Below are 56088 nucleotides of genomic sequence, written 5' to 3'. Positions count from 1 at the left end.
CCCAACCGGCCACAGCCGATGATCAGATACATGATGCGTCCTAAAAAATCGGGCGAAGACGCGGACTCGTGCTGCGAAACACCCGATGGGGGAGCGGAACCGGACTAATATACTCTTGCCCCTGGGGGGATGCAAGCATCGTTCTACACAAAACGGCCCGAGTCCTCGAAAAGCGAGAACTCGGGCCGATTTTCAGGCGAGGGGAAAGGCTTTAGCGGGTCACGCTGAAGGGGATCCACTTGGTCTGGCCGTAGTAGCCGTCGCCGCCGAAGGTGGTGCCGCTCTTGCGGAACTTGACCTGGTAGAAGTGCGAGCCGGTGCCGGCGTAGGTCTGGGTGGGGCTGTTGGTCTCGCTGCCGCCCTTGCCGTTCCAGGTGAAGCTGGTGCTCTTGGTCCAGGCGCTGGACCAGACCGAGCGCTTGCCGCTGTCAGCCACCAGCACCTGGTACTCGGCATCCGCGTCGCCGTACTTGGAGCTGAAGGAGAAGCGGTCCGAGCCGCCGACGAGGAACGAGGCGTTGGGCTTGATGGTCGGCGAGAGCTCCCAGCCCACGTCGAAGTTGGAGGTGGCGCTGCCGCCCGAACCGATCTCGACCACCTGGACCGAGGCGTCCACGTAGGCGCCGACCGTGTTGACGTCGGCCGCCTCCACCACCTCGCCCTGGTCGTCGTAGAAGACCTGGTACTTGCCGGGCGTCAGGCCGCTGAAGGCGTACTGGCCCTGCTTGTCGCTGCGGGTGTTGGTGCCGAGGCGCTGGAAGCTCGAACCGTCGTAGCGCTTGAGCGCAAGGAGCAGCTCCTGGCCGGGATCCTTGCCGAGGTGGCTCACCCGGCCGCTGATCTGGGCGTCCTTGGTGCTCGGGGGGGTCGTGGTCCCGGGGAGGGCGCCGCAGCCGACGAGCGAGAGGGCGAAGACGGTGAGGGTGAGGGCGGAAGCCTTCTTGAACATGGGGAGACTCCTTTCAATCCAGCGGACAGCCGGACGCCTCAGAGCAAGGCGTCGCTTTGTTTTCCAGCCCACTCTCGGGCTGCTGTCCCCTAGACGCGGCCCCCCCTTAGCGGGTTCCGTTCTTTTTGAAAGTTTTCTCGAAAGCTAGATCAACGGCGGCTCGGCGTCGCTCGCGGCGGGCACCGCGCGCCCCTCGCGCAAGAAGGCGATCCGCGGGGTCACCACCAGCTGGGTGGCCGGCCGGCGCAGGCCGATCTGCACCACGTCCTTGCGATGCGTGCGCGAGAAGAGCCAGTCCACCAGGACCCTCATCTTCCGGTCGATACCGGGCAAGAGCCAGAAGTGAACCGCACGCCAGGCGAGCCAGGCGAGGAAGCCCTTCACCTGCCGGCCCCGGATCACCGCAACGCCTTGCTTGGCCCCGATCGAAACGAAGGTCCCGTAGGCGTGGAAGACGTAGGGCTCAAGGGGCTTGCCGTCGATCGAAGCGAGCAGGTTCGACGCCAGGCGCTTGGCCTCGCGCACCGCATGCTGGGCGGTCGGCGGGTAGGGCTTCCCCTCGGGATCCGGGATCCGGGCGGCGTCGCCCAGGGCCCATAGCCCGGGGTGACCCGCCAGCGCGAGGGTGGGCTCGGTCACGAGGTGGCCCTTGGCGTCCTTCGGCAGATCCAGGGACTTGGTGAAGGCGGTGGGGGTCGTCCCGATGGTCCAGACCAGCGTACGGGTCGGAATGACCGTGCCGTTCGCGAGGCGCACCTGGGTGGGGCTGCAGGAAGTCACCGAGTTCTCGAGGAAGAGTTCGATCCCCCGCTCGCGCAGGCGATCGGCCGCGTAGTCCCCCAGCTCGGGGCCGACCTCGGCGAGGATGCGCGGCGCGAGCTCGACGAGCACCAGCCGGACCTCGCGCGGGTCGAGCCGGGGGTAGTAGCGGCGGATCCCCTCGATGTAGGCCTCGATCTCGCCCATGCACTCGACCCCGGTCGAGCCGCCGCCGACCACCACGAAGGTCAAGAGGGCCCGGCGCTCGGCGGGATCCTCCGTGAACTCCGCCGCCTCGAACGAGTCGACGATCTGGTTGTGGAGGGCGATCGCGTCCTCGGCCGCCTTGAAGGGGAAGGCCACCTCGCTCACCCCGGGAAAGGCGGCGAGGTTCGCCTCCACCCCGCTCGCGAGCACCAGGTGGTCGAACGAGAGGCGCTCTTGCATGCCATCACGGTAGGCGAGGACCTCGCGGCGTTCCTCGTCGAGGCAGCGAACCTCGGCCTCCAGCACCCGAATCCGCTTGAAGAGGGTCCTGAGGGGCACCACCACGTGCCGCGGCTCGACCCCGCTCGAGATCACCTCGGGCATCAGCGGATAGTAGAGAAAGTAGTTGGTGCGGTTGATCAGGGTGACCTCGAGATCGTCCCGCCTTCGCATGGCCTTCTCCAAGGCGAGGGCCGTGTAGATCCCCCCGAAGCCCCCGCCGACGATGACGACGCGCTGCATGGTGGTGCCTCCCTGTCGCGAGCTTTCCCAGAAGCCGGTTGTGTTTCGGCGCAGTATACAAAACTTCAGCCCCGCGCCAAACGCACGACCACTGGGCAAACGCGCGTGAGCGGGGGATAATGAGCCGTCTTGCCGGCCAGCTTTGAGAGGAGACGCCACCCGCTATGACCCACTTCGACGCGATCATCATTGGCGCAGGGAGCGCGGGCTACAACGCCGCGCGGATCCTCGGGGCGAACGGCAAATCGGTCGCGATGGTCGACAAGGGTCCCCTCGGCGGTCTCTGCATCCTGCGCGGGTGCATGCCCACCAAGACCATGCTGCGCTCGACTGACGTCCTCCAGCTGATCCGCGACGCCGACGAGCTCGGGATCCAGGTCGACAACGTGCGGGCGGACTTCTCCGCCATCATGGCCCGGCAGCACCGGCTGGTGAAGGGCTTCCAGGACTACCGCATCGAGGGCATCCACCGGGCCCCCAATGCCACCCTCATCCAGGGAGCCGCCCGCTTCACCGGCCCCGACCGCATCGAGGTGGACGGCGTCACCTACACCGCCGATCGCTTCCTCATCTCCACCGGCTCGACCCCCTCGATCCCCGAGGTGCCGGGCCTCGCCGAGGCGGGCTACATCACCAGTGACGAGGCCATGAGCCTCACGCGCCTGCCCGCGAGCATGGTGGTCTGGGGCGGCGGGGTGATCGCCCTGGAGCTCGGCCAGTTCTACGCGCGGCTCGGCGTGGCCGTCACCATGCTCCTGCGCGGCGAGCACGTCCTCTCGCGCGAGGACGAAGACGTCCAGGCGGTCGTCGAGGCCGCCCTCGAAGCCGACGGCATCACCCTGCTGCGCAACGCCCGGCCCCTCTCGGTTGTGGCCCAGGACGGCCTCAAAGTCATGACCCTGGCCCAGGGCGATCGCACCGTGAAGCTCGAAGCCGAGGAGATCCTGGTGGCCACCGGCCGCAAGCCCCTCCTCGCCCCGCTCGATCTCGAAGCGGCGGGCGTCGAGGCCCCCGGCGGCTCCATCAAGGTGGACGGCCAGATGCGCACCACCAACCCCGCCATTTTCGCCGCGGGCGACTGCCTGGGCGACTTCTTCCTGGTGCACGTGGCCATCCAGCAGGCCGAAGTGGCCGCCCACAACATGCTGGGCAAGACGCCCGCGCGCACGGCGGACTACCGCCTTTTGGCGAGCGCCATCTACACCGACCCCAACGTGGCGCGGGTCGGCCTCTCCGAGAAGGACGCCGCAGCCCAGGGGCGCGAGGTGCTCGTGGGCAAGTACGACTTCGCGGATCTGGGCAAGGCCGAGTGCATGGGCAAGGGGGCGATGCAGGGCTTCGTGAAGCTGCTCGCCGATCCTTCGACCGGCGAAATCCTGGGGGCGTCGATCGTGGGCCCCGAGGGGGCGGATCTCATCCACGAATTGATCGTGGCCATGGAGTTCCGGTGCACCGCCGAGCGCCTCATGCAGATTCCCCACCTGCACCCGACCCTCGCCGAGATCATCACCTACCCGGCCGAGGAGATTGCCGAGGCGCGCGCCGAACGCGCGCTAGCGATCGGCTAGCGCCGCATCGACGGGAACGGGCAGCTCGAACCAGAAGGTGCTGCCCACCCCCGGTTCGCTGCTGAAGTCGATCCGGCCGCCATGGGCCTCGACGAAGCCCTTGGAGATGGCAAGCCCCAGGCCCACGCCGCCATCCTCGCGCGAGAGGCGGTTGTCCACCCGGTGGAAGTTCGAGAAGAGCATCCCCCGGTGCTCCTCGGGGATGCCGATGCCCGTGTCGCGCACCTCGGTGCGGACCATCCGCTCTTCGAGCAGGACCCGCACACGGACACTTCCCCCTTCGGGAGTGTACTTGATCGCGTTGGAGACGAGGTTGTTCACCACCTGGGTAAGGCGCAAGGGGTCGATTTCCAGCATGGGAAGCTCAGGAGCGACTTCGAGGGTCAGGGTCTGGCGCTTCTTGTCGCTCATGACCTGCAACTGCCCCACCACGTCCCGCATGAGGGCCTCGTAATTGAAGGCCCGGGGCTCCAGACGGAACTTGCCCGCGTTGAGGCAGGCGAGATCCAGCAGATCGTCCACCAAGCGCTTGAGGTGGAAGGAAGCTCCCGAGATGCGCTGCACGAAGCTCGCCTGATGAGGGCTCAGCTCGCCGGCAGCCCCGTCCTCGAGCAGCTCCGCGTAGCCCTGGATGGTGGCGAGCGGCGTGCGCAGCTCGTGGCTCACCGCGTTGAGGAAGCCCGTCTTGACCCGGTCCACCTCGCGCAGCTCGTTGATGACGTGCTCGAGCTGGTGATTGGTCAGGCGTAGCTGGGTGGCCTTCTCCGTCAGCTCGGTGCGCAGGTGATGCTGGGTCATGGCGCTGCTGATCTGGGCGGCCATCGCCTGCAGCGCACGCAGGACGAAGGCCGTGTCCTCGAAAGGCTCTCGCGCGAACAGAGCGAGCCCGCCGAGCGGACCGCGCAAAGACACCACCGGGACCGCGTAGCACGCGGCGAAGGCCGAGAAGGGGGACCAGCTCCCGCCCGTCACCAACGCTCCCTGGAGCTCCGTTGTGGCCAAAGCCTCGAGCCGATCGAATGCCTGGAAAACGGTGCAGTGCCGGCGAAAGCGTTCGGTCTGAGCGATGGCGTTGCTCGCCGCCACGTCCGCTTCGCTCAGGGCGTAACGCCCCCTGAGCTGGAGCGCCGCGAGTTGGGGATCCCACAGCCAGAGCGTCATCCACGCATCCTGCAACTGCTCGTTCACCCGGTGCGTCGCTAGCTCTAGGACCTCATGGAGCGACGTGGCGATGCTCAATTCCTGGCTCAGCAGGCACAGCGCATCAAAGACTCGGTGTTGTGACAAGCTTTTCCCCTGCAACTCAGGCGTTCAACCAGCGCCAAGTATAGCAAACCTGGCTGCGATCATGCCTTTGTTCCACTTTTTAAGAGGGCTTAAGAGACGCCCAACAAATCATGACACAGCAATGGGAATGATAATCGAGTGAAGGCGAAACTGGAAGATAGTTATAAAGCCTTCCGCTTCCTATTCTCCATCCGGCATTCCACTGGCTTCCTCGCTTCTTGCCCCTTCTTACTCAGCGAAAGGATGTCCACCCATGATGACGCGTCAGACCACGGCCGTGAAAGCCCCCGCCATCGCCATCGCCACCTACCAGAGCGTCCCGGTGATCGGGCTCGGAACGTACGCTCCGCCCTCGTTCACCCAGCGGGAGACCCTCGCGGCGCTCGGATTGGAGGGCAACGCTTTCGCCGAGGAAATTCTCGCCAACGCGGGGATCGCGACGCGCAACTTCAGCATCCCGCCGGTCGAGATCTTCCGGGACACGAGCCTGGGTCGCCAGGCGAGCTACTTCCGCGAGCACGCCCCGCGCATGGCGGCCGAGGCGCTGCGGCGGGCCGCCGGTACGACGATCGAACTGGCGACGATCGACGCGGTGGTGACGGCCACCTCGTCCGGCTACATGATGCCCGGCCTCTCGGAAGTGCTCTGCGGTCGCTACGGGATCGGTCGGCCGGACGGGCTGCGCTACGATCTGGTGGGGCACGGGTGCCTGGCCATGCTGCCGGCAGTCCAGATGGGGCGCGCCCTGATCGCCTCCAACCAGGCCAAGCGCGTGGCCGTGGTCTGCTCTGAGCCCCAGGCCGCCATGTACAACCCGACCGACTCCAGCAAGACGACCATCGTCCAGAACATGATCTTCGGCGAAGGGGCCGCCGCCCTGATCCTTCAAGGGCACAGCGAGGGGGATCAGCACCTGCCGGCCTTCCTCGACTTCGAGCAAGAATTGGCGCCCGAAACCCTTGAGACGGTCGGCGTCAAGCAAGGCAACGTCTGGGAGAGCACCCTCGATCGCTCGGTGCCCGAGATCGTCGGTCGGATCCTGCCAGGGGTCATCGAGCGCCTGCTGGGGCGCCATGCCCTTCGCCTCGCGGACGTTTCGCACTGGGCTTTCCATACGGGCGGCCGGCGCGTCCTGGAAGTCAGCCAGCAGGGCCTCGGGCTCAGCGACGCGCAGATGGCTCCCAGCTACGAGGTGCTGCGGCGCCACGGGAACATGGGCTCGGGCACGGTCATCCACTCGCTCGCAGAGGTCCTTTCGAGCAGCCGCCCCGCCCCGGGAGAGCTGGGGCTGCTGGTGAGCGTCGGGCCCGGCATGGTCATCGGCGCCGCCCTCGTCTGCTGGGAAGGAAACTAACCGGCCGGTCGTCCAAGCAAGCAAACAATCGTGGGATGCGATATGATATAGAAGAACCGTATCGCATCCTGACGAGGTCCCGTGTTTAGATGACCGTCCTTCCTGCCCACACGAGCTTCCCGGCCGTGTTGCCGGCCCTCTTCGAGCAGATCTACTCGCCCGAGACCACCTACATGGACTGCGTCGCACCGGTGGTGGAGACCCTGCGCCTCGCCACCGGGTGGGATCGGGCGATTTACTCCGAGATTCGCCGTCACCCGCAGTTCTCCGAGCTCGTCTACGTCTCCGAGGCCCCGAGGGTCGCGGGGCGCCTGGCCATGCGCGAGATCCCCATGATGGACTTCTCGGCGGTGGACTTCTGCGAGAAGATCGGGGGAGTGGCCGAGGTCTCGTGCGAGGGCGTGGTCGGCCTCCCACCGGGCGTCGAGGTGCCCGAGAGCGCGCGCCTGGTCGAGCGTTACATCCAGGGCTTCCTGGCATCAGCCGGCCTCACGCGCGGGGTCTACGCGCCGCGGCGCCTGACGCCGAACTTCGCCGCGGTGCTCTGCCTCCACCAGGCCGAGGACGACACGCCGCTGACCGAGGAAGGGCGCGAGGCCCTCAAGCTCGCCCACATCGTGCTCAAGGAGATCGTCCGGCGCAAGCGCTGGCGCTTCCGGGTGCCGGGGCATCTGCCGGATCACGAGCGCCTCATGCCGATGCTCGCGGCCGGTTGGGACATGAGCCGCATCGCCAAGACGCTCGAACGCCCGCTCCCCGAGGTCGTGGCCCTGCGGGACCACATCATGATCGAGCTTGAAAACCAGTACGGCATCCGGACCCCGGAAGCCGCCATCATCTTCCTGCGCGGAGAGCTCGCCAAACCGGTATAATCGATCCGGTTTCGCCCCTCTGAGCGCTCGAAAGGACTCCCATGCTCCCTGGTTGGTTCCTCCCGGTGGCCCTTCTCTCCCTGTTGGGAGGCTGGATCGCGGTCATCGTCACCCTGGTGATGATGATTCGCTCCAAGCGCGCGGCACGCCTGGCCGCCGAAGCCCGGCAGGCCCAGGCGGCTCAGGCCGAGGGCTAGAGGTCGCCCTTCGCGGGCTCGACGATCACCTCGGCCACCCGGGTGCGCGCGGGCTGGCGCAAGGCAAAGGCCACCGCGTCCGCCACGTCCTCGGGTTGCACCATGCCGGCGCGCTGCTCGGCCGACATGCCCATCCCGTCCCAGAGCGGAGTGTCGGTGGCGCCCGGGTAAATAGCCGTCACGCGGATCCCGGTCCCCTTCAGCTCTTCGGCCAGGGCCTGCCCCAGCCCGTCCAGGGCGAACTTGGAGGCGCAGTAGGCGCTCCAGTTAGGGAAGGCGCGCTTTGCCGCAACCGACAGGATGTTGACCAGTTGCCCGCCGTGCTGGGCCCGCATGACGGGCAGCACGGCGCGGGTGCACAAGAAGGGGCCCATGACGTTGACGTTCATCTGGTGGGCGAACTGGTCGGGGCTGATGTCCTCGATGGGGGCCACGTGGGCGTGGCCCGCGTTGTTGACGAGCGCGTCGATCCGGCCCCAGGTCTCCATGGTCTTGTCGACGAGGCCCTGGACCTGCACAGGGTCCGTGACATCGAGCGGGTAGGCGATCGCCTCGGGCAACGAGGCGGCGAGCGCCTTGAGGGGCGCCGCCGAGCGCGCCGCGAGCACCACCCGGTAGCCCTCGAAAGCCAGACGGCGGGCGATCTCGGCCCCGATGCCGCGGCTAGCCCCAGTGACGATGACGACGCGCTTGATCATGTAGAGGCTCCTTGCTCGGGGGCGTCCTCGCCCCGGTATTCGAAGAAGTTGTTGTGGGTTTCCTCGAGCCGGACCCGTGAAAGGGTCACCCCTTCGGGGAAGGCTCCGTCGAGCCACGCCCAGATCCGCGCGGTCACCACCTCGGAGGTCGAGATGAAGGCGTCGGGGTCCGGCTCGGGGCCGAACTCCCGGACGCCGATGAACTGGTGATCGAGCCTGTCCACCACCCGCTCCTTGACGATGCGTTCGAAGAGGGGCAGATCGACCAGCATGCCGGTCCGCGGGTTCACGGTGCCCTTGACGGTCACCTCGAGCACGTAGTTGTGGCCGTGCCCACCGGGATTGTTGCAGTCCCGGTAGAGGGCGCGGTTGGCATCCTCGTCGAGGAAGGGACTGTGGAGGCGGTGTGCTGCCGAGAAGCGAAAGACCCGCGTGAGCGTCGCGCGCTTCATGCCGCTTCGCCTTCGTACTCGGCGAAGAGGTCCTCGCTCTCGTAGACCCGCACCCGCGCCAGCTCGCAGCCGGGGATCAAGCCGTCGAGCAGCTCCCAGATCCGGATGGCGATCGCCTCGCAGGTGGGCTGGGTCTCCTTGAAGTCGTCCATGTCGAAGTTGAGGTGCTTGAAGTCGTAGCGCGAGATCACCCGCTCCTGGACGACGGCCTTGAGGTCCTTGAGGTTGACGATCATGCCGGTCTTGGGGTCGATCGTCCCGCGCACGCTCACGTCGACGACGTAGTTGTGGCCGTGGCCGTAGCGGGTCGCGCACTGGCCGAAGAGGCGCTGGTTCTCCTCGGGGCTGAGGGCCTCGTCGTAATAGCGGTGGGCGGCGGCGAACTTGAAGCGTCGGGTGATGAGCATGGTTCCCCCACGGGTACAGGGCGCAAAAAGGCGCCCCAGGCCTCGACCAGGCCCATTATAGCGGGTCTGAACGCCTCCCTGCCAGGCTTGAGGGGGCGAGATTTAGCGGAAGCTCGACGGAGTTTTAACAAACGCTTGATACTGTTCGACAACTCTTAATCCAATTCCAGGCATAAGAGAGATAGCTTTCAACATCGTCCCCTGTCTTGAGAAGGAGCTGCGCCATGGCTGACGGCACGATCACCGCTCGGTATTCCGAGGGAATTCAGCCCAGGTTCGCCGAACAGACGAAGCCCGTCGAGCAGATCGCCCCGATCGAGGCCGCACCGGTCGAGTCCCGCGCAGCCGAGCCCATGACCCCGACGCCCGTGGCCGACACCACCACTGTCGTAAGCTCCGGCCAGGTCTCCCAGATCGTGCTGCGCGACTCCACGACGGTGGACGTCTCGTCGCCCACCAAGATGGACGATACGCTGGGCAACGTCATCGACTTCCTGGACGGTCTGCTCGGCCTCTTCGGCGGCGACGAAGAGAAGAAGGACGAAAAGAAGACCGAGGGCAACCCCGTCGGCAAGCTTCCTGGCACGGGCACCGCCACGGTCATCAACAAGCCCGAGGAGAAGGAAGAGCCCAAGAAGGTCGAAGAGCAGAAGAAAGAAGAGCCCAAGAAGACCGAGGAACCCAAGAAGGAAGCGCCCAAGCAGAAGATGGGCAAGCCCCAGAAGTTCCTCTCGGTGGCGGACCCCCACATCACGACCGCCGACGGCGGCAAGTACGACAACAAGAAGCAGGGCGACTTCATCCTCGCCAAGTCCGACAGCGGCGATTTGGTGGTTCAGTCCCGCCAGGAGCCCATCAAGGGCAGCAGCGGCATCTGGCAGACCAAGGCTGCGGTCAAGACCGACGGCAACACCGTCCAGTTCGACGCGGCGAGCAAGACCGTCACCATCAACGGCAAGAACTACCCGTTCGAGGCCGGGAAGGACATCCAGCTCCCCGGTGGCGGCCACGTCAAGATGAGCAAGGACAAGTTCGATAGCGGGGTCCCCTACGATCGACTCGAGGTCTTCACCAAGGACGGCGACAAGATCAACATGCTCAACATCCAGCGCAACGGCTCCCAGTACCTGGACATCTCGGGGACCGTCTCGGCTGATCGCGACAGCGGCAGCGTCAAGGGCACCGTGGGTGCCATGGACGCCGACACCGACAGCAGCAACGACATGGTCATGCGCGACGGGAAGGTCACCAAGGACCTGGATTCCATGCTCGAGGACTGGCGTGTTCGCTCGGGCGAGAGCATCCTCAAGTAAGCCCTTTACGAGATTTGCCCCGCCTGCCACGCGATGCCGCGTGGCGGGCGGGGTACGTCTTGTTGGGCCCCCGTTCACGGGCCCGGAAAGGGGAAGACTCCCGACATGAAGAAGACGCTCACGGCCTCTCTGGCCACCCTCGGCGTGGTGCTCGGCGGCTGCGCCCTCGCAGGGCTCTCGCCCACCCCGCATTCGGAAATGCCGGCAAGCCGGGCCGTCGCCCAGGCCCTGCTGGGCGATCGGGCGGTGACGGCGAATACGGCTTCACCGAGCGATCCCGAGCGGCTCGCGACGAGCTACCGCGCGCTCACCGAGGCCCTCGAAAAGCGCTAGTGCCAGGGACCCCCCGGAGCCCCGTGCCTCAGGGTGCGGGGCTTGCTGATGCGCCCGGCGTGGGCGGAAGGGTCGGGATGGGCACCGACGAAGTGCCCGCGATGAGCTCTTGGAACTCGAAGGTCACGAACTGAGCGGGGCTATCGACCGATCGGCGCCCCTGGACCAGGTAGAGCATCCCCGCTTCCAGGTCCCGGACGGCGCTGAGCACGGTCGAGACCCGGGTGGGGGCCACCAGGGTGAAAGGCCCGATGCGCAGGCCCGGCTCGGCGGCATCGACGGCCACCGCGCGATCGCTGAGCATCTCCATGGCCCGGCTCACGTCCAGGCGCCCGAAGGAACCCTGGAGCATGGTGACCAGCTTCTCCTCGCGCGCGGCGGCGGCGGGGTCGGGCAGGGCGACTTCCTGGAAGGGCTGGGCGTGGTAGCGGTTGGTCACCGCCAGGGTGGAGGGCGCGGGGCGCACCTGGATGCGATCGCGCCCCTGCCACGCGTCCGAGACGGTCTGCCCCACTTCGAGGACCCGCGCGCCCTCGCGGGTCGCCAGGGTGAGCAAGAGGCCCTGCGAGGCCCGGGGCCGCACGGCGCGCACCAGGGCCTCGGCCTCGTCCAGGGTCGCGCACTGCTGCACGATGCGGCGCGTCAACAGGCCCGCCGTCACGCCCGAGGCGTTGGCCCAGCGCATGCGCGCGTCGTTGGCCGCAAGGCTCAGGCCCTTCTCGTTCCATGCCAGCTGACCATCCATCACCCGTCCGACGAAGCCCGGCTGGACGAAGGCGTGGCCCTTGGCGGGGCGCTGCACCCGGATGAGCGCATAACGGTGCACCTGGTCGTAGTCCAGGGCGCTGACGTTGGCGCCGACGAGGGTCGATCCGCCGATGGTCGCCTCGCCCCGGGCGACGAAGGCCGCCGAGCCGAAGATGGGGCGGACGGGCGCGTCGAGGCCCATCCAGGACGCGGGGGCCGCCCAGGGCGGATCCGCCTGCATGACGAGGACCTGGCTCTCGCTCATGCCCGAGCCGTCGGCGAGGCCCTTGATCTCGGCGCGCTCGTCGGCCGTGTAGGCCGAAGCCAGGGAGCGAGCGTACCACTCGTAGGTGAAGCCGGGCAGGAGCTTGACGCTCGTGAAGAGCTTGGCCGCGTAGTAGTCGCGGTAGAAGCTGCGCAGCTCGTCGCGCAGGAGGTAGCCGTGCTGGAAGCCTTGCTCGTAGGGGGTGCCCTCGGTGGTCAGCACCAGGGCGCCGCGAAGCCGCTCCAGCTTGCCCTTGCGCTCGGGAATGGTGCGCAGCACCAGGCGCTCCTCGGGCGGCGGGCCGTTTGGAGCGTTGGGGATCGGATCCCCGCAGCCCGCAAGCGCGGCCACGAGGACCGCAAGGGCGAGATAGGGGGGCTTGAAAAAGAGACGAGCAGCTGACATCGACGCGATTATACCCCAACCCGAGGGGCTTGGGGGTTGGCCTCGTCATCTCGTATAATAGGCTCCATCATCCCCTCGACCGCATCCTTACTCGACCCGGAGGCCCCATGCACGACCACGACCATCACGACCACTCTTCCTGCGGCCACGACCACGGCCACGGCCATCACCACCACGCCCCTCAGACCCCGTTCATCGCGGGCGAGAAGGTGGGCCGCAACGACCCCTGCACCTGCGGCAGCGGCCAGAAGTTCAAGAAGTGCTGCATGAACGCGGAGGCTGCGAGCGCGTAGCCTTTGCCAGCGCCACGGCCGGTCCCCGATGGGGACCGGCCGTTCCGTTTGTCACGCTCGTCGCTTGCGAGCGGCTCTCCTCGGCGATACCCTTCCCTTTCGAAGGGAGGGCGCCATGATTCCGTTCTCGCTCCCGGGCTGGGCAGTGGCACTGAGCCTGATTATGCTGCTGGTGCTCTGCGTGGCGGGCTTCATCGGCCTCATGAGCCTCATCCAGCAGTTCATCCAGGGGGTCCCCGACTTCGAGGGCAGTGTCCCGATCAACGACCTGGACCCCGACGCCTACTCCCGGGCGGACGTGCCCGTCACACCGGTGGACGAGCAGACCAAGCACGAGCTGCTCGCGCTCGCGCGCAACGAGATAACTCCGCGCGGCGAGTGGCGCAAGAGCGGCACGGAGTAAGGGGAAGCGCCTGGCGACACCGGCGTGACGCTTGCACTTGAACCATTTCCACGTGGCCGTATGATCGCATCATGCCCCGCAAGTCCTCATCGCCTGCTCCTGCTTCTCGCCCTCCCCGCGCCCTGAAGGCGCGCGGGCTCGCGCTGCTGTTCGCTTGCAGCGCCACCCTCGGGGCCTATTGGGGGGTGCGTCTCGGGCTGCACGGGGGCCTCGGCCTCGACCCGGACACGTCGAGCTTCTTGGCGGGCGGCGCGGTCGCCCTCGGCTTGGGCCCCTTGCGCCGCATGCTGCGCCGGCCCCGCCGTGCCAAGGGCCTCGACCCGCGCGCGACCGGCTGGAAGGGCTTCGCCGAATCGGCCCGCACGGCCCAGAACCTGCCCGAGGTGGCGCGGCTCATCGCGTCGAGCCTCCAGCAGGGGATGGGCGCGAGCCAGGCGTTCGTATGGCTGCCGCCGGCTGGGGATGCCAGCCTCCACCTGGTAGCGGGGCAGGGGCCTTACCCCACGACCCTGGTGCTGCCCGAGTTCTCGCTGCGCGAGTGGCTCGCCGAAGGCTCTCACACGCCGTGGCTGGTCGGTTCGAGCGCCGACGGCTTCCCCAGCGCCTTCGACCAGCTCATGTTCCAGGTTGGCGCCCGGGCATGCCTGCCCCTCACCCTGCACGGCGAGCTGATCGGCCTGGCCACCCTCGGCCCCAAGCGCAGCGGCACCTCTTACGGTCCCGACGACCTCAAGGCCATGGCCGAGGCCGCCCCCGTCTTCGCCCAGGCGATCGCTCCCTACCTCTTCAAGGCCGAGCAGGCCCTGCACCGCACCAAGCTCGAAGCGGTCAGCAAGCTCTATCTCGACGCCCAGAAGAAGGCGGTGACCGATGGGCTCACCGGCCTGACCACCCACCTCCACTTCCAGGAGCAGCTCGCCAAGCGCTTCTTCGAGGCCCGGCGCTTCACCCAGCCGCTCAGCCTCATGTTCATCGACATCGACCACTTCAAGCGGATCAACGACACCTACGGCCATCCGACCGGCGACGAGGTGCTGCGCGCGGTGGCGCGCACGGTGCAGGGCACGGCCCGCGCCTGCGACACGGTCGCCCGCTATGGCGGCGAGGAGCTCGCGGTGATCCTGCCTCAGACCGAGCTGGAGGGGGCGGCGATCCTCGCCGAGCGGCTGCGCGAAGCCATCCTGGAGCTCGAGGTCCAGGAAACGAGCGGCCCTCGTACCGTCCGCCTGAGCGCGTCGATCGGCGTCGCGGACCTCCAGGACGAGGACCTGACGCCGGGCGATCTGTTGGAGCGGGCGGATCGGGCCGTGTACGCCGCCAAGCGCCAGGGGCGCAACCAGGTGATCTGCGCCGGTTAGCGCCCTCTAGTGATTGGTGCCGGGCTCGATGCGGGTGCCGAACTGCACATCACCGCTCGGGTCGTCGTAGAGGAAACCGTGGGTCCCCGGCGGCAGCTCAGGCCCTTCGAGCTCCGCCTCCCAGGAAAGATTGCGGTAGAAGACCGCCTTGAGGCGTACCGTCGGCCCCAGGGTCGTGTGGGCACGCCGCTCGAGCTCCTGGATGGCCTCTTGCCGGCTCAGCTCTTCGACGGGCTTCATGGCCATCCTATCCTCTCTTGCGCTCATCGCATCCCCCTCCCTTCATGGCCAGCCTCGCCTTTGATGCTGCCTCGGATGGTACGGCATCCAATTCGCCGTAACCACGGCAGCATCGGCCAAAGTGCGGGGGCGGGGCTCGTCAGCGCCCAGTCGGGCCATCCGGGGAGGGCGGCGCCATTCCCTCGCGCAAGCGGTCGACGAACTGACGGGTGATCCGGGCGGTGGCCCCCCAGACTCTTGCCCCGTCGGCGTCGAAGGCGTCGCGCACCCAGGCGGGGGCGTCCGGATCGGGCACGAGCGGGATCCGGGCCGGGTCCAAGAGCGAGGCGATCGGCACCCGGATGAGCCGCGACAGCTCGTCGGGATTGGCCGAGAAGGGGTAGGGCATGGCGATCCGGCCGACCACCGGCGTGATGGTGAAGCCGCTGGGGGTGATCACGTCGTCGAGCACCCCCAGGACTTCGACCGCCCCGGGGTCGAGGCCGATCTCTTCGTGAGCCTCGCGCAGGGCCGTGGCGATGAGGTCCACGTCCTCGGGCGATCGCTTGCCTCCGGGAAAGCAGACCTGCCCCCGGTGCGTCCCGTAGTGCTCGGAACGCACGCCATAGAGCAGGAAATCCCCTTCTGGATCGAGGCAAACGGGCACCAGCACCGCCGACTCGGTCCGGCTGGGGTCCGAGAAGCGGCGGGACTGGTAGTGCGCGAAGGCCGCGTACACGCCTAGCGCGCGCCGGCGAGGGCCGTCTGCATCAGGCGCTCGATCTCCTCGACCGATTTGGGCACCTGGCGGGTGAGGTTCTCGTGGCCGTCGGGCGTGACGAGCACGTCGTCCTCGATCCGGATCCCGATGTTCCAGTACTTGGGGTCGACCCCTTCCTGGCCCTCGGTGATGTAGAGGCCGGGCTCGATGGTGAGGACCATCCCGGGCTGGAGCGTGCGCCACTCACCCTGCAGCTTGTAGGCGCCCACGTCGTGGGTGTCGATCCCGAGCCAGTGGCTGGTCTTGTGCATGTAGAAGGGCTTGTAGGCCTCGCTCGCGATGAGCGCATCCACCTCACCCGAGAGGATCCCGAGTCGGACGAGGCCCGCGGTCAGGACGCGCACCGCGGCGTCGTGCACCGCCTGGAAGGTGACGCCGGGCTTGACGGTGGCGAGGGCTTCGAGCTGGGCCTCCAGGACCACCTCGTAGACCTCCTGCTGGGCAGGGCTGAAGCGCCCGTTGACCGGGAAGGTCCGGGTGATGTCGGAGGCGTAGAAGCCGTACTCGGCGCCCGCGTCGATGAGCAGGAGATCGCCGTCCTTGAGCACCGCGTCGTTCTCGACGTAGTGCAGGATGCAGCCGTTGGCCCCGCCGCCGACGATCGAGCCGTAGGCAGGCCCCATGGCCCCGCGACGCTTGAAGGTGTACTCGATCTCCGCCTGGATCTCGTACTCGTAGACGCCCGGACGGGTCGCCTGCATGGCGCGGGTGTGGGCCTCGGCGGCGATCGCCGCCGACTTGCGCATCAGCTCGATCTCTTCAGCCGACTTGAAGAGGCGCATCTCGTGCAGGATCTCGCTGGGATCGTGCATGGTCGAGGGACCCTTCACGCCGCTGCGGGCGCGGGTCTTGTAGCGCTTTAGCAAGTCGAGGACGCGCTCGTCCCAGGCCTTGTTCTTGCCGAGCTGGAAGTAGAGGTGCTCCTGGTTGTCCAGGTAGGTGCCGATCACGGCGTCGAACTGGTCGATGGTGTAGGCGGCATCCACGCCGTAGTCCCGCAGCGCGCCCTCGGTGCCGGCGCGGCGGCCGTCCCAGGTCTCGCGCTCCTTGTCCCGGGGGCGCACGAACAGGATGGTCTTGTGCTCGGGATGATTGGGAGCGAGCACCAGGACGCTCTCGGGCTCCTTGAAGCCGGTCAGGTAAAAGAAGTCGCTGTCCTGCCGATACTCATGGTCGAGATCGGCGGTGCGGACGGTGACAGGGGCGCTGGGCAGGATGGCGACCCCATGGCCCATGGCCTGCATGACAGCTTCGCGGCGACGCTGGTACAAGTTCGGACTCCCTTCTGGCGATGGCGACGGTCCTTGATTCGTCACCTCCTACAGTCTCTCGCTCCATTCTACTGCGCGGGGCCGCCCCCGTCACGGACGTTTGCCACACGCGCCTTCAGGGGATAACGGAGGTAATAAGCGGAGGTAATCTCGTGGAGACACGCAACCCAGACCCTCGCGCCCTCGAACTGCGCGTCGCCAAAGCTTCGCGAGACGCTGCCCCGGATGGTCGCAGCGACTACGCCGACGTGCTCGCCCACATCAAGGCCCTGGAGAGCACCGACCTCGAAATCCGCTCGGCTGCGGTCAGGAGCCTGGGTGACCTGGGGGATCCGCGCTCGGTCGAGCCGCTTATCCGTGCCCTCGCCTGCACCAGCTGGAAGATCCGGGTCGAGGTCATCGAAGCGCTCGGTACCCTCAAGGACTTCCGTGCGGTCGAGCCCCTGATCGAGGCCCTCAACGACGCCGAGTACCGGGTCCGGTCCGCAGCCGTCGCCGCCCTGATCGGCTTCAACGACAGCCGCGCGGTCGAGCCCCTCATGCGGGCCCTCAAGGACTCCCATCGGGCCGTGCGCGGGCGAGCCGCCGAGGCCCTCGGGACCCTCGGCGACGCCAAGGCCATCGAGAGCATGGTCTCCGCCTTGAGCGACCCTTGCCGTGACGTTCGCCGCCACAGCGCCCTGGCCCTCAAGCAGCTCGGCAACAGCCGCGCGGTCGAGCCGCTCATCGCCGCCCTTCACGACCCCGACCACGGCGTCCGCGAAGCCGCCGCCGAGACCCTCGGCGAACTGGGCGACGACCGGGCGGTCGAGCCGCTCATCGCGGCCCTCGGCCCTTCAGCTCCCAAGCGCAGCCCGTTCGGCTGGCCGGCTCCCGCGCGGCGGCGGCGCAAGCGCCCCGAGCCGACCGAGGCCTCCGAGGGCCGCGAGAACAACGCAGCGTTCAAGGTCACCTTGATCCGGGCGCTACAGCGGATCGGGGACTTCAGGGCCGTCGGGCCCCTGATGGCAACCCTCGCGGATCCGGAGTTCCGGGTCCGAGCGGCCGCGGTGGAGGCCCTCGCGGGCTTCTGCGACAGCCAGGCGGTCGCTCCGCTCATCAAGACCCTCAAGGACGCCAACCGAACGGTCCGCCTGCGCGCCGCCGAGGCCCTCGGCCTCATCGGCGACTCACAGGCCCTGGACGCCCTGATTCAAGCCCTCCAGGATCCGAGCAGGGACGTGCGGCGCCAGGCAGCACTCGCCCTCAAGGCCATCGGCGACAGCCGGGCCATCGAGCCCTTGATCGAAGCCCTCTGGGACCCGGACCAAGGCGTGCGCTTCGCCGCCACCGAGACCCTGGGTGAGCTGGGCGACGTGCGAGCGGTCAAGCCTTTGCTCGCCGCCCTGAGCATGCAAAAACCCCGCGAGACCTTCTGGGAGCGGCTCGGTCTGGTCAAGAAGCCCCTTCGAGCATCCGGACGTCCCGGCAGGCAGCGGCGCACCCGGGACATGGAGGAGGGGGAGGCGCCCGTCACCTTCAAGCAGGTGGTCGCCAAGGCGCTCGAGCGCATCGGCGACGAGCGCGCCCTCGAATCCCTCCAGGCGGAAGCCTCGGAAGTTCCCGACGAGCCCCGGACGCCGGATCGCCCGCGCAAGGTGCGCCCGGCAGAGCCCGAAGCAGTGGTCGCGGTCGAAGCAATCGAATAGCCGGCGGGTGCTAGAATAGCCCCATGGCTGAACAACTGACCCTGCATGCCACTTCCGACTCCCGGCTCGACGTCTTCTTGGCCGAGTCGCTCCCTGCGATCGACCGGCTCGAAGCACGGCGCTGGATCGAGGCGGGCCGCATCGCGGTCGAAGGCTCCCACGTCAAGCCCTCGCTGCGCCTCTGGCCGGGGGCGGCGGTCCACGTGACGGTGCCCGGCGTCGAACCGAGCGCGGTCATCCCCGAGGATCTGCCCCTCGAAATCCTCTACGCCGACGACGAGCTCGTAGTCGTCAACAAGCCCGCAGGCATGGCGACCCATCCGGGCCCCGGCTGGTGGAGCGGCAGCGTGTTCAACGCCCTCCTCTTCCAGATTCCCTACTGGCCGGGAATCAGCGGCGTGGCGCAGCCGGGGGTGGTTCACCGGCTGGACCGGGATACGAGCGGTCTCTTGGTGCTCGCCAAGGCCGAGAACGCTCACCGCCACCTGCTCGCCCAGGTCCTCGCGCGGACCATGGAGCGCGGCTACCTCGCCTGGATCGAGGGAGAGCTCGAAGGCGAAGGGCTGATCGACGCCCCCATCGGCCGGGATCCCGAGCTTGAGGGCCAGATGCGCGTCACCCCTGACGGCAAGGACGCCCGCACCCGCTACCGCACCCTCGGCATGCGCGAGGGCCGTACCCTCGTAGAGCTGAAGCTTGAAACCGGACGCACTCACCAGATCCGGGTCCACATGGCCCACCTGGGGCACCCCATCCTGGGCGACATCCGCTACCACCCCGCCCCCGAGCCGGGCCCTATGGCCCTGCACGCGGCAAAGCTCTCGTTCGAGCACCCCTCCAAAGGGCCCATGGCCTTCGAGGCCGTCCCGCCCGAGGCCTGGGCGGCGTTCCCGGCCCTTTTCAGTCCTCTTCAATGACCTTGATCGCCTCGTCGAGAGCGACCCGGGTCGCAATAGGCTCGAAGTCGATGAGGGCGGCGTCTTCGTAGAGTTCGCGGGGGTAGATGGTCGCGGAGACCACCGCGGGAATCGGGTCCTCTTGGGCGATGCGATCGCGCGTGCCGCCGCTCGGCAAACACTCCGGATGCGTCTGCCCGTCGTAGAGGATGATGCGGATGTTGCCGAGGTTATCGAGCAACTCGACGGCGACTTCTGGATGCCGTGCCGTGAGCTCGGCTAGCTCACGCACCTGTTCCGGCTTGGCCATGGACGCCTCCTCTTCAGCTGACGGTGACCTCGTCGAGGGGGATGCCCTCAGGGCCAGGATACGCCACCGGCCTCGGTCCTTGAAGCTGCGAGGAATCGTTACGGTCTCACGCAAGAAGCGGGCAAGCGATAGGCTTGCCCGCTTCTTGCGTGACGATGACGTTACTCGGCTTCGAGCTCGGGAAGCGGCTCGGCCACCGGCAGGGGGACCCGGCAGGCGCCCAGGGGGATGCCGATGCTCACGACCGTCTCGTGGAGCGCATGGATCGGCGCGCGCATGTTGAGCTGCGCCTCCTCGGGCAGGACCTCGTAGGTCTGGATCAGTTTGCGATAGGCCCCGATGACGCGGGCCGAGGCGGTCGCCTTGCCCCCTTCGTCGTTGCGCGCGTCGAACTGGACGTAAGCCCCGAGGGCGGACTGCAGGGTGTGCATGCAGGAGATGACCTCCTGCACGGTCGGAAACGGGCGCGCACCCGCGTTCAGAGGTAGATCGCTCACGGCTCCATCCTTTCGAGCAAACATCGCAGGCCACCGGCCCAGGCCCTCTCAGGCAGCTCGCATACCTGGTGGCATCCTACCGTGCACGTGCCGGGCCTGTAAAGACAACGTGCGCCCGGATCTTGCGAGGCCCTCGGACGGCGGACTATGCTTCGAGAATTATTGCGTTTTGTAAAATCTTCTTCAGGGAGGTGGCGAATGATGATCCCACAGCAGGCACTCTCGGTCCTCCTCTGCGTCTTGACCGCCATGGCCCTGGGTGTGGTCGCCCGCCTCCCCACCATCCACAACCGAATCCAGGCGCCGGATCGTACGATCCCCGCCTGGTTCGTGATCGAGGAGAACGTGAGCCGGCGCTAGGGCCGGCTCACGCAAGGGGCTAGGCGCCTGCGATCGCAAGCTCCTTGACCAGCACCGAGGGCGACCCGATGCCGGAGGTGAACCACTCCAGGTCGCTTGCGACCTCGGAGACGCCCGAGAGCAGGGCGTAGAAGTTCCCCGAGATGGTGAAGTTGTGAATCGGCGAGCGCTTCTGTCCTTCCCAGAGGAAGCCCTGGGCCTGGAGGCTGAAGTCCCCCGAGATGGGATTGGCCCCGGCGTGCAACCCCGTCACCTCGGTGACGATGACGGCCCGGTCGAACTCCGCGAGGATGGCCTCGGGCGTCCGAGCCCCCGGCGCCAGGTAGAGGTTCGAGGGAGCCACCTCGACGGTGCCCCGGTAGCCGGCGCGGGCGGCATGGCCCGTCGAGGCCACGCCAGCCTGGCGTGCCGTTTCGGCGTTGTGGAGGAAGCCCTTGAAGACGCCGGCCTCGACCAGGGTCACGACCTGCGAGGGGCAGCCCTCGTCGTCGAAGGGGCGGGCGCCGTAGCCTTCCACGTTGAGCGGATCGTCCACGATGGTGATGGCGGCCGAGGCGATGGCCTCGCCCACCTTGTCCTTGAGGAGGGTCTTGCCTTCCTGGGCGAGCTTGCCCGAGAAGACCCCCGCGAAGACCTGGAGGAGGTCCCCCATGGGATCCGAGTCGATCAAGACCGGATAGGCCCCCGACTGGGGCTCGAAGGCCCCGAGCTTCTCGGCGGCGCGCGCCACGCCCTCGCGGGCGATGGCCTCCGGGTCGAGGGCGTCGAAGTCGCGCACGGCCTTGATCTGGTAGTAGTTCTTGTTCTGGCCGTCCGCATGCAGCAGGGGCACGGTCGCCATCATGGCGATGCTGCTCTGGTAGCTCCGGTCCACCCCGGCGGTGCTCGCGATCCGGACGAAACCGTGGGTGTCCGTGTACGCGGTGCTCGTCACGTTCTTGATTCGCGGATCGCTCTCTTTGGCGATGCGCTCGAGGGCCTTGGCCTTCTCGATTTTGAGGGGCACGGCGACCGCCGCAAGCTCAGGCCGGTGCAGGCCGAGCTCGACGGTCTCGCCCGCGAACGAGGCGAGGGTCGCGCCCTTGCCCTCGGGGATGAGCCCCGCGTTGGTGATCGCCGCTTCGAGGGTGCGCAAGAGGGCGTCTCCCGAGAGGTCCTCGGTGAAGGCGTAGCCGACCTTGCCGTCCTTTACGACCCGGATGCCCGCCCCGCGCGAGTCCGCCAGGGAGAACTGGTCGACTTCCTGGTCCTGGATGCGGATGGTGGTGGCGGTCGAGGCCCGCAGGTAGACCTCGGCTTCGACGCCGGCGTCGCGCGCCGCCGCGAGCACGGCCTGGATTTCGGGGGTGTAGGTATTCATCTGGTTAGCTCCTTCCGCCCACGACGATCTCGGAGACCCGGACCGGGGGCTGACCGACGTTGACGGGGATCGAACCGCTCAGCGAGCCGCACATGCCGGCCGCGTGGGCGAGGTCGTGCCCCACCATGTCGATCTTCTGGAGGATGTCCGCGCCGTTGCCGATAAGGGTGGCGCCGCGCACCGGCTCGCAGAGCTTGCCGTCGCGGATGATGTAGGCCTCGCGGACCGAGAAGTTGAAGTCCCCCGTGCCGGGGCTCACCGAGCCGCCGCCCATCCGCTTGGCGTAGAGGCCGTAGGGGACCGAGGCGATCAATTCTTCGACCGAGTGGGGGCCAGGGGCGATGTAGGTGTTGCGCATGCGGCTGGTGGGCGCGAAGCGGTAGCTCTCGCGGCGGCCCGAGCCCGTGGGGCGGAAGCCGGTCTTGCGGGCGCCCAGCCGGTCCACGATGTAACTGACGAGCTTCCCGTTCTCGATGAGGGTCGTCTTCTCGGTGGGCATGCCTTCGTCGTCGATGGCCGTCGAGCCCCACTCGGACTCGATGGTGCCGTCGTCCACCACCGTGACGTTCGGGTGGGCGATCATCTCGCCCATCTTACCCGCGAACACCGAGGCCCCGGTCGAAACCGAGGTGGTTTCGAGCAGGTGGCCGCAAGCCTCGTGCAGGATGACCCCGCCGAAGCCCTTGTCGATGATGACGGGCATCTTGCCCGAGGGCGCGTAGCCCGCCCGGAGCATCGTCATGGCCTGCTCGGCGGCAGAGCGCGCGAGCGCTTCCACGTCGAGGGCCTCGGCCCACTCGTAGCCGCGCAGCGCCCCCGGCGACTCGGCGCCGGTCTGGAACTCGCCGCCATCCGAGGCAATCGCCTGGATCGCCATCCGGACGTAGGGCCGTAGATCGGTCGCGAGCAAGCCTTCGGAGTTGGCCACCATCACCCGCTGGACCCACTCGGTCAAGGAAACGTCCACCTGCGAGATCTCGGACGCAAAGGCCCTCGCCGCGCGGTCGGCCCGCGAGAGAAGGGCAACCTTGTGAGCAGCCGGCACCTCGCGCGGATCCCGCTCGAAGGGATGACGCATCCCTTGCCGGGTCAGGACCAGCGGCGAAGCCGCATGGCGGCCCTCGCCGCGGTGCGCCTGGCTCACGGCCCGCGCCACGGAGAGGAGGCTTTCGCGCGAGAGGTCGTTGGTGTGGGCGTACACCGCCTTGGTGCCGTACAGGACGCGGATCCCCGCCCCCAGGACCTGGCCGCTGGCGGCGTCCTTGACCTTGGAGTCGAGCAGCGAAAGTCGGCTGGTCGCCTTATCCTCGACGAAGATCTCGGCGAAGTCGGCGCCGTTGCTGAGGGCCGTGTCGAGCACGTCGCCGATCAACCGGCGATCGAGCAGCTCGGACGCGCCCATAGAGGCAGTGGTGGGTTCCATAGGGACTCCTTCAGGAATGGGGCGAAAGCAGGCACGTCGCGCCCGCTCTAGGCAATCGTGGACCCTCCAGTATACCATCTTGAAGCGTCCCCCCGACTTCGGAGGTTTCCAATGGCCGCTTCCCCCCAGCGCCTCGTGCGCTCCACCAACCATCGCATCCTCGCAGGGGTCTGCGGCGGTCTTGCCGCCCGTTTCGGCATCTCGCCGATGGCCGCCCGCATCGTCTGGCTGCTGCTCAGCCTCCTGCCCGGCCCCATGTGGGTTCTCTACGTCATCCTCTGGGCCGTCATGCCCCCGGCTGAGACTTAGCCCTCTCTTGACATCCTGGGACGGCCTGGGTATGATGCCATCGTTCAAAACTTAGGGGAGTAGCCGCTGCCGCCCAGAAATGGCAGACGCAGGCATCGTCAACACAGCCCGAAAGGGCTCGGTGCCCGCGACGAGTGAATGCTCGGGAGCAAGACCTTGGTATTGAGCAGGCTGCTGCTTGCTCATTCCAGGGAGTTGCTCCTCTTTTTGCATCTCCAGGGCAGCAGGCAGGGTCTCGCGTCCCCCCGTCTTCGGACGGCGACTCATAGGAGGTTCAGTTTGAACGCTCGTAAATTTCTCGCCATCGCAGCCCTTGGTATCTTCCTCGGCGGAGTCGTCGCCGAAGACGCTTCGGCGCGCGCCGGCCGTTCGGCCAAGTCGGGTGGCTATTCGTCCATGGGGGCCCGCGGCTCCCGCACCTTCGACAACAACGGCATGCAGGGCATCCAGCGCAGCCGCCAGATGAACAACCCCGCGGCGGCTGCCAGGACCAACCCGCTCCAGCAGAACAAGCCCTCATGGTTCCAGCGGAACCCGTTCATGGCGGGCCTCTTCGGCGCGCTAGCCGGTAGCGCCCTCTTCTCGATGCTGGGCGGCCTGTTCGGTGGCTTCGGCGGGGGCGGCGGCTTCGGCGGCATTCTGCCCCTGCTCTTGCTCGGCGGCCTTGCGTTCTTCGCCTACCGCATGTTCAAGAACCGCCAGCAGCCGGGCTATGCGCCCGGCGGCCCCGGCACCGCGTCGAACCCCTTCGACCAGCAGCGCTTCGACCAGCCCTCGCAGTTCGGTGCCACCGCTACCGCCCCGACCATCACCGACATCGGCGGCTATCGCCAGACCAAGGAGCAGGGCCTGGCTGCCATGGCCCTCAACAACTCCGACTTCAAGACCGAGGCGACCGAGGATGCGCTGTCGGGGGTCTTCTTCCGGGTCCAGGAGGCCTGGTCGGCCAATGACCAGGCGGCCCTGCGCAGCTTGACCACTCCCGAGATGTTCGACTACTTCCGCGAGGACCTCGACACCATGGCGAGCCGCGGCGAGCGCAACGTCATCAAGAACATCGTCATGCGCTCGTTCGAGCTGACCGAGGCCTGGACCGAGGACCGCGACGAGTACATCTCCGTCAAGATCTACGCCCGCCTCGTCGACTACATCGAGCGTCACGGCCAGGTGGTCGAGGGCTCGCCCAGCGAGCCGGTCGAGTTCAAGGAGGCCTGGACCTTCCACCGCACCCGCGGCGACGAGGCCTGGCGCCTGTCGGCCATCAACCAGTACTAACGCAAAAGCGGGGCGCTCGAACGAGCGCCCCGCTTTCCTTTCGATTGCTTCAGTCGTGGTTGAAGCGATAGACCACCGACAGATCCGGGCTCTTGCGGAAGTCCTCGTTCATGACGAGGCGCCAGCCGCCCTTGGCCCGGTGGGGCTCGACCTTCGCGACACCGGTGCGGGTCAGGACCCGGTAGACCAGCTCGGTGCAGTAGAAGCGATCGTCGGCGTCGGTCATGAAGAGGGTATCGTAATCCTTGCCGACCTGGGCCTTGGCGTAAGCGATCGCATCCGTCAGCTTCTCAGGCGTCCAGCGAGGCCGCAGGACCACCACCTTGTCCCGCTCCACCCGATCCAGGTAAGCCGTCAACGTCTCCTCGCGCACCCCGATCATCTTGCGGCCGAAACCCTCCTGCGCCAGGGCGTGGACGATCGTGTCGTTGCCCAGGTAGAAGATGGCGTGCACGAACGAGGTGTTGTTGCCGCACTGGATCACGTCACCCGGCTGGAGGACGCGATTGAGGGCGGCGCGATCCGCCGGCCCGATGGGCGGGACGGTGTCGACCTTGCCGGGCTTGCTGAAGTGGCGTCGCACGATCGCGCCCGAGACCTTGTAGCCGAGCGTGCGCAGGACCTGGCTGTTGTCGAGGGCGCGGTAGATCAGCCCCGCGCGCGGGCCGACGAAGGGATCCGCGCCCGCGCTCGAAACCGACGCCTCGCCGTGGAAGTCGCCCGAGAGCTGCTCGATGATGGCGGTCAGGCGCGTTTCGTCGGCACCCGACAAGGAGTTGGCCGCAAGGGCCGCGTCGTCGCCCGCGGCCAACTGGGAAGCGGCAGGCGCCCCGAGGCCACAGCCGGCGAGCGTGAGCGCGGCGGAGAGCGCCAAAAGGGGCAGGAATTTCTTCATCATCGGGCACCTCAGTGGAACGGTGGAAGGCCTCATTGGTATTTCGTTAAATCTATATCAAATCTTGCCCAAGAACGCCAAAACCGCCCCGCAGGACGGGGCGGCCTCGACGCGAAAGCCGGCTCAGCGGCGGGTGAGCTCGCGGGCCTCGCGGGACTCGGGCAGAAAGGTGATGACCACCTCGCGCCGGGTGGTGATGCCCGCGATGAGCCAGGCGGTCACCAGGGCGTAGAGCACGTGGCCGATGAAGTAGTGCGGGCTACCTGCCAGGTTGTTCACCATGGTCGGGTTAATGAGCCGCGTGAACAAGAGGCCCGAGAAGACCCAGAGCATGCACCCGAAGCCGAAGCCGTAGAGGGTTTCCCAGGCGAAGGATCGCACGCGGCGCGGCACGAAGGCCCCGACGACCATGCCGTAGAACATCCCCCACAGGGTCGAAACGATCAGGTGAATCACCAGGCCCGTGATGCTCGGCCCGGCGACGAAGCCCGGCGCGGGCGAGATGTCGAAACTCGGAGGCCGAAAGGCGGGGATCGTCGCCCCGATGGTGTTGACGGGCATCCAGAGGCCCTTGCCCTCGGCGGCGCTCGTGACCATCAGGTAGAGGGCCATCACCACGCCGCCCGCGAACCCGGCCGCGGCGCACTTGGCCCAGTAGGCGCGAGGGGCGGCCTCGACTCGTGCTGCCATCCGTTGCCTCCTTCCTGACCTCGGATCGCCCCGCGACCCGAAAGTCGGCTTCAGCGCGCAGCATACGCAAGGCGGGCCGCAGGCCACAAGAAATAACCAGGACTCCCCAAGACGAACGCCCCCTCGGGATAGCCGAGGGGGCGTTCGGAACGATTTCTCAGGGGATGGGGTTGGGGACGACGAGCTCCTCGTGGCGCTCGGGGAGCGCCTCCTCGGGCTTCGCCATCAGCAGGCGGTACAGGAAGGTGAGCACCGCCCGAACGATCGCAGCCACCGGCACGGCGAAGAGCAGGCCGATGGCCCCGGCGTAGTGCTCGCCTACCACCAGGGCCAGGATCACCAGCACCGGGTGGACCTCCGAGTGGTGGCCGAGGACCTTGGGGTTGAGGATGTTGGCCTCGATCAGGTGGATGACGCAGATGAGCAGGACCACCTCGACGGCCACCCACCAGCCCTGGGTGAAGGCGATCAAGACGGCCGGAATGGTCGAGATGACGGTGCCGAAGATCGGCACCAGGCTGCAGATGCCCGCGATCAGGCCGATGGTCAGGGCGTACTTGATGTTGAGGACCATCAAGCCGAGCGTCGTCAGGACCCCGTTGATGAGGCAGACGAAGAGCTGGCCCCGGATGGCCCCCGCGAGGCCTTTGTCCACGTCGCGACCCAGCGAAAGCACCGAGTCGCGGTAGGGAGCCGGCACCAGGTTCGCGACCCCCTGCTTCATGCGGGGCCAGTCCAGGAGCATGAAGGCCGTGAGCATGAAGACCAGGACGAACGAGAAGATGGTCGAGAAGACCCCCTTCACGACCGCCTGCCCCTGCTTCAGGATCGAAGCCGTCTGGCCCCCACCCGAGTCGAGCAGCCCCGAAATCGTCTCCTGGACGTTCTCGCGGGCGTTGATCGGCACCCCGTACGAATCGAGGGTGCGCTGGACCGAATCGAGCAAGGGCAGCAGGGTGTCGGTCTCGAAGTGCCGGGCAAGATCCGGCAGCTCCTTGGAGATGCGGACGCCCTCGGCGTAGAAATGAGGAGCGATCGTGAGCGCCCCGATCCCGACCGAGGCGAAGAAGCCGGCGAACACCAGCGCGACCGCCGCCTTGCGACCGAGCACGAAGCCTCGAATCCGCACCAGTGCAAGCCAATCCACCAGCGGATTGAGGATGTAGACGATGAGCAGCGCGACCAGAAACGGCGCCAGGACATGGTGGATCAGGTAGAGAAAGGTGAGGCTGCCGACGATGAGTAGGGCCGAGAGGATGCGTCGGGTCAAGGGGGAGAGTGAGGGCATGGATCCTCGCTTGCGCTTTGACGGGAACCCCCTCATTATAGCGTGCTCGGCCCCACTGCGGAGGATGCGCCGATGAAGCGACTCGAGTGGATCGCACCCGCGAGCCCCACCGAAGCCGTCGCCCTTCAGCGAGCCTTGGCCGAGCGCGTCCACTGCCAAGACGAGCTGGGCGAGGTGCGGATCATCGCCGGCGTGGACGTCTCGACCCAGCGCTGGAGCGACGACGGCTTCGCGGCCATCGTCGTGCTCTCCTTTCCCGAGCTGAAAGTGCTCGAGGTGGCCCAGGCCCGGATGCGGCTCGCCATGCCCTACATCCCAGGCCTCCTCTCGTTCCGCGAGATCCCCATCCTGCTCGAAGCCTGGAGTCGGCTCGAGCACTCCCCCGATCTCATCATGGTGGACGGGCAGGGGCGCGCGCACCCGCGTCGCTTCGGGATCGCGAGCCACCTCGGCGTCCTCTTGGACCGGCCGACCATCGGCTGCGCCAAGAGCCTCCTGACCGGCGTCCCAGGCGAGCTCGCCCCCGAGCGTGGCAGCCTCTCGCCCTTGATGGCCGGCCACGAGCAGGTAGGGTACGCGGTGCGGACCAAGAACCGAGTCAACCCGGTCTACGTCTCGTGCGGGCACCGGGTCTCGAACGAAACCGCCGCGCGCTGGGTGCTCGAATGCGCCCGCGGCTACCGCCTGCCCGAGCCCACCCGGCAGGCCCACCTGGCCTCCAACGCCCTGCGCCTGCGGATGAAAACGTGAAGGGGGCCCCTGACGGGGCCCCCTTCGCGAACCGATGAGCGCTTACGCGCCGACGGGCGCGGTCTTGTGGAGCTTGGCGACGATCGCGTCGGCGAACTCGCTGGTCGAGAGCGCCTTCTCCGGGGTGTCGCGCATGAGGTCGTAGGTGACCTTGCGCTCCTTGAGGCACTCGATGATGGCCGCTTCGAGGCGGGTGGCCGCGTCCATCTCGCCGAGGTCGCGCAGCATCATGAGACCGCTGAGCAGCTGGGCGAGGGGGTTGGCCTTGTTCAGGCCGGCGTACTTGGGGGCCGAGCCGTGGGTGGGCTCGTAGACGGTGGCGATGGTGCCGACGTTCGAGCCGGGGGCCACGCCCAGGCCGCCGATGAGGCCCGCGCACAGGTCCGAGAGGATGTCGCCGTAGAGGTTCTCGGTGACGATCACGTCGAAGTTGTGGGGCATGACCACCAGCTGCATGCAGGTGTTGTCGATGATCAGGTCCTCGAACTGGATCTCGGGGTACTCCTGAGCGACGCGGCGACCGACCTCGAGGAAGAGGCCGTCCGTGTACTTCATGATGTTGGCCTTGTGGACCAGGGTGACCTTCTTGCGGTTGTTGCGCTTGGCGTACTCGAAGGCGTAGCGGACGATGCGCTCGGAACCGCCGTCGGTGATGGGCTTGAGCGAGATCGCCGCGTCGGACTTGATCTTGCGACCGGTCAGCTTCTCGACGGTGGCGGTGATCTCCTTGACGCCCTCCGAGCCCTTCTCGAACTCGATGCCGGCGTAGAGGTCCTCGGTGTTCTCACGAACGATCACGATGTCCACGTTCTGGAACTTGGAGTCGATCGAGGGGTAGAGCTTGCAGGGGCGGACGCAGGCGTAGAGGTCCAGCTCCTGGCGAAGCGCGACGTTGACCGAGCGGAAGCCGGTGCCGATCGGGGTGGTCAGCGGGCCCTTGAGCGCGATCTTGTTCTTCTTGATCGAGTCGATGACAGCCTGGGGCAGCGGCGTGGAGTCTCCCGTGCGCGCCATGTAGTCGGCGCCGGCGTCGAAGCGCTCCCACTCGAACTGGACGCCAGTGGCCTCCAGGCAGCGGACGGTGGCTTCGGTCAGCTCGGGACCGATGCCGTCACCGGGGATGAGCGTTACACGGTAGGCCATGATGCGGTGTACCTTCCTTTTTGCTGTTCGTGGCCCCCAGCGGGCTGGGGGTGCAACCTGTCTCTAGACCGGGGTGCCCAAGCACCCTTTCGTGCGGCCAGGACGCGGGTTCCCGGCTGCTTGTATGGGCCTTATCGTCTCACACTCCCGGAGGCATGTCCAGGGAGAGGGCCCCCGAAGCGACGATCCCCCCCTCGTTCGAGGGGGGGATCAAGGCGGGAGAGGGTTAGACCCGGCTCATCTGCTCGACGGCCCTGACCATGGCCTCGCGGATCTGGTTGATGAGCTGGCTGGCATTGCGCAGCGCTTCCATCTTGTGCTCGCGCTTCTCGACCCGGCTGGGGACGAAGAAGTCACCGACGCGCCCCATGAAGCCGACGTTGCCGGTCTCCTCGGCCATCTTCTCGAGGCGCTGCTGGGCGATGGCGGAGCGCTCGAAGGAGGCGCCCACGTCGAAGTTGGGCTTGGGGGCCGAAGGGCCGGTCGAATTCGAAATGGAACCCATAGGTCGTTCCTCCTATCCGTCGAGAAGGCTGGCGTCGCCGTCGTGCTTGCGCCTGCGCCGGCGCTGTCGGTGGTTGATCAGGGCCTGGAAGGGGTTGTCGGGGGCCTCCGGGGTCAGCTGGAGACGGTCGTCGCCGAGGGGAGCCGCCTGGGTCGCCGCAGACTCGCCTGCCTTCTTCTGGAAGGCGAAGCCCTCGGGGTCCCGGCCGGAAGCGAAACGAGGGTCTCTGCGCGGATCCCCGATCTCCCGGCGCTGGTCCGGTTGAGCGGATTGGTGGTTGAAGATCCCGTCGACGCCCATCGAGCCTCCTCGCTCGTTCGCCGTTTAGCGGCCGAGCTGATCCTTGAGCTGCGCGAACTGTTCGTCGGTCATCCCGCGCTGGGCAAGCTGGTCACGCAGGAAGGTGGCGAGGCCCGCCGCCTGCATGGGGTTGAGCTTGAGACCGGGGAACTCGGCCTTGGTGAGGCTGCCGATCAGGTCGTTGAGGTCGCTGGCGCCGCGGACCTGGTCCGCGGGGGAAGCGGGGGCCGCCGCGGGGCTCGCAGCCCGGGCCAGACGCGCCGCACCGCCGGTGCCGATCAGGTTGACGTCGCCGCCCATGGTCGCCGAGCGACCGGTCTCGGGGGTCGCGGGGCTGGCTTCGGCCGGGGCATTGTTGGCGGCGAGAATGCGCTTGAAAATCTCGCCGAGGCCGCCGTTACCGTTGATCTTGCCGCTCATCGCTTGTCTTCTCCCTTGTGTTGCTGACTTGACGGGGTGCGTCTCCCGCGCACCCGGCTTTCACTATCTTATATCGGGCTCTCGTTTTCATTCTTGCTTGTTTAAGTGCAGATTAAACGAAAATCTCACAGAGATTTAATGGAGCCCCCCTTGCCAAGCAGCCGCGCGTGCATCGGCGGCGACCATTCGCACGCTCCGGTCGGCGAGCCGCAAAAGGTACAAACCACTCGTCTCCTGGACCTGCTTGAGGCCCGGATGGTAGTTGCTCTCGTAGAGGATCGCATCCCCTTCGGGCGAGAAGAGGGGACGGCGGCACCACGCACCCGCAGGGGTCTCGGTCAGCCGGTCGCTCAGGCCGGTCGCAAGGCCTGCCATGTAGATCTCCCAGGTGCCGGTCGAATTGGAGGCGTAGGCGAGCTGGGCGCCAGACGGCGACCAGGCGGGCTCGACCCCGTTGCCGCGGCCGACGAGGACCCGCGGCCGCTCGCCACGCGCGCCGGCCACCCAGATCTGCCAGGGCTTGGCCGAGATGCGGCGAGCCCACGCGAAAAGCTGGCCATCATAAGACCATGCGGGATTGCCTTCGGCGGCGCCGTAGGCCAGATCCCCCTGGGTTCCCGTGTTGATGTCGAGCCAGCGCACGGCGGTGACCATCCCGCGGCTCGCGCTGTAGCTGGTCGCGGTGTAGGCCATCAGGGCGCCCAAGGGGTGCCAGCGCAGCTCGGCGGCGCTATCGACCACTTCGCCGACGAAGCGCGCGCTGCGGCCGTCCGGGTAGCGGGTCCAGATCTGGGTCCGGCCAGGGATGCGCTGGATGAAGGCGAACTGGGAGCCGCCCGCAAGCCAGGTGGGCGAGACCTGGGTCCCTTCGAGGTCGGGCGTCAGGCACCGCTCGTCGCTGCCGAGGGCGTCCACCCCCCAGATGCGCCCGCTACGCTCGAAGGCGATCGTGCTCGGAGGCAGCGATGCGCCCTCGCGGGGCAGTGGCACGTCCACCACCCGGGTCTCGCCGGGCAAGAGATTGAAGGTGCGCGCCGTGCGCGCGTAGCCCGGCGCAGCGAAGCGCACGCTTGCGCTCGCGCCGAGCCCATCGAGCCTAAAGCGCCCGAGCGAATCGGTCCGCAGGGCCTTGCCATCGCCCAGTTGCACCGAGGCCCCGGCAAGCGGCCGACCCGAGGGGTGCTCCAGCACCGTCCCCGCCAGCACCGTCGGCGCGGAGCGATCGAAGAGGGCGCACGAGGTCGCAAGGAGGACGAACGCGCAGGCTCCGAGCCACTTCTTCATCGAGCTTCCTCCTGGAGCGGCGCGAAGCGCTTACCGTTAGGCTCGCCGAGCGCCAAGAGACGCAGGGGCTTGCCCGGCACCTTCGGAGACAAGATGCTGGCCCAGCGATCCTTGGCCGGATCGTAGACCGCGATCAAGGGACGCGACGCCGACAGGAAACCGATGGTCCCACCCTCGAGCCATGTCATGGAGGTGATGGGCCACGAGACGGCAAGCTCGTGGATCACCGCTCGGGTGCGGGCGTCGAGCACCAAGAGCGCCCCGGTGCCGCCCGGGCGGTTCGCCGCCAGGTACAGTCGCGACCTGGAAGGGTCGGCCAAGAGCTCCTGGGGGCGATCGCTCAGGCGCACGAACTGCGGCACGGGCATCCCGCCCGCGCGCGGGTCCTCGACGGTGAGTTGGCCGTCCTTGAGGGCGAAGTAGCCCTCCTGCATGGTCACATGCTGGGCGGTATCATCGAGCACCGGCAGGAAGTCGTAGGTGTAGACTCCGAGCTTCGCAAGCAAGGTGCGTGGATCCACGACCGCCACGGCCGTGCGGCCCGAGGCCAGGTAATACCGGTTCGCCGCGGACACGAAGCGCATGCCACGGCGCGAGAGCTCGGGCGAACGATAGCTCGCGAGCACCTGGTAGCGGGTGGGCGAGTAGCGCCGGGCGTCGACCACGGCGAGCTCCTGGCGCGCAGGGCTGTGCAGCAAGAGCACCGCCTGCTCGCGCACGAAGACCGCCGCCTCGACGGTGCCACCGACGGGCACGAGGCCCCAGTCGTCGGGCGCATCCAGGTTGACGACAGCAAGGGCCTGCGGATAGGTGATCAGGACCTCGCGGCCGGTCGTCGGCACGGGAGTCGGGGCGGCATCCGCGCCTTGAGCCATCAGGAGCAGGCCGCAAGCGAGCCAAAGCCAGGTACGCTTCACGAGACGACCCTCTCGAGCGCGCCAGCACGCAATTCGGACTCGCGAGCCCAGCGGTCGTGCACCCACAGCCAGTGGTCGGCGTGCTCTCGCACCTGGGCCTCGAGCACTTCGCAATAGGCCTGGGCGTCCTCGGGCTCTCCCGTGGCCGGCAAGGGGGGGCCCACCATCACCCGATGGGTGAGATCCGATTGGCGGGCGATGAAGACGGGCAAAAGCGTCGCCCCGGACTTCTTGGCCAGGTAGAAGGGCCCCATGGGCACCGAGACCGGGTGTGCGAAGAGGGTTGCGATCGCCTCCTGGGCCTCGCCGTGCTGATCGGCCAAGAGGGCCACCGCCTCGCCCCGGCGCAGGGCCCTGAGGGCCGGCCGCAAGGAGACCTTCCCGGTGTTCGGCAGGGTCCGGATCCCGCGCATGGCCCGATATTCCACGAAGAGGCGCTCGAAGGCCCCCTGCGAGGGGGGCTGGACGATGACCGTCAGGGGAACGAGACGCGAAAGGGCTGCTCCCAGAATCTCCCAGTTACCGAAGTGAGCCGAGACGAAGACCACGCCCTTGCCGCTTTCGAGGGCCTCGTCCAAGTGGCGACGATCCGGCCAGGCGACGATGGCGTCGAGCTCCGCGTCGCTCAGGACCGGAAAGCGCATCAGCTCCACGATGGCTCGCACCAGCTGGCGCAGGTGAGCGCGACCGAGATCGACGGCCTCGGCAGGGCCCATGGTAGGGAAGGCCGCGCGGATGTTGCCCTCGACGAAGCCACGATACGGGGTAAGGCGATAGACCCCGTAGAGGCCATCGGCGAAAGCGGCCCCCGCCGCCATGGCGCGCGCGCGACCGAGCCGGCAAGCGAGCGCCGACAAAGCTTTCATGAGTTGGTAAACGGTACGGTTGACGAGGTTCACGGCCCCTCCCCCGAGGGGCATCTTACCCCGCGCCTGGCGGTTTGACAAACCAAGAGCCCGATTGGTATCGTGGTGCATCGCCCCATCATTGATTTATAGCGGAGTTCGGCTCTTCGCATGCACCCCAAGGCGCTGGCTCATCATCAGGAAGGCCTTGCATTCCAAGCGCAAGGCGACCTCGAGGCGGCCAAATCAGCCTTCCTGGAGGCGCTTGCTCTCGACGCGCGCCTCGGTGAGGCGCGGCTCGGGCTCGCCGAGGTCCTCGCGGCGATGGGCGACCACGCGGGGGCGGTCGAGGCCTGCAAGACCCTGCTCGCCAACCAGCCCAACCACGTCAAGGCCTCCCTGCTGTGCGGGGTCTTGCTCACCCAGCTCAAGCAGCACGCCGAAGCCGCCCCTCACCTGCAGCGGGTCCTCTTCCTCGAGCCGGGGCACGTACCTGCCCTGAAGGCGCTCGCGGCCCTCTACCGCGACGCGGGCGACGTGGCACTCGAAGCCGAGATGCTCACGCGGCTCGCCCCGCTCCACCCCAAGGACGCCGCCCTGCGCTTCGATTTGGCCGATCGCCTGGTCAAGCTCGGCAAGATCGCCGAGGCGGTCGCGCCCCTGCGCGACGCCCTCGCCATGCAGCCCGGCCACCTGCCGGGGTACCTGCTGCTCGCCGGGATCGAGGGCCGGCTCGGCCGCGGCGAGGAGGCTTGGAAGATCCTCCAGTCGGTGGCGGGGCGCTCCCCTAACGCCCCGGGCCTGCGCGAGTCCCTCCTCGCCCTCTGCCGGAGCCAGGCCGCCGCGGCAGCCCAGGCCAACAAGGCCGATCAGGCGAGCCACTGGTGGGAGCGGATCCTGGCCATCGCCCCCGACGACCCGGAAGCCCTCGCACACCTGGAGCGCCTCTACACCACCACCAGCCGCATGGGCGATCTGGTGCGCCTGCTGGAGGGTTTTGCTCACCAGAATCCAGGGGATGCCGCAGCGGTCACCCGCCTCGCCGAGGCGCTCTTGGCCCTGGGCCGCAAGCGCGACGCGCTCACCCTGTTCAAGGAAGCCATCAAGCGCAATCCCGAGGACGAGGACCTCAGGGCCCGGGCGGTGGACACGGCCATGGCCCTGGGCGATGCCTCCGAGGCCCGCACCCTGACCCTGATGGGCCGCGACGCGTCGACCTTGCCCGCCAGCGAGCGCCTGCGCTTCGCCAAGGCCAAGGCCCTCGAAGGGCAGCGCGAAGAGGCCTGGATCCTCTTCGAAGGTCTTTTCGAAGATCCCGAGCACGGAGCCGAGGCCCGCGCCCTCGGGCGCAACCTGGCCGTGCGGCAGGCCGACGAGCATCTCGACAACCCGGTCGTCGCCCTCAAGTGGTCCGAGCGCGCCCTCTCGTGCAACCCCCTGGACGAGACCATCGCGCGCCAGACCGCCATCATCTACCGCCAGCTCCAGCGGGGCGCCGACGCGGTGCGGGTGCTGCGCACGCTGCCCAACCGCTACAAGGACCCGGAGCTCTTGCGCGAGCTGGCGGCAGCCTGCGACGTGGCGGACCTGCACGATGAGGGGCACGAGGCCTACACCGCCCTGTCGGCCCGCGAGGGGGACAGCCCCGAGCTGATCCTGCGCCTGATCGAGCACTCCATCGGCGCCAAGAAGCTGGAGCGCGCCTGGAGCGAGTGTGATCGTCTCCAGCGCCTGGATCCCGCCTTCGCCAAGCTCAGGCCCGCCCAGGCCCGGGTCGCCGCCCTGATCGCCTGCGACTTCGAGGCCAAGGGCCAGTACGCCTCGGCGGTCGAGTGGTGGAAGCGCCACCTGGCCCTCGAACCCGACTCGCCCGATCGCAAGCGCCTCGCCGAGGCCCAGATCGCCATCGGCGACCTGAACGCCGCCGTCCTGACCTACCGCGCCTGGTTCCGCCGGCACCCCACCGACCTGGAAGTGGCCCTCTGGCTGGGCCGCAACGAACTGGAAGAGGGGCTTTACTCGGAGGCGCGCGAGTACTTCGAGGCGGTCCTCGAGCTGCGGCCCAACAACCTGGAGGCCATGCAGGGGCTCGCGAAGGTGGCCACCGGCGAAGGCAGCGACGACGAGGCCCTGCGCCTCTTCAACCGGATCCTGGCCCTCGAGAAGGACCACCTGCCCGCCACCATCGGCCTGATCGAGCAGGCCCTGCGCAGCGGCGACCTGCCCCAGGCCCGAGGGCTTTTGGAGCGGCTGCTTTCGCAGAACCCGGACCACCCCGAGACCAAGCGCATCGGGGTGCAGGTCTACAAGCGCCTTGCGACCTTCTCGGCGGGCGCCGACGCCAAGGCCCACTGGGAGACGGTGCTCTCGCTCGATCCCGAGGACCCCGACGCCCTCAAGGCCCTCGCCCGCGAGATCACCCAGCGCCCCGATGCTCCCCCCGCCCTGGTGGCCCAGGCCTACTCGGAGGTCCTGGCGCATGCGCCTGACGATCCGGACGCCCAGGCCTTCCTCGCACGCCAGGCCTACGAAGGGGGCGATCTCGCCGAGGCCAAGCGCCTGCTCGCGCTTGCGGCGGTGCGCGAAACACCCGTCGGGCGTCTGCTCGCAGCCGAGATCGCCTGGGACGAGCGAAAGGACGCCGAAGCCTGGGACCTGCTGCGTGGGCTGCCTCCCGAAACGGCGTCGAGCCCGCGGGCCCGCACTCTCTTCGGCGATGTGGCGCGCCGCCTGGCCCAGAGCCAGCGCGGGCCCGAGGCCATCACGCTCTACCGTGAGCTCGTGCGGCACGACCCGGACGATCTGGAGGCCTACCACTCGCTCGCCGACCGCCTGGCCGAGACGGGTGATGAGGCCGAGGCCATCTCCTGGCTCAAGAAGCTGCTGCTGCGCGACCCGCACGACCCCCGCGCGACCCTCAAGACGGCCGCGCTGCACGCGGCGCGTGGGGCCGCCGACGAAGCGTTACGGCTGCTTGCGCCGCTCGTCGCCGAAGGGCAGAAGGAAGCATTAGAAGCCAGCGCCCGGCTCCACCTCGAATCGGGCGATCGCGCCCAGGCCCGCGAAGCCTACGAGCGCCTCCTCTCGCAGGACTCCAAGGACCGCACCGCGCGCAAGGCCCTCGCCGAGCTGGCCGCCCAGGAAGCCGATGGTCCCCTCGCCTGGAGCCACCTGCGCGCGCTCTTCGAGGCCTACCCCGACGATGCCGGCCTGCGCTCGGAGGGCGAGCGCCTCTTGCAGGGGCTCGTCGATCGATTGGATCCCCGCGAGGCGATTGCCTGGTACCGGGATGCCGCCGGCTTCCTGCGCGAGTCGATCGAGGTGGCCGTCACCTACGCCGGCCTGTTGCGCCGGATGGGCGAGGCCAAGCAGGCCGCCGAAGTGCTCGAAGGCGTCCTTGCGCGGGCCCCCTACCGGCGCGACGTGGCCATGGAGCTCGGCGCCCACCACCTGGAGGAAGGCCGGCTCGATCGCGCCCGCGCCGCCTACGGAATCGCCGCTCAGAGCGGGGACCCCGCGGCCCTGCGCGCCCTGGCTGCCATCTCGCGGCAAGAGGGCGACCTGCCCCAGGCGACCGCCTGGCTCGAAAAGGCCCTCTCCCAGCTCCCCGAGGACCCCGCCCTCGCCCTCGACCTCGCCGAGACCGCATGCGAGGCGGGGGACGTCCGCAAGGCACGGGCCCAGCTCGAGACGGTCCTCGCGCAGCAGCCGGACCATCCGCGCGCCCGCACCCTCATGGCCGTGGTCACCCGCGAGATCGCCCGCTCCGCCTCGGGTGAAGAAGCACTCGCCTGCTGGTCCTCGCTCTCTCAGGCGGATCCCGCCGACGCGGAAGCCCACCGCGAGACCCTGCGCGCCGCCGAGGCGCTCGGTGACGAGCAAGCCGCCTTCCAGGCCCTCGTGCGCCTGGTCGATGCCGACCCGGCCGACACCGCCCACGCCTTCGCCCTGGCCGTGAAGCACCATGCGGCAGGCCGCCTCGACGAGGCCCGGCCCCTCTTTGCGCGCGCCGTCGAGGCCGAGGCCCGCGAGGCCCACTGGTACCTGGCCGACATCGCTCGGGCCGCGGGCGACAACGACGAGGCCCGCACCCAGCTCGAACGCTACGGCCTCCGGGACACACGGGCCCTTGGCACCATGGCTGCAATCGCCCGGGCCGAGGGCGACGCCGAGGCCGAGTGGGAGGCGCTCTTCGCCCGCGAGGCACCCGATCGGCGCGAGGCCCTGCTCGCCTTGGTGCGCCGGCAACTCCCCCGGGTCAAGCCCGCCGAGGCCATCCAGTGGGTGGCGCGCGGCTTCGCCCTCACCCCGCTGCCCGGCGAGCTGCCGACCCAGGCCGTCGCCGCCCTCGGCTTCTTCCACCAGAGCCAGGGGCGCCAGGCCGAGGCCCGCGCGGCCTTCGAGTGGGCCGCTGGTGCCGGCGAGCCCGCCGCCATGGCCGCCCTGGCGCGCCAAGCCATCGAAGAGCGGGAGCCAGAGCGGGCGATCGGCTGGCTTACCCGGGCGGTGGGCCTGAGGCCTGGCGACGAGCGCATGACCCTCGAGCTCGCCGAGCTCCACCTGCAGTGCAAGGATCCGATCGCGGCCCTGTCGGTGCTCGACGCCTTCTTGGCCCTCAAGCCCGATCACGCCTCGGCCCAGGCCCTCTGGGAGCGCGCCGCACTCCAGGGCCGGCCCGAGGTCATCCTGAGCGCAGCCGAGGGACACCTCGTGGCCGGGCGCGGGGCGCTCTGCGCACGCCTCTTGGATCTCTACTGCGACGCCGTGCCGGCCGAAGCCGGGGGCCTGCGGGTGCAGCAGGCTCGCTACGGCCTCGCCCGGCTCGAAGGCACGCCCGAGGACCAGTGGGCGGCTCTCGAAGTTCTCGAAGGGTTGCTTGCGCCGCACGACGCGCCGACCCTGCGCATGGTCCGGCTCGGCCTATGCTGGGACGAGCTGCGTATCGAGAACTTCGAGCCCTGGCTCGATCGCGCCCGGGCCCTGGACCCGGCCGAAGAGGAGCTGCCCGCCGCCGCGCATCTGATGATCGGCGAACTCTCCCTTTTGATGGATCAGCGGGACGAGGCCCGCATGGCCTTCCTCGCCGCCGCCAACCAGGGCGAGGCCCGCGCCCTCGCGTCGCTGGCGCGCTTGGCCGAAGAGGACGGCGACGCCGCCGAAGCGCGCGTCTGGTACCGCAAGGCGCGTAAGCTACTCAACGAGGATCCGTCGCTCGTCATCGCCCACGCCAAGAGCCTCGCCGAGTCGGGCGACCTGCGCGAAGCAGACGCACAGCTCGACGACCTGCTCGAGGACCACCCGGCCCTCACTCAGGCCCTGCTGCTCCAGATCGAGATCGTGCGTAGCCTCGCCTACGAGAGCGAAGGCGAAGAAGCCCTGGCCTGGTACTCCAAGCTCGCGCGCCTCGCGCCCGACGACGCCGTCGCCCTTCGGCAGGTGGTGAGCCTCGCAACCCTGCTCGACCAGCAGGACCTGGTGGTCGAGGCGCTCGAGCACTTGGTCTCGGTGGACCCCGAGGACGCCGTCAGCGCCCTCGCGCTCGGCCTGCATCGCCTGGCCGAAGGGGATGACGACGACGCGCGCGAGCTGCTCGAACGCGCAGCTCGCGCCGACCTGCCGGAGGCCTACCTACCCCTTGCCGAGCTCTGCCTGAAGGCGGGCGAGACCGACGAGGCCGCCCGATGCCTCGATGCGGACGAGCGACATTCGCCCGAGAGCCCTCGCCGACTGAGCGCAAGGCTCGCGCTCGGACGTCAGCTCGGCGACTCGGAGATGGTCTGGCATGCCCTCTCGGCGCTCGCCGCCGAGACGCCGTCTCTCTGGGACGAGGCGCGGCGCGAGGCCGAAACGACGCTCGAACAGCAGCCCGATGCCCCCGAGAGCCTGCGCACCCTCTCGCGTCTGCTGCGCCGCGAAGGGGAAGCCGCCGAGGCCCTCGCCGCACTCGAACGCTACCTGAAGGCAAGCCCCCACGACGTGGCCGCGCGCCTGGATCGCGCCGAGCTGCTCGAAATACTCGAGCGCCCCATCGAGGCCTACGTCGCCCTCGAAGGCCTCGAAGCGGTCTCCCCCGAGGTGATCGTCCTCGCCAGACGCCTGGCGACCCACCTGGGCCGCGAGGCCCTGCAAGGCGGGCGGCAGGCCGAGGCCTACGGCTGGTGGCGCCGCGTGCTCGGATTCGCGCCAGACGACCGCGAGGCCATGCGGGCGATCGCCGACCTCCTGCGCGCCATGGGCCGCGCCAAGGAAGCGCTGCCCATGCTCTTCGGGCTCGCCAAGGACGCCCCGGACCCCACCGATCCGCAGCGCCTGGCCGAGGCGCTCCTTGCCGAGCAGCGCCCCATCGAGGCCCGTGCCATCCTGCAATCCCTGGTGCACGAGTACGACCACCTTCCCGCCTGGAAGGCGCTCGGGGAGCTCGCCCTCGAACTGGGCGTCCACGACGAAGCGTGGGAAGCCGCCGAGCGCCTGCTTTCGAGCCAAGAGCCCGAGGCGGAAGGCCTCGCCCTCAGGGTCCTCATCGCCAAGGCCCGCGCCCTCGATCCGAGCGAAGCGCCCGAGGCGGCCAAGAGCGCCTGGCAAGCGGTCCTCGAGCGACAGCCGGCCGACCCCGAGGCCCGCTTCGGGCTCGCCCGGGCCCTTGCCGCCTCCTCCCAGACCCGCGAGGCCATCGCGCTCCTCGAAGGGCTGCTCGCCGAGGGCCACGCCGCCGGCCGGCTCAAGGCGCTCCTGGCCGAGTGCTGCATGGCGGTGGGGGATGCGGAGCGCGCCGAGAGCCTCTACGCTGAATTGCTCGACGCCCACCCCGACAACCCGACCGCCCTGATGGCGCTCGCGCGCGCAGCCCAGGCCCGCGGCGAGTTCGTGGAAGCAGGCGACTACTGCGAGCGGGTGCTCACGCAGCCATCCAGCGAGGAGACGCCGCGCGCCCGGCTCTTGCTCGTCTACTGCGCCCGCCAGCTTGCCGAGGCCGCGCGCCTGCGCCGGGACTACGAAGAGGCCTTCCTCTTCGAAGAGGTGCTCGCAGCCCATCAGGCGCCTTCGCTCGACCTCTTGCGCTTCTCGGCGGAGCTGGCGCGCGATGCGGGCTACCCCACCACCGCCGCCTGGCGCTACCGCCGCCTTCTGCTCGCGTTCCCCGACGCCCTGGAAGAGGCGCTACAGCTCGCGCGCTGCTACGCCGAGCCCGAGGAGGCCCGTGCCGCTCTCCAGGCCCTCTGGGACGAGCGGCGGGTCGTCGCCGCCGCCCACGCCCTCGCCATGGAAGCCCGCGACGAGGGCGACGCCCAGCACGCCATTTCCTGGTGGGATCAGGCCCTCTCGGCCGAGCCGCACCACCCCATCTTCCTGCGCCGCGCCGCGGACCTGTGTCGGCGCGAGGAGCGCCACGCGGAGGCATGCGCCTTCTACCGCCGCCTCCTGGAGGTGACGGGCGACGACCCCGCCCTGCTCAAGACCTGGGGCGCGGTCGCTTTGGCGGGCGAGCTTTGGGAAGAGGCCCAGGAGCCCTTCTTGCGCCTTTCGCGCGACCATGGGGACCGGGAAGCCGCCTGCACCCTCTCCTTCATCGCTGCGAAGCTCGGCGATCACCAGCGCGCATGGGATTGGGCCCAGCGCGTGCTCACGGACGGCGAGCACGCTCAGGCCGAGGCCCAGGCCGAAGCGGCCGCCCTCGCCCTGGCCGAAGCCGCAAGCGAGCCCCAGGAAGCCGTCACCTGGCGTCTCAAGTACCTCGACTACGCCCCGGCGGACGTTGAAGGCTGGCTCGCGCTGGGCAGGGCCCGCGCGGCGGCGGGGGATTTCGAGGCGGCGCTCGAGACTTTCTGGCACGCCCACGAGCTCGCGCCCTACGAGATCGCCCCCTTGCTCGAAAGGGCCGGGACCCTACGCCGGATGGGCGAGCGCGACAGCGCCAAGGCCGCCTACTCCGAGGTGCTCGCCGAGGACCCGCGGCATGCGCCCTCCCTCTTCGCCCTGGCCGAGATGGCGTGGGAGGAGGACGACGTCCAGACCGTCTGGGAGCTCGGCCAGCAGCTCCTGGCCCTGGACAACCGCGACCCCGAGGCCATGGCCCTCATCGGGCGGTGCGCGCGGCGGCTCGCGGCCGAGGCGAGCGAAGCCCAGGACTGGGAGAACGCCATCCTCTACTGGGAGCTTCTGCTCTCCTTCACCCAGGACGAGGCGGATGCCCTCGAGAACCTCGGCGAGGCTTACGTCCAGGCTGATCGTTTCGCGGAGGCCGTGGGCATCCACCGCGAGCTGGTGCGCCTCCATCCCGAGGACTTGAACGTCAAGTACCGCCACGGCGAGATCGCCGCCATGGGCGGCTTCTGGGACGAGGCGCGGACCTGCTTCGCGGAGCTGCTCGAAACCGATCCCAGCCACCTGGCGAGCCACCATGCCCTCGCGCTAGTCGCCCTGGGCCTCGAAGACCCGCAGACGGCGGCCACTCACTACCGCGCAGCCCTCGCCGTCGCTCCGGACGATCTCGTCAGCCTCTTCGGGCTCGGCGGGCTGCTCTACTCCGACGAGCGCTTCGAGGAGGCCTACCCGCCGCTCAAGCGCTCGGCGGACCTCTCGCGCGACGAAAGCGACCACGCCGACTACGTGGCGCTGGCGCGCCGCTGCGCCGAGCGGCTCGCCGAAGCCGCCGCCGCCCGTGGGGCGCACGACGAGGCGATCCGTTACCGGCACGAGGTCGTGCTGCTCTCCCCCGAGGACCCGAGCACCCAGCGGGACCTGGCCCGAACCCTCCACGAAGCGGGGCGCAAGGCCGAAGCGATCGACGCTCTGACCGCCCTCCTCAAGGCCGATCCCCATGAGGCCGAGGCCACCTTCCTCTTGGGCGAGATCCACCGTGAAGGTGGCGATTGGGTGGGGGCCGAGCACCTCTTCGAGGGCGTGATCGAGCACGCCCCGCTGCACGTGGGGGCTCGCCTGGCCCTTGCCGAGCTCGCGGCCCAGGCCCGCGACTACGACCGCGCCTGGGAGCACCTCCAGGTGGCCCACCGCTTCGAGCCGCGCGACGAGCGGGTCCAGGCCCTGCACCGCAAGCTCACGGGGGCTTTCGCCGAGCGCCATCAGGGCGACGGCGACTTTGCGGGAGCCATCCGCTGGTGGCAGGTGGCTTTCGAGGAAGACCCGCACGACACCCAGCTCTTGCGCAAGATCGCGCGCGCCTATGTCTCGATCGGCCAACTCTCGGCCGCCGCCGAGACCTACGGCAAGATCCTGGAGGCCGACCCCAAGGACCTGGAGATCGCCCACATCCTCGCGGACATCCACCGCCAGCGCGGCGATCTGCGCTCGGCCGAGGGCGCCCTCTTGCGCATCGTCGCGCTCGACCCGCGGCACGTGCCAAGCCTCCGCGCCCTCATGCTGCTCGCCAAGGAGCGTCAGAACCCGCCCGAGGCGCTCAAGCGCGCCTACGACCTCCTGGACGTGGAGCCCAAGAACACCGAGGCCCTGATGCTGCTTGCATGGAGCCACGAGCAGATGCTGGAGCGCCGCGCGGCCCTCGAAGCGGCCCGCGAGATCGTCGCCATCGACCCCCAGCACGCGGAGGCCCACCACGTCATGGGCCGCCTCGCGCGGGACCTTGGCGACGTGGAGCTCGCCAAGAAGGCCCTGACCTCGGCCATCTACCACCAGCCGCGCGCGACCTTCTACCACACCATGGGCACCATCTACCAAGCGCTTGGCCAGACCGACGAGGCCCTCGCGGCCTTCGGCCAGGCGCTGGTGCTCGACCCCGAGTGCGCCGACGCGCACGCGGATCTGGGCCTGGGCCTGATGCGCAAGGCCCAGCCCGATAAAGCGAAACCCCACCTCCAGCGCGCCATGGCGCTGACGCCGCCGGACACCGAGCGGTCGCTGGCCCTCCAGTGCGCGCTCGACCTGATTGGATGAACAAGGAGAGCCCCATGTCCCTGAAACTCGGCGTGAACATCGACCACGTGGCCACCATCCGGCAAGCCCGACGCACCGTCGAGCCCGATCCGGTGGCGGCCGCTGTGCTGTGCGAGCTCGCCGGCGCCGACTCGATCACGGTCCACCTGCGCGAGGACCGCCGCCACATCCAGGACCGGGACGTGCGGGTGCTCAAGCAGACCCTTCGCACCATGATGAACCTCGAGATCGCGGCAACCGACGAGATGATCGCGATCGCCTGCGAGGTGAAGCCCGAGCAGGTCTGCCTGGTGCCCGAGAAGCGCGAGGAAGTCACCACCGAGGGCGGGCTGGACGTGATCGGCAACCGCAAGGCCGTCGAGAAGGCCGTCCGCGCGCTCAAGGGAGCCGGGATCCTGGTGTCGCTCTTCATCGACCCGGCCATCGACCAGGTGCGGGCGAGCCACGAAGTGGGAGCGGACGCCGTCGAGCTGCACACCGGCTCCTACGCCGAGGCGTTTCCCCACGCGGACGCCGAGCTCTCGCGCCTCCAGGAAGCCTCCAAGGAAGTCCTCGCCCTGGGCCTTCGCCTGCATGCCGGCCACGGCCTGACCTACTGGAACGTCCGGCCGGTCGCCGAGATCCCCGGCATGGCCGAGCTGAACATCGGCCACTCCCTCATCGCGCGGGCCGTGCTCGTCGGGATGGAGCGCGCCGTCCGGGAGATGAAGGACGCCATGCTGGGCCGGTAGAACGGGAACCCAACGCCCCCTTTTCGAGTCATAGTCATGAGCGCCCGACTTGGGCGTGCGCACCCATCAAGTGAGGGAGTTATGGGCAACAACTTCAAGACCTTCATCCTGCTCGCGGCCCTGACCGCCCTGGTCCTCGGGGCCGGGATGGTGCTCGGCGGCCGTCACGGCCTGATGCTCGGCATGGTGCTCGCCATCGGGATGAACTTCGCGGGTTACTGGTTCTCCGACAAGATCGCGCTCGCCATGAGCGGCGCGCAGGAAACCAGCCCCGAGCAATCCCCCGAGCTGTTCCGCGTGATCCAGCACCTGACGCAGCGGGCGGGGCTGCCCATGCCGCGGGTCTACATCACCCCGGACTGGACGCCCAACGCCTTCGCCACCGGGCGCAACCCCCAGCACTCCGCCGTCGCCGTGACCCAGGGCATCCTCCAGATGCTCGATCGCGACGAGCTCGAAGGGGTGCTCGCCCACGAGCTCGCCCACATCAAGAACCGGGACATCCTGATCTCGTCGGTGGCCGCCATGCTCGCCGGCGTCCTGACCCAGCTGGCCCACGTCTTCCAGTGGGGGCTGATGTTCGGCGGCAACCGGGACAACGACGAGGAGGGCCCCGGCCTCGGCGCCCAGCTCGCCATGATGGTGGTCGCCCCCATCGCGGCGAGCCTCGTCCAGATGGCCGTCTCGCGCTCGCGCGAGTTCGAGGCGGACCGGATCGGCGCCCAGATCTGCGGGCGGCCCATGTCGCTTGCCAACGCGCTGCTCAAGCTCGAACGCGGGGTCGAGCAGCACCCCATGGCGAACGCCAACCCCGCCACCGCCCACATGTACATCGTCAACCCGTTCGCCGGGATGGGCAGCGCCCTCTTCAAGCTGTTCAGCACCCACCCGCCCACCGAAGAGCGCGTCGCGCGCCTGCGCGCCCTGGCCACCGGCGTCTCGTACTGATCGACGTCCGCTTCATCCTTCTTCGTCAGCCCCCGCCGAGGCGGGGGCTGACGCCTATTGAGGGGCTCGCACGGATTGGCTTTTCCATGTTGTAACCATTCGTAAAGAAATATTAAAATCATCTCCTCTGTTCGCCGATTGGAGGAGGGAACCCATGCGGCTCGAAGACCCGATCACGTACTTCGTCGAGAAATTCGCCAAAGGCTCCCAGCTGCCCCTGCGGCTACAGCTCTGGAACGGGCGACGGATCGACCTCTCGCCCGATCCCAACATCACCGTCACCCTGCCGCGCCCCGAAGCCGCACAGTACTTGCTCTCGCCGAGCCTCGCCCGCCTCGGCGAGGCCTACGTCGAGGGCCACATCCTGGTCGAGGGATCCGTCTGGGAAATCATCCGGCTCGGCGAGGCGCTCAGCCGCCAAGGCGCGGCCAGCAACCGGCGCAAACCCTGGCGCCCTTTCACTCACTCGCGATCGCGTGACGCCGAGGCGATCCGGTACCACTACGACGTCTCCAACGACTTCTACAAGCTCTGGCTCGACCGCCACATGGCCTATTCCTGCGCCTACTTCAAGACCGGGAGCGAGGACATCCACCTGGCCCAAGAGCAAAAATTCGACCACATCTGCCGCAAGCTCCTCTTGCAGCCGGGCGAGCGATTCCTGGACATCGGGTGTGGCTGGGGCGGCCTGCTCTGCTGGGCGGCCAAGCACTACGGGGTGGAGGCCACCGGGATCACCCTCAGCCGCAACCAGTTCGAGCACGCCACGGCGAAGATCCATGAAGAGGGGCTTTCGGACCGCTGCCAGGTCCTGCTCTGCGACTACCGGGACCTTCCGGGCGAAGGCTGCTACGACAAGATCGCGAGCGTGGGCATGTTCGAGCACGTGGGCGAGAAGAACCTGCCCCTCTACTTCGGCGCCGCCCACCGCTTGCTCAAGGAAGGTGGCTTGATGCTCAACCACGGCATCGCCACCTCCGAGTCGAACTCCTCGGCGCACGACGTAGGCGGGGGCGAGTTCATCGCGCGCTACGTCTTCCCCTACGGCGAGACGCCCACCCTTGGCGTGGTCGTCCGCGAGATGGGCATCCAGGGGCTCGAGGCCATGGACGTGGAGAGCCTGCGCCCTCACTACGCCCAGACCCTCATGCACTGGGTCTCTCGGCTGGAGGCGAACAAGGAGGCCGCCTACGAGCTCGCAGGCGCCAAGCGCTACCGGATCTGGCAGATCTACATGGCCGGCTGCGCCCACGCCTTCGAGCAGGGCTGGGTCTCGGTCTACCAGCTGCTTGCGAGCAAGCGCAAGGCCGGACTGCCCGCCTTGCCCTGGAGCCGCGAGTACATCTACAACCCGCAAGCCGCCACCGATCAAGTCAGCCTCCAGCGGCCCGAGGTAACGGTTTCCCCCGCGCCCTGAGGGCTCCAAACTCACCGGCTCCTTTCCCAATAAATCTCTCTGAAATCTGTGTTAAATGCGGCAACTCGCGCCCGCATGCGGGGATGAAGAGAATAGCCCCAACAGGGACGGACGGGAAAGGAGCCTCGCCCATGACCGGCGACTTGATCGGCGCGTTGAACCAGGGACGCCAGCACATCGGCGAACTGCTGGTCAATCTCAAGAAGATTGACCGCCAGCAGCTCGACGCGGCGCTTGGCGAGCAGGCCAAGCTCAACGCGCGACTCGGCGAGGTGCTGGTCGCCCAGGGGCACATCAGCCAGCAAGACCTGGATCATGCCCTCGCGATCCAGAACAACCGCAACCCGCAGGCCCCGATGCTCGCCCGCAAGAAGCTGGGCGACCTCCTGCTCGAAAGCGGCAAGCTGACCACCGCCCAGCTCCAGGCGGCCCTCGAGGCCCAGAATCTCACCGAGCAGAAGATCGGCGACATCCTGCTCGAGATGGGCTTCGTCACCCAGCGCGACATCGACAGCGCCCTGCGCGTCCAGGACAGCCTCGCCTTCTCTTCGCGCCAGCGCATCCTCGACCGCCTCGAATCCCGCAACGCGTCCGAGGCGGCAGCCGCCAAGCAGCACGCCCCGGTTCCCGCCGAGCTCGCCGGCGGCTTCCCCAACCGTGGCCGCTTCCTGGACGCCGCCGCCCAGTGGGCCTTCGCCTCGGCCTTCGGCCGGGCCATGACCCCGCAAGAGCTCACCGACTGGCGCTCCAAGCTCTCCTTCGTCTACCCCGAGGGCGCGCGCCTCACGGAGGCGCTGCCTTCCGACTTCAACCGTTCGGCGGCCCTCCAGCGCCTCTCGGCCTTCTTCCAGAACGTGATCGCCGAGCGCATCACCCAGCTCGCCGGCGGCGACAGCGTCCAGAAGAAGTTCGACCGCATGGGCAACGTCGAGGTCACGGGCCTCTCGCCGCGCGACCTCGAGATCGCCATCGAGGTGGTGACCGCCGAGGCCTTCGATCCGCAGCTCGCCGCCGAACGCTTCCTCGAACAGTCGCCGCGCGCCTTCTTCCGGGCCATGGTCGGGCGCGACTTCGCCTCCGAGGCCGAAGAGGCCCTCTTCCAGCGCCTTTTGGACGGGCCCCAGGCCTCGGCCAACCGCGATGCCCTACGCCGCCTGCAGGGGCTCTTGCGCGACACCTTTGCCGCCTACCCCCTGGCGCGCTCGGACAAGGCCATCCGCGCCTCGCTCACGCCCGACGAGCAGGAGATCAAGGAGCTGCTCGAAGGCTTGCGCAAGTTCAGCGAGCGCGAAGCCCTGCGCCTCTTCCAGGAGAAGGAGTGGTGGTACCGCAAGCTTGAGCTCGCCTCCCAGACCGAGGTCATGCTCCGCAACCAGCTCGATACCATCAAGGCCGAGCAGCAGATCAAGAAGGTCCTGGACCTGCTCGAGCGCCTGCTCGGCCGGATCCCGCCGGGCCTGATGAAGCTCGTCAAGCAGCTGATCGGCATGGTCGGCAGCGGCGCGATTCCCAACATGGCCGCCCTCGAGCAGATGATCCTCAACCTCTTCGAGCAGGTCCTGCAGCGCTTCGCCGCCAAGATGGGCCGGAACCCCAGCCCCGACGAGCTGGCGCAGGCCATGGAGCTGGTGCTCGGCGACGTGGCGGGTGGCGGCAAGGATCCCCTCGCCAAGCTGGACAAGCAACTCGACGCCCTCAAGGAGGGCAAGAGCCCCCAGGGGGGCCTGAGCATGGACAAGGCGATCGCCCTGGTCAACACCATCAACTTCGAGTACAAGGGCCAGTTCCAGGGCTCGGTGGATGCCCAGGACCCCTGGGTCCTGGCCCTCGTCAACGGCGAGCAGAACCCCGAGTCCATGCAGGAGGCCTTCCGCGCCTACTACAAGGACGGCAAGCAGGGCATCGGCCTGCCGGATGCCCTGGCCTTCGTCGAGTTCATGAACCTCTCGTACAAGGGCATCCAGCTGGACGCGGACCCCTTCGACCCGTACGTCCAGAAGCTGCTCACGGGCGAGATGAGCCCTGGCGAGGTGGACCGCGAGTGGCGCGGCATCTTCCGGAGCGAGCAGGAGCCGGCGCTGGCCTAGCAAAGACACGAGAAGGGGGGCGGTCTTTCGACCGCCCCCCTTCTTGTGTGTGCCGTCGGCTATCGGATGATGCCGAGCAGATCGTCCATGGCCTTGTTGTAGTCCTGAAGGAAGGTCGAGAGGTTTCGGTAGACGAAGTTGGCGCTCTCGCTCTCGATCTCGAGCTGCCTCAGGGTGGACTGGGCGTCCATGTACTCGAGGCTCTGGGGCAGCACGTGCGGGGCGTTGACTCCCTCGCGCCTGAACCAGCCGCGCACCGAGTCGACCACGATGCCCTGGCGGGCGTTGACCGGGGCGGCGTAGATCTCGCTGCCGTAGCCGGAGGTGACGAGGTTCGCGGCCCCCGGGATCTTGACGATGGCCAGGTCGCTGTCGTGGTCCTTGCGGTCCGAGTAGAAGGGCACGAGCTGGCCGTCGTTGAGGCCGCTGATCTCGCCCGCGACGCTCTCGCCGATCAGGCCCTTGATGCGGCCGGGCGTCGCCTTGGAGGCATCGGTGAAGTAGCCGTCGCGCTCGAAGGGATAGGCCGCCGACATCACCATCCCGACGGGCTCCTCGACGCCGTTCACGGGGGGGGCCTTCGTCACTCGGGTCTGGCCGGTGGCAGGGTCGGTGGTGATGTCCTGCTGGCGCAGGACGAAGAGGCCCTGGTCGTTGACCAGGTTGTAGATGGGGACCTTGACGCCACCCGACTCGACCACACCCGTCTGCTTCCACTGGAAGGAGCCGTTGCGGGTGAAGAAGACGCGCGCGCCTTCGGCCTTGCTCTCGGCCACGGCGAAGAAGCCGTCGCCCACGATGCTCAGGTGGGTCGAGGTGGCGTTGGCGTCCTGCTCGCGGCTCGGCTTGGAAGCCGCCGGCGAGATCCGGTAGCCCTGGACGATCAGTTCGGAGTTGTAGCTCTGGGCGCCGGCGTGCGAGCCGCGGTTGGAGTTCAGGGGGATCCCCGTGCTCATGTCCACGTTGCCGGACTTGACGCCGAGGAAGATGTCGCGCTTCTTGAAGCCCGGGGTCACCGACCCCATCATGTTGTGGACGATGTTGGCGCGCCACGCATCGATGGAGCGGAACGAGTTGATGAGGTTGTACCTGAGGTCGGAACCCATCGGCACGCTCCTTTACAGTCGAAAAACCAGGCGAGATATGGCTTTCATACCCGACGCCCGCTTGTGCTTAACCCCATGAGGAAACCGCCGGCTCGATCGAGCCGGCGGTTTCGAGGCCAAAGGCGAACGTCGTTAGAACGCGTTGCCGATGTAGAGAGGCATCATCTTGCGCCAGGTGGTCCAATCGTGCCGCATGTCGTGGCCCCACATGTCGAGGTTGTGCCAGATGCCCTTGTCCCAGAGGAGCTTGGACATCTTGCGGGACTGGCCGGGGGCCTCGTAGTCGCCCTGGCCGGTCAGGATGTGGATGTTCTTGCCGTGGGCGCGGAGCTGCTGGATGAACCAGGGATCGTTGAGCCCGGGCATGTAGTGGAACGGCGAGTTGAAGTAGACGTTCTTGTCCACGTAGCCGTCGGTCCAGGGATCCAGGTCGTAGGCGCCCGACATGGCGATGGTGCCGCCGAACATGTCGGGGTGGCGCAGCAGGAAGTTCATGGCGTGGTAGGCGCCCATGCTCGCACCGGTGGTGACGATGTGCTGGCGCGCGCCCATGTGGTTCCAGATGAAGGGCACGACCTCGTTGGTCACGTAGCCGTCGTAGAACTCGTGCTTGCGCGCGCGCTCCGAGGGGTGGATGCGGGTGTTCATCCAGGTGTGCGCGTTGACGCTGTCAATCGAGAAGACCTTGACCTTGCCGGCCTCGATCCAGGGGCGCATGACCTCGATGAGGTAGAAGCGCTCGTACTCCTCGAAGTCCGCCGCCGCAGTGGGGAACATCAGGAGGGGGAAGCCGTAGTGACCGTAGACGGCGATCGGCATCTTCTTGCCGATGCGATCGCTGTACCAGTGATGAACCTCTTTTCTCATGAGATCCTTTCTCGCTTGACGCAACATTGACTTCCACCGGTTGGGCCGGTTCTTCTCTATTGAAACAGAAGAAGCCTCGTTTGTCAGTCCCGTCCGAGGGCCCGCCGATGGCTCGGGTCATTGTATCATTCGGCCGAAATCCTCCACGCAAGTTTCAGTGAGGAGGGGGCGATAACCCTTTTAACGGATTAAAAACAGCTAATGCTTCCTGTAAGGTCCGATGAAAGGGCAACGATGATGTACCGTCTTCAACGTCTAGCGATCGCCTTCACGCTGGCTCTCGGCCTGAGCGGCTGCGGCATGCTGCCAGTGGGCATGCAGGCCGGCGCGAACGATCAGGTCACGGCGCAAAAGCACAAGGCCGGCGCCCTGTCGCTCATCGTTCTGCCCGAGATGGGGCACTCGTCGCTCTTGGATGCGATCCGCGGCGCCAAGAAGTCGATCCAGGTCCAGACCTACATCTTCACCAACTACGACGCGAGCGCCGATCTGGTGAAGGCGCTGGTGGAGCGCGCCCAGGCGGGCGTCGAGGTCAAGGTGATCCTCGAGGCGAATCCCTACATCCCGCCCAAGCCCCTCGCGCCCGGCGAGCAGCCCACCTTCGGCAACAACGTGAACAAGGAGACCATCCAGGCCCTCATCGCGGGCGGGGTGCGGGTCAAGCGTTCGAGCCCCAAGTTCCGCTACACCCACCAGAAGACCATGGTCATCGATGAGCAGACCGCCTACATCATGACCCTCAACTTCACCAACTCGGGCCTGACGACCAACCGCGAGTACGCGGTGGTGGACCGCGACCCCTCGGACATCAAGGAGCTCCTGAAGATCTTCCACGCCGACTGGGAAGAGCTGACCTACCTGCCCAAGGACCCCGACCTGGTGGTGAGCCCCAACAACTCGCGTGCGCGCATCATCAAGCTGATCGACTCGGCCAAGAAGAGCCTGATGGTTCAGTGCGAGTTCGTGAGCGACCCCGAAATCGCCCAGCACCTCGGGGCCCGCGCCAAGGCCGGCGTCGACGTCAAGGTGATGATGGCCCACTTCGACAAGGACCCCAACACCGGCCGCGACTCGAACGCCGATTCGCAGGCCCTGCTCAACGGCCAGGGCGTCAACCAGCTGCTCTTCAACAAGAGCATCAAGATGCACGCCAAGATGATCCTCGCCGACAACGCCCGCGCCTACATCGGCTCTGAGAACATGACCTCCAACTCGCTGGACAACAACCGCGAGATGGGCGTCCTGGTCGAGGACAAGGCCATCATCGAGACGCTCGCCAAGACCGCCGCCAAGGACTGGGCAGCCCGCTAATCCCCTCGGATCGAACAGGCCGGGTCGCAAATGCGACCCGGCCTTTGTGTCGTTATGCGCTCAAGGCTGCCGATAGTCGAAGGGGTAGCCCTTGGCGATCCACTCGTTGATGCCGCCCTTGAGGACGTAGACGTTCTTGGCCTTGTACTGGTTTTGAAGCTGGTAGGCCGCGATGATGCTCGCCTCGTCGTGCGGGCAGGCGCAGTACAGCACCAGGGCATCCTTGGAGTTCAGCTTGGGGGCCCAGAGGGGCATCTCCACGGCGGGCAAGGACTTGGCCCCCATGATCCGCCGGGTGTTGAAGGCCGCCTCCTTGCGGACGTCCCCGATGACGATCCGCTCGCCGCGCTTCTGGCGCTGGATGACCTGCTGGGGGGTCAGGTACTTAGCGGCTTGAAGGGCCTCGGGCGACGGAGGCGTCGCCGCGGCCGCCGGAGCCGCAAGAGGGGATGCGACGAGCGAGAGGAGCATGAAGCCCCCGAAGACGGTACGCGCCAGTGACATAGAAGCCTCCCGAACGTGAACAGCGAGCCGAGCCCTTCCAGTAAAGCAAAGCCCCTTCCGTTCGCTTCTATCCGATGCGGAGAAACAAGTTGGCGATCGCAACCGCCCCCAGAGCGACCCATGCTAAAGTGATAGGGTTCCGGGGCCCGCCCCGTTCCCGACCCAACGCAGAGGATACCGCCACATGAAGACCAAGATTCAGCAAGCCGAAGAACAGCTCGCCTCCCTGCAAGATTTCCTGCTCAGCTCCAAGCCCAAGATGACCGGGGCCGAGATCAACGTCCTGAAGGTCAACTTCGAGGCCGTCAAGGCGCGCCTGCGCGACATCCGCGAGCACCACGAAGAGGAATAGCCCGCGAGGCCAAGCCAGCGTGTAAGGCTTGGCCCGCTTCGGGTATGCAACCCCTGAGCTTGGCGACGACGGAGGAGCCATGATTCAGGGGTTGCCGCATTTGCGGGGGAGAAAGCGTGCGATCGCGGGGCTACTCGCTGGCCTCTGCCTGCTGCATCCGGGACCGGGGCGCGCCGCCCCGGCCGTGCCGAGCGTCGATGAGCGGGTCCAGGCACTCGCCGGCGACATGGGGACGAAGTTCGCCGAGGTCGCCAGGCGTTACCGGCTCAGTCCCGCGCAGGTCTGGCAGCTCAGCGACGCCTTGGGTAACGACGCCTGGGACGTGTTGGCTCGGCGGATGGGAGTCCCCCGCGCCCAGGTCGAGATCCTGTACCAGACCCTCGAGGCCCTGCCCCACAAGCGGCACGACCAGCTGACCCCCTACAACCTGCTCACTCCGGCCAAGGACCGCTGGGGCCTGACCGCCAAGGAAGGCATGATCGGCTGGCAGCGCTACGGCGCCCTGATCGAGAAAGTGGCCATCGAGCAAGAGATAGACCCCTTGATCCTCGGGGCCTACGTCTGGACCGAGAGCAACTTCGACACCAACCAGGACACCCGGCGACGCGGGCTGGTCGCCGTTGGGCTCACCTCGGTCCAGGCCCAGGACCATCCCTGGCTCGGCGCTGACCTCGAGGTGCGGGTCGCGCGCCTCAAGCGTGACCCGCACCTCAACCTGACGCTCGCCGCTCGCGAGTTCAAGTCCCGCTGGAAGCAAGACGACATGTTCGGAACGGTCATGGACGTCTGGTATCCGGCCTGGCGAAAAGGGGGGCGGATCCCCAACCTGGGCACCGCCTACGGGTATGTGCAACTCTTCTCGAATCGCTACTTCTTGCTGATGACGATCATGGGGAGCTAGACTTCCGATCGATCGGTATCCCTCATGCACGCGAAGGGTATAGGGCCCATATGCCGAACACCAAGCCAATCCGCTTTGCTCACCTGACGGATCTACACTTCACGACCCTGCGCCAGAACCGTTACCCGACGGGTGTGCCGGTCCTGGAGGCGACCGTCGCCGATCTCAACGCGCAAGAGGTCGATTTCGTCGTGCTGACCGGCGACCTCTTCCACTACCCGGACCGCGTCCCTGAAGAGATCGACGCCATGCGCGCCATCCTCGAACGCCTGAACATGCCCTTCTACGCGGCCTTCGGCAACCACGACGTGGAGGGCGACGAGGTCCACGCGCGCAAGGAGCTCATCATGCGCCGCCTCGGAGACCACGGCCTGAGCGGCATGCGTCCCCACTACGCGCTCAGCCCTGCCGAAGGGGTGAAGCTGGTGGCGCTGGACTCGACCGACAACGGCTCCGACCGCTACCTGACCTGGCGCGGTCACTTCTCGCGCCATCAGGCCGCCTGGCTCCACGAGACCCTTACCGCGAGCCGCGACGAGCTTGCGATCCTCGCCATCCACCACCCGCCGATCACGCCCTATCCGCTGATGGGCGCGCTCAAGTTCGAAGAGCGGGACCGCCTGCGGCTTCAGGCGGCGATCGCCCCCCACGCCCACGCGCCCCTGATGCTCTGCGGACACTACCACCTGAGCAGCAGCACCCCCTTCGCCTCGACCACGGTGCTCACGGGCCCCTCGCTGGTGGAGCACCCCCACCAGTACCGGATCTTCACCGTTCAGCACCACGCGCACGCCCACGAGATCCGCTACGAGTGGCGCAAGGTCCCACTGCCCATGCACGACGATCGAGCCTGCGCCCGGGGGACGGCCATGCGCCACCTGGCGCTCAACCGCCTCTCCTACGCACGACGGGGCACCGTGACGGTGCCTCGGGTAGGGGCGCTCACCCCCTAGCACCTCTACGCGACAAGCAGGAGGGCCGGTCGATACGACCGGCCCTCCTGCTTGTCGAGGCTGCTTAGTTCTTGAGGATGACGATCGAGATCCGCCGGTTCTCGCTGGCGAAGGGATCCTTCTCGTTGATGGGGTGGGTCGAGGCGAAGCCGCGCACCGCCCAGATGCGCTTTGCGTTCACCCCGTTGGACTCCAGGATGTTGCGTGCCTTGTTGGCGCGATCCGCCGAGAGCTCCCAGTTGGTGTAGCCGTTCCTGAGGGCCAGCGGATGGGCATCCGTGTGGCCGCCGATCATGATGTGGTTGCTGACCCCCTTGAGCTCGCGGGAGATGGCCTTGAGGATGTCGACCGTGCGTGGGGTCGGCGAAGGCGCGCCGCTGTCGAACAAGACGTCTTTCGCCTTCTCGACCACCGAAAGCTCGATCCCTTCGGGCGTCTCTTTGACCTGGATGCTGTCACGGAAGGGCCAGAGCGAGCCTTCCAAGAGGGCCTCCTGGATCTCGGCCGCGATGCTCTCGGTCGAAGCCGGCGGCTCTATGACGTCGGGGATCGGCTGGATGCCGATGGGCGGGTTCTCGATGATGGTGGCGTTGACCGGCACCTCCGTCCCCTTCATGACCCCCTTGCCCTGACCGAAGATCGAGGGATCACGGAAGTACTCGGCGATCCCCTTCTTCTGGTCCTTGGTGCTGAGGCCCGTCAGCCACAGCACCAGAAAGAGGGCCATCATCGCCGTCATGAAGTCGGCCAACGCGACCTTCCAGGATCCCCCGTGATGCCCGCCGTGACCGCCTTTGCGTCTGCGCCCCACTGATTAGGCCCCCACCCCGGCGGCCTCAGCCGACGCCCCCGAGCGCCCCGATACGATGGCATCGAGCTGCTCGGCGGTCGGGCGGTTGTAGGAGTAGATGGCCTGGCGGCCGATCTCGACGGCCACGATGGGGTCACAGCCGCTGAAGTAGGCCCCCACGGCCTCGCGGATGCACTGGAAGTAGCGGGCGCTCTCCTTGGCTTGCCCCTCGATGTTGGCGGCGATGGGCTGGATCATGCCGTAGGAGAGCAAGAGGCCGAGGAAGGTGCCGACCAGCGCCGCCGAAATGGCGTGGCCAAGGACTTCGGGGGGAGCGCTAAGGCTCTGGAGGGCGATGATGATGCCGAGCACCGCCGCCACGATGCCCAGACCGGGC

General features: G+C 67.9%; 54 protein-coding genes (2 of these 54 cut by a window edge). 24 read left to right on the top strand and 30 right to left on the bottom strand.

Annotation, left to right across the window (positions count from 1 at the left end):
• The 3 genes from J7643_01370 to J7643_01360 all read right to left on the bottom strand — a co-directional run.
• Positions 1-32, bottom strand: partial view of a TrkA family potassium uptake protein gene (locus J7643_01370; GenBank protein ID MBO9539223.1) — the 5' portion only. The gene continues 379 nt to the left of window position 1, outside the view; the window shows 32 of its 411 coding nt (coding positions 1-32); it begins with the start codon at positions 30-32; the stop codon falls past the left edge of the window.
• 179 nt (positions 33-211) lie between these two features.
• The gene (locus tag J7643_01365) at positions 212-949 is read right to left on the bottom strand and encodes a hypothetical protein (protein ID MBO9539222.1); all 738 of its coding nucleotides are present in this window, start codon (positions 947-949) and stop codon (positions 212-214) included.
• Positions 950-1093: 144 nt separating this feature from the next.
• Positions 1094-2437: an NAD(P)/FAD-dependent oxidoreductase gene (locus J7643_01360; GenBank protein ID MBO9539221.1), complete on the bottom strand. Its 1344-nt coding sequence runs from the start codon at positions 2435-2437 to the stop codon at positions 1094-1096.
• Between the two features lie 164 nt (positions 2438-2601).
• Here J7643_01360 and J7643_01355 point away from each other — a divergent pair, with 164 nt between their 5' ends.
• The gene (locus J7643_01355; protein ID MBO9539220.1) at positions 2602-4005 is read left to right on the top strand and encodes a dihydrolipoyl dehydrogenase; all 1404 of its coding nucleotides are present in this window, start codon (positions 2602-2604) and stop codon (positions 4003-4005) included.
• Here J7643_01355 and J7643_01350 read toward each other — a convergent pair.
• Complete coding sequence (locus tag J7643_01350) at positions 3991-5292, bottom strand: hypothetical protein (GenBank protein MBO9539219.1); 1302 nt, start codon at positions 5290-5292, stop codon at positions 3991-3993. The genes J7643_01355 and J7643_01350 overlap by 15 nt on opposite strands.
• Before the next feature lie 253 nt (positions 5293-5545).
• Here J7643_01350 and J7643_01345 point away from each other — a divergent pair, with 253 nt between their 5' ends.
• The 3 genes from J7643_01345 (at position 5546) to J7643_01335 (ending at position 7715) form a co-directional block, all read left to right on the top strand.
• The gene (locus tag J7643_01345) at positions 5546-6646 is read left to right on the top strand and encodes a hypothetical protein (GenBank protein ID MBO9539218.1); all 1101 of its coding nucleotides are present in this window, start codon (positions 5546-5548) and stop codon (positions 6644-6646) included.
• An 89-nt stretch (positions 6647-6735) separates the two neighbouring features.
• On the top strand, positions 6736-7518 hold the full coding sequence (locus J7643_01340) for a hypothetical protein (protein MBO9539217.1): 783 nt from the start codon (positions 6736-6738) through the stop codon (positions 7516-7518).
• 41 nt (positions 7519-7559) lie between these two features.
• Positions 7560-7715 carry a hypothetical protein gene (locus J7643_01335; GenBank protein ID MBO9539216.1) on the top strand — a complete coding sequence of 52 codons (156 nt, stop codon included), beginning with the start codon at positions 7560-7562 and terminating at the stop codon, positions 7713-7715.
• Here the strand turns inward: J7643_01335 and J7643_01330 are convergent.
• From J7643_01330 to J7643_01320, 3 genes are read right to left on the bottom strand one after another with little or no spacing between them, the layout of a single operon-like run.
• A complete protein-coding gene (locus J7643_01330; GenBank protein MBO9539215.1) occupies positions 7712-8413 on the bottom strand; it encodes an SDR family oxidoreductase in 702 nt (233 codons plus the stop codon). The genes J7643_01335 and J7643_01330 overlap by 4 nt on opposite strands.
• The gene (locus J7643_01325) at positions 8410-8865 is read right to left on the bottom strand and encodes a 6-carboxytetrahydropterin synthase (protein MBO9539214.1); all 456 of its coding nucleotides are present in this window, start codon (positions 8863-8865) and stop codon (positions 8410-8412) included. Before J7643_01325 ends, J7643_01330 begins: the two co-directional genes overlap by 4 nt.
• Positions 8862-9272 (bottom strand): 6-carboxytetrahydropterin synthase, encoded by a 411-nt coding sequence (locus tag J7643_01320; protein ID MBO9539213.1) that lies wholly within the window; start codon positions 9270-9272, stop codon positions 8862-8864. The genes J7643_01325 and J7643_01320 overlap by 4 nt, the downstream gene beginning before the upstream one ends.
• A 224-nt stretch (positions 9273-9496) precedes the next feature.
• On the opposite strand from J7643_01320, the gene J7643_01315 reads away from it, so the two are divergent.
• Both J7643_01315 and J7643_01310 read left to right on the top strand, forming a co-directional pair.
• Positions 9497-10585, top strand: a complete 1089-nt coding sequence (locus J7643_01315) for a VWD domain-containing protein (GenBank protein MBO9539212.1) — start codon at positions 9497-9499, stop codon at positions 10583-10585.
• 105 nt (positions 10586-10690) lie between these two features.
• Complete coding sequence (locus J7643_01310) at positions 10691-10918, top strand: hypothetical protein (GenBank protein ID MBO9539211.1); 228 nt, start codon at positions 10691-10693, stop codon at positions 10916-10918.
• Positions 10919-10946: 28 nt separating this feature from the next.
• On the opposite strand, the gene J7643_01305 is transcribed toward J7643_01310, so the two are convergent.
• Positions 10947-12335: a hypothetical protein gene (locus tag J7643_01305; protein ID MBO9539210.1), complete on the bottom strand. Its 1389-nt coding sequence runs from the start codon at positions 12333-12335 to the stop codon at positions 10947-10949.
• A gap of 107 nt (positions 12336-12442) precedes the next feature.
• Between J7643_01305 and J7643_01300 the strand changes: the two genes are divergently transcribed.
• From J7643_01300 to J7643_01290, 3 genes are all read left to right on the top strand, one after another.
• Positions 12443-12628, top strand: coding sequence for an SEC-C domain-containing protein (locus J7643_01300; GenBank protein ID MBO9539209.1), 186 nt, complete (start codon positions 12443-12445; stop codon positions 12626-12628).
• Positions 12629-12743: 115 nt separating this feature from the next.
• Positions 12744-13031, top strand: a complete 288-nt coding sequence (locus J7643_01295) for a hypothetical protein (protein ID MBO9539208.1) — start codon at positions 12744-12746, stop codon at positions 13029-13031.
• Positions 13032-13102: 71 nt separating this feature from the next.
• Positions 13103-14389 (top strand): sensor domain-containing diguanylate cyclase, encoded by a 1287-nt coding sequence (locus J7643_01290; GenBank protein ID MBO9539207.1) that lies wholly within the window; start codon positions 13103-13105, stop codon positions 14387-14389.
• Between the two features lie 6 nt (positions 14390-14395).
• On the opposite strand, the gene J7643_01285 is transcribed toward J7643_01290, so the two are convergent.
• From J7643_01285 to pepP, 3 genes are all read right to left on the bottom strand, one after another.
• Positions 14396-14635: a hypothetical protein gene (locus tag J7643_01285; protein MBO9539206.1), complete on the bottom strand. Its 240-nt coding sequence runs from the start codon at positions 14633-14635 to the stop codon at positions 14396-14398.
• 133 nt (positions 14636-14768) lie between these two features.
• Entirely contained in the window at positions 14769-15347 is a 579-nt protein-coding gene (locus J7643_01280) for a CoA pyrophosphatase (GenBank protein ID MBO9539205.1), read from the bottom strand.
• Between the two features lie 2 nt (positions 15348-15349).
• The gene (gene pepP / locus J7643_01275) at positions 15350-16633 is read right to left on the bottom strand and encodes a Xaa-Pro aminopeptidase (GenBank protein ID MBO9539204.1); all 1284 of its coding nucleotides are present in this window, start codon (positions 16631-16633) and stop codon (positions 15350-15352) included.
• 179 nt (positions 16634-16812) lie between these two features.
• Between pepP and J7643_01270 the strand changes: the two genes are divergently transcribed.
• Together J7643_01270 and J7643_01265 are read left to right on the top strand one after the other, a co-directional pair.
• The gene (locus tag J7643_01270; GenBank protein ID MBO9539203.1) at positions 16813-18348 is read left to right on the top strand and encodes a HEAT repeat domain-containing protein; all 1536 of its coding nucleotides are present in this window, start codon (positions 16813-16815) and stop codon (positions 18346-18348) included.
• Between the two features lie 23 nt (positions 18349-18371).
• Positions 18372-19265 carry an RluA family pseudouridine synthase gene (locus tag J7643_01265; protein MBO9539202.1) on the top strand — a complete coding sequence of 298 codons (894 nt, stop codon included), beginning with the start codon at positions 18372-18374 and terminating at the stop codon, positions 19263-19265.
• Here J7643_01265 and J7643_01260 read toward each other — a convergent pair.
• Together J7643_01260 and J7643_01255 are read right to left on the bottom strand one after the other, a co-directional pair.
• Positions 19249-19554: a hypothetical protein gene (locus J7643_01260; protein MBO9539201.1), complete on the bottom strand. Its 306-nt coding sequence runs from the start codon at positions 19552-19554 to the stop codon at positions 19249-19251. The genes J7643_01265 and J7643_01260 overlap by 17 nt on opposite strands.
• Before the next feature lie 161 nt (positions 19555-19715).
• Positions 19716-20051 (bottom strand): hypothetical protein, encoded by a 336-nt coding sequence (locus J7643_01255; protein ID MBO9539200.1) that lies wholly within the window; start codon positions 20049-20051, stop codon positions 19716-19718.
• 198 nt (positions 20052-20249) lie between these two features.
• On the opposite strand from J7643_01255, the gene J7643_01250 reads away from it, so the two are divergent.
• The gene (locus J7643_01250; protein MBO9539199.1) at positions 20250-20411 is read left to right on the top strand and encodes a hypothetical protein; all 162 of its coding nucleotides are present in this window, start codon (positions 20250-20252) and stop codon (positions 20409-20411) included.
• 19 nt (positions 20412-20430) lie between these two features.
• On the opposite strand, the gene J7643_01245 is transcribed toward J7643_01250, so the two are convergent.
• Together J7643_01245 and J7643_01240 are read right to left on the bottom strand one after the other, a co-directional pair.
• On the bottom strand, positions 20431-21771 hold the full coding sequence (locus J7643_01245; protein MBO9539198.1) for a TldD/PmbA family protein: 1341 nt from the start codon (positions 21769-21771) through the stop codon (positions 20431-20433).
• A gap of 4 nt (positions 21772-21775) precedes the next feature.
• Positions 21776-23158, bottom strand: coding sequence for a TldD/PmbA family protein (locus J7643_01240; protein MBO9539197.1), 1383 nt, complete (start codon positions 23156-23158; stop codon positions 21776-21778).
• A 147-nt stretch (positions 23159-23305) separates the two neighbouring features.
• On the opposite strand from J7643_01240, the gene J7643_01235 reads away from it, so the two are divergent.
• Positions 23306-23503, top strand: a complete 198-nt coding sequence (locus tag J7643_01235) for a PspC domain-containing protein (protein MBO9539196.1) — start codon at positions 23306-23308, stop codon at positions 23501-23503.
• 279 nt (positions 23504-23782) lie between these two features.
• Positions 23783-24778: a Tim44 domain-containing protein gene (locus J7643_01230; GenBank protein MBO9539195.1), complete on the top strand. Its 996-nt coding sequence runs from the start codon at positions 23783-23785 to the stop codon at positions 24776-24778.
• A gap of 49 nt (positions 24779-24827) precedes the next feature.
• Here J7643_01230 and J7643_01225 read toward each other — a convergent pair whose 3' ends face one another.
• The 3 genes from J7643_01225 to J7643_01215 form a co-directional block, all read right to left on the bottom strand.
• Positions 24828-25676, bottom strand: a complete 849-nt coding sequence (locus J7643_01225) for a hypothetical protein (protein ID MBO9539194.1) — start codon at positions 25674-25676, stop codon at positions 24828-24830.
• Positions 25677-25796: 120 nt separating this feature from the next.
• Positions 25797-26363: a hypothetical protein gene (locus J7643_01220; GenBank protein ID MBO9539193.1), complete on the bottom strand. Its 567-nt coding sequence runs from the start codon at positions 26361-26363 to the stop codon at positions 25797-25799.
• 157 nt (positions 26364-26520) lie between these two features.
• On the bottom strand, positions 26521-27651 hold the full coding sequence (locus J7643_01215; protein MBO9539192.1) for an AI-2E family transporter: 1131 nt from the start codon (positions 27649-27651) through the stop codon (positions 26521-26523).
• 72 nt (positions 27652-27723) lie between these two features.
• On the opposite strand from J7643_01215, the gene nfi reads away from it, so the two are divergent.
• On the top strand, positions 27724-28401 hold the full coding sequence (nfi, locus tag J7643_01210) for a deoxyribonuclease V (protein ID MBO9539191.1): 678 nt from the start codon (positions 27724-27726) through the stop codon (positions 28399-28401).
• A gap of 42 nt (positions 28402-28443) precedes the next feature.
• On the opposite strand, the gene J7643_01205 is transcribed toward nfi, so the two are convergent.
• From J7643_01205 to J7643_01175, 7 genes are all read right to left on the bottom strand, one after another.
• A complete protein-coding gene (locus J7643_01205) occupies positions 28444-29544 on the bottom strand; it encodes an isocitrate/isopropylmalate dehydrogenase family protein (protein ID MBO9539190.1) in 1101 nt (366 codons plus the stop codon).
• A 226-nt stretch (positions 29545-29770) separates the two neighbouring features.
• The gene (locus J7643_01200; GenBank protein ID MBO9539189.1) at positions 29771-30049 is read right to left on the bottom strand and encodes a hypothetical protein; all 279 of its coding nucleotides are present in this window, start codon (positions 30047-30049) and stop codon (positions 29771-29773) included.
• 12 nt (positions 30050-30061) lie between these two features.
• Positions 30062-30349, bottom strand: coding sequence for a hypothetical protein (locus tag J7643_01195; protein MBO9539188.1), 288 nt, complete (start codon positions 30347-30349; stop codon positions 30062-30064).
• A 24-nt stretch (positions 30350-30373) separates the two neighbouring features.
• The gene (locus J7643_01190) at positions 30374-30769 is read right to left on the bottom strand and encodes a hypothetical protein (GenBank protein ID MBO9539187.1); all 396 of its coding nucleotides are present in this window, start codon (positions 30767-30769) and stop codon (positions 30374-30376) included.
• A 135-nt stretch (positions 30770-30904) separates the two neighbouring features.
• Positions 30905-32053 carry a PD40 domain-containing protein gene (locus tag J7643_01185; protein ID MBO9539186.1) on the bottom strand — a complete coding sequence of 383 codons (1149 nt, stop codon included), beginning with the start codon at positions 32051-32053 and terminating at the stop codon, positions 30905-30907.
• A complete protein-coding gene (locus tag J7643_01180) occupies positions 32050-32970 on the bottom strand; it encodes a hypothetical protein (protein MBO9539185.1) in 921 nt (306 codons plus the stop codon). Before J7643_01180 ends, J7643_01185 begins: the two co-directional genes overlap by 4 nt.
• Entirely contained in the window at positions 32967-33869 is a 903-nt protein-coding gene (locus tag J7643_01175; protein ID MBO9539184.1) for a lysophospholipid acyltransferase family protein, read from the bottom strand. The genes J7643_01180 and J7643_01175 overlap by 4 nt, the downstream gene beginning before the upstream one ends.
• A gap of 117 nt (positions 33870-33986) precedes the next feature.
• Here J7643_01175 and J7643_01170 point away from each other — a divergent pair, with 117 nt between their 5' ends.
• The 5 genes from J7643_01170 (at position 33987) to J7643_01150 (ending at position 48907) form a co-directional block, all read left to right on the top strand.
• Positions 33987-43724, top strand: coding sequence for a tetratricopeptide repeat protein (locus J7643_01170; protein ID MBO9539183.1), 9738 nt, complete (start codon positions 33987-33989; stop codon positions 43722-43724).
• Entirely contained in the window at positions 43721-44455 is a 735-nt protein-coding gene (locus tag J7643_01165) for a pyridoxine 5'-phosphate synthase (protein ID MBO9539182.1), read from the top strand. Before J7643_01170 ends, J7643_01165 begins: the two co-directional genes overlap by 4 nt.
• Before the next feature lie 81 nt (positions 44456-44536).
• Positions 44537-45403, top strand: a complete 867-nt coding sequence (gene htpX / locus J7643_01160) for a zinc metalloprotease HtpX (protein MBO9539181.1) — start codon at positions 44537-44539, stop codon at positions 45401-45403.
• A gap of 154 nt (positions 45404-45557) precedes the next feature.
• On the top strand, positions 45558-46820 hold the full coding sequence (locus tag J7643_01155) for a class I SAM-dependent methyltransferase (GenBank protein ID MBO9539180.1): 1263 nt from the start codon (positions 45558-45560) through the stop codon (positions 46818-46820).
• A gap of 131 nt (positions 46821-46951) precedes the next feature.
• Positions 46952-48907, top strand: coding sequence for a hypothetical protein (locus J7643_01150; protein MBO9539179.1), 1956 nt, complete (start codon positions 46952-46954; stop codon positions 48905-48907).
• Positions 48908-48966: 59 nt separating this feature from the next.
• Here J7643_01150 and J7643_01145 read toward each other — a convergent pair whose 3' ends face one another.
• Entirely contained in the window at positions 48967-50013 is a 1047-nt protein-coding gene (locus J7643_01145) for a hypothetical protein (protein MBO9539178.1), read from the bottom strand.
• Positions 50014-50145: 132 nt separating this feature from the next.
• Positions 50146-50880: an esterase family protein gene (locus J7643_01140; protein ID MBO9539177.1), complete on the bottom strand. Its 735-nt coding sequence runs from the start codon at positions 50878-50880 to the stop codon at positions 50146-50148.
• A 234-nt stretch (positions 50881-51114) separates the two neighbouring features.
• On the opposite strand from J7643_01140, the gene J7643_01135 reads away from it, so the two are divergent.
• Positions 51115-52191, top strand: a complete 1077-nt coding sequence (locus tag J7643_01135; protein MBO9539176.1) for a phosphatidylserine/phosphatidylglycerophosphate/cardiolipin synthase family protein — start codon at positions 51115-51117, stop codon at positions 52189-52191.
• Between the two features lie 60 nt (positions 52192-52251).
• Here J7643_01135 and J7643_01130 read toward each other — a convergent pair whose 3' ends face one another.
• On the bottom strand, positions 52252-52695 hold the full coding sequence (locus tag J7643_01130) for a rhodanese-like domain-containing protein (GenBank protein ID MBO9539175.1): 444 nt from the start codon (positions 52693-52695) through the stop codon (positions 52252-52254).
• 184 nt (positions 52696-52879) lie between these two features.
• On the opposite strand from J7643_01130, the gene J7643_01125 reads away from it, so the two are divergent.
• The 3 genes from J7643_01125 to J7643_01115 all read left to right on the top strand — a co-directional run bounded on the left by J7643_01125 (position 52880) and on the right by J7643_01115 (position 54901).
• Positions 52880-53047 (top strand): hypothetical protein, encoded by a 168-nt coding sequence (locus tag J7643_01125; protein MBO9539174.1) that lies wholly within the window; start codon positions 52880-52882, stop codon positions 53045-53047.
• A gap of 79 nt (positions 53048-53126) precedes the next feature.
• Positions 53127-53948: a hypothetical protein gene (locus J7643_01120; GenBank protein ID MBO9539173.1), complete on the top strand. Its 822-nt coding sequence runs from the start codon at positions 53127-53129 to the stop codon at positions 53946-53948.
• 50 nt (positions 53949-53998) lie between these two features.
• Positions 53999-54901 carry a metallophosphoesterase gene (locus J7643_01115; protein ID MBO9539172.1) on the top strand — a complete coding sequence of 301 codons (903 nt, stop codon included), beginning with the start codon at positions 53999-54001 and terminating at the stop codon, positions 54899-54901.
• Between the two features lie 64 nt (positions 54902-54965).
• Here the strand turns inward: J7643_01115 and J7643_01110 are convergent, their stop codons facing one another.
• Both J7643_01110 and motA read right to left on the bottom strand, forming a co-directional pair.
• Positions 54966-55712 carry an OmpA family protein gene (locus J7643_01110; protein MBO9539171.1) on the bottom strand — a complete coding sequence of 249 codons (747 nt, stop codon included), beginning with the start codon at positions 55710-55712 and terminating at the stop codon, positions 54966-54968.
• 3 nt (positions 55713-55715) lie between these two features.
• Positions 55716-56088, bottom strand: partial view of a flagellar motor stator protein MotA gene (motA, locus tag J7643_01105; GenBank protein MBO9539170.1) — the final stretch only. The gene runs 515 nt beyond the window's last position; the window shows 373 of its 888 coding nt (coding positions 516-888); its start codon lies off the right edge, out of view; the stop codon is at positions 55716-55718.

The sequence above is a fragment of the bacterium genome (genome assembly GCA_017744355.1).
In the GTDB taxonomy this organism is placed as follows: Bacteria; Cyanobacteriota; Sericytochromatia; order S15B-MN24; family UBA4093; genus JAGIBK01.
Note: the sequence above shows the minus strand (reverse complement) of the source record. Positions and strands in the feature narration are given on the sequence as shown.

Excerpts from the sequence above, each read along its gene's own strand:
- J7643_01365 (MBO9539222.1), bottom strand. The coding sequence starts at position 949 with ATGTTCAAGAAGGCTTCCGCCCTCACCCTCACCGTCTTCGCCCTCTCG.
- J7643_01360 (MBO9539221.1), bottom strand. The coding sequence starts at position 2,437 with ATGCAGCGCGTCGTCATCGTCGGCGGGGGCTTCGGGGGGATCTACACG.
- J7643_01355 (MBO9539220.1), top strand. The coding sequence starts at position 2,602 with ATGACCCACTTCGACGCGATCATCATTGGCGCAGGGAGCGCGGGCTAC.
- J7643_01345 (MBO9539218.1), top strand. The coding sequence starts at position 5,546 with ATGATGACGCGTCAGACCACGGCCGTGAAAGCCCCCGCCATCGCCATC.
- J7643_01340 (MBO9539217.1), top strand. The coding sequence starts at position 6,736 with ATGACCGTCCTTCCTGCCCACACGAGCTTCCCGGCCGTGTTGCCGGCC.
- J7643_01335 (MBO9539216.1), top strand. The coding sequence starts at position 7,560 with ATGCTCCCTGGTTGGTTCCTCCCGGTGGCCCTTCTCTCCCTGTTGGGA.
- J7643_01330 (MBO9539215.1), bottom strand. The coding sequence starts at position 8,413 with ATGATCAAGCGCGTCGTCATCGTCACTGGGGCTAGCCGCGGCATCGGG.
- J7643_01325 (MBO9539214.1), bottom strand. The coding sequence starts at position 8,865 with ATGAAGCGCGCGACGCTCACGCGGGTCTTTCGCTTCTCGGCAGCACAC.
- J7643_01320 (MBO9539213.1), bottom strand. The coding sequence starts at position 9,272 with ATGCTCATCACCCGACGCTTCAAGTTCGCCGCCGCCCACCGCTATTAC.
- J7643_01315 (MBO9539212.1), top strand. The coding sequence starts at position 9,497 with ATGGCTGACGGCACGATCACCGCTCGGTATTCCGAGGGAATTCAGCCC.
- J7643_01310 (MBO9539211.1), top strand. The coding sequence starts at position 10,691 with ATGAAGAAGACGCTCACGGCCTCTCTGGCCACCCTCGGCGTGGTGCTC.
- J7643_01305 (MBO9539210.1), bottom strand. The coding sequence starts at position 12,335 with ATGTCAGCTGCTCGTCTCTTTTTCAAGCCCCCCTATCTCGCCCTTGCG.
- J7643_01300 (MBO9539209.1), top strand. The coding sequence starts at position 12,443 with ATGCACGACCACGACCATCACGACCACTCTTCCTGCGGCCACGACCAC.
- J7643_01295 (MBO9539208.1), top strand. The coding sequence starts at position 12,744 with ATGATTCCGTTCTCGCTCCCGGGCTGGGCAGTGGCACTGAGCCTGATT.
- J7643_01290 (MBO9539207.1), top strand. The coding sequence starts at position 13,103 with ATGCCCCGCAAGTCCTCATCGCCTGCTCCTGCTTCTCGCCCTCCCCGC.
- J7643_01285 (MBO9539206.1), bottom strand. The coding sequence starts at position 14,635 with ATGGCCATGAAGCCCGTCGAAGAGCTGAGCCGGCAAGAGGCCATCCAG.
- pepP (MBO9539204.1), bottom strand. The coding sequence starts at position 16,633 with ATGCAGGCCATGGGCCATGGGGTCGCCATCCTGCCCAGCGCCCCTGTC.
- J7643_01265 (MBO9539202.1), top strand. The coding sequence starts at position 18,372 with ATGGCTGAACAACTGACCCTGCATGCCACTTCCGACTCCCGGCTCGAC.
- J7643_01260 (MBO9539201.1), bottom strand. The coding sequence starts at position 19,554 with ATGGCCAAGCCGGAACAGGTGCGTGAGCTAGCCGAGCTCACGGCACGG.
- J7643_01250 (MBO9539199.1), top strand. The coding sequence starts at position 20,250 with ATGATGATCCCACAGCAGGCACTCTCGGTCCTCCTCTGCGTCTTGACC.
- J7643_01245 (MBO9539198.1), bottom strand. The coding sequence starts at position 21,771 with ATGAATACCTACACCCCCGAAATCCAGGCCGTGCTCGCGGCGGCGCGC.
- J7643_01235 (MBO9539196.1), top strand. The coding sequence starts at position 23,306 with ATGGCCGCTTCCCCCCAGCGCCTCGTGCGCTCCACCAACCATCGCATC.
- J7643_01225 (MBO9539194.1), bottom strand. The coding sequence starts at position 25,676 with ATGATGAAGAAATTCCTGCCCCTTTTGGCGCTCTCCGCCGCGCTCACG.
- J7643_01220 (MBO9539193.1), bottom strand. The coding sequence starts at position 26,363 with ATGGCAGCACGAGTCGAGGCCGCCCCTCGCGCCTACTGGGCCAAGTGC.
- J7643_01215 (MBO9539192.1), bottom strand. The coding sequence starts at position 27,651 with ATGCCCTCACTCTCCCCCTTGACCCGACGCATCCTCTCGGCCCTACTC.
- nfi (MBO9539191.1), top strand. The coding sequence starts at position 27,724 with ATGAAGCGACTCGAGTGGATCGCACCCGCGAGCCCCACCGAAGCCGTC.
- J7643_01205 (MBO9539190.1), bottom strand. The coding sequence starts at position 29,544 with ATGGCCTACCGTGTAACGCTCATCCCCGGTGACGGCATCGGTCCCGAG.
- J7643_01200 (MBO9539189.1), bottom strand. The coding sequence starts at position 30,049 with ATGGGTTCCATTTCGAATTCGACCGGCCCTTCGGCCCCCAAGCCCAAC.
- J7643_01195 (MBO9539188.1), bottom strand. The coding sequence starts at position 30,349 with ATGGGCGTCGACGGGATCTTCAACCACCAATCCGCTCAACCGGACCAG.
- J7643_01190 (MBO9539187.1), bottom strand. The coding sequence starts at position 30,769 with ATGAGCGGCAAGATCAACGGTAACGGCGGCCTCGGCGAGATTTTCAAG.
- J7643_01185 (MBO9539186.1), bottom strand. The coding sequence starts at position 32,053 with ATGAAGAAGTGGCTCGGAGCCTGCGCGTTCGTCCTCCTTGCGACCTCG.
- J7643_01170 (MBO9539183.1), top strand. The coding sequence starts at position 33,987 with ATGCACCCCAAGGCGCTGGCTCATCATCAGGAAGGCCTTGCATTCCAA.
- J7643_01165 (MBO9539182.1), top strand. The coding sequence starts at position 43,721 with ATGAACAAGGAGAGCCCCATGTCCCTGAAACTCGGCGTGAACATCGAC.
- htpX (MBO9539181.1), top strand. The coding sequence starts at position 44,537 with ATGGGCAACAACTTCAAGACCTTCATCCTGCTCGCGGCCCTGACCGCC.
- J7643_01155 (MBO9539180.1), top strand. The coding sequence starts at position 45,558 with ATGCGGCTCGAAGACCCGATCACGTACTTCGTCGAGAAATTCGCCAAA.
- J7643_01150 (MBO9539179.1), top strand. The coding sequence starts at position 46,952 with ATGACCGGCGACTTGATCGGCGCGTTGAACCAGGGACGCCAGCACATC.
- J7643_01145 (MBO9539178.1), bottom strand. The coding sequence starts at position 50,013 with ATGGGTTCCGACCTCAGGTACAACCTCATCAACTCGTTCCGCTCCATC.
- J7643_01140 (MBO9539177.1), bottom strand. The coding sequence starts at position 50,880 with ATGAGAAAAGAGGTTCATCACTGGTACAGCGATCGCATCGGCAAGAAG.
- J7643_01135 (MBO9539176.1), top strand. The coding sequence starts at position 51,115 with ATGATGTACCGTCTTCAACGTCTAGCGATCGCCTTCACGCTGGCTCTC.
- J7643_01130 (MBO9539175.1), bottom strand. The coding sequence starts at position 52,695 with ATGTCACTGGCGCGTACCGTCTTCGGGGGCTTCATGCTCCTCTCGCTC.
- J7643_01125 (MBO9539174.1), top strand. The coding sequence starts at position 52,880 with ATGAAGACCAAGATTCAGCAAGCCGAAGAACAGCTCGCCTCCCTGCAA.
- J7643_01120 (MBO9539173.1), top strand. The coding sequence starts at position 53,127 with ATGATTCAGGGGTTGCCGCATTTGCGGGGGAGAAAGCGTGCGATCGCG.
- J7643_01115 (MBO9539172.1), top strand. The coding sequence starts at position 53,999 with ATGCCGAACACCAAGCCAATCCGCTTTGCTCACCTGACGGATCTACAC.